50 protein-coding genes (1 of these 50 only partly in view) are annotated in these 57671 nt (G+C 58.8%); 18 read left to right on the forward strand and 32 right to left on the reverse strand.

Going from position 1 to position 57671, the window contains the following annotated elements; all coding sequences use genetic code 11:
* Positions 1-675, reverse strand: partial view of a bifunctional ADP-dependent NAD(P)H-hydrate dehydratase/NAD(P)H-hydrate epimerase gene (locus A6M21_RS00245; protein WP_066665952.1) — the 5' end (the start) only. Its footprint begins 930 nt before the window's first position; only the first 675 of its 1605 coding nucleotides appear in the window; the start codon lies at positions 673-675; its stop codon lies off the left edge, out of view.
* A 439-nt stretch (positions 676-1114) separates the two neighbouring features.
* Here A6M21_RS00245 and A6M21_RS00250 point away from each other — a divergent pair, with 439 nt between their 5' ends.
* Complete coding sequence (locus A6M21_RS00250; protein ID WP_066665958.1) at positions 1115-2878, forward strand: methyl-accepting chemotaxis protein; 1764 nt, start codon at positions 1115-1117, stop codon at positions 2876-2878.
* Between the two features lie 8 nt (positions 2879-2886).
* On the opposite strand, the gene A6M21_RS00255 is transcribed toward A6M21_RS00250, so the two are convergent.
* From A6M21_RS00255 to acs (A6M21_RS00270), 4 genes are all read right to left on the reverse strand, one after another.
* Positions 2887-3678: a LytR/AlgR family response regulator transcription factor gene (locus A6M21_RS00255; RefSeq protein WP_066665801.1), complete on the reverse strand. Its 792-nt coding sequence runs from the start codon at positions 3676-3678 to the stop codon at positions 2887-2889.
* Positions 3650-4981, reverse strand: a complete 1332-nt coding sequence (locus tag A6M21_RS00260) for a histidine kinase (protein ID WP_066665803.1) — start codon at positions 4979-4981, stop codon at positions 3650-3652. Before A6M21_RS00260 ends, A6M21_RS00255 begins: the two co-directional genes overlap by 29 nt.
* A 279-nt stretch (positions 4982-5260) precedes the next feature.
* On the reverse strand, positions 5261-7183 hold the full coding sequence (gene acs / locus A6M21_RS00265) for an acetate--CoA ligase (RefSeq protein WP_242868711.1): 1923 nt from the start codon (positions 7181-7183) through the stop codon (positions 5261-5263).
* Positions 7184-7530: 347 nt separating this feature from the next.
* A complete protein-coding gene (gene acs / locus A6M21_RS00270; RefSeq protein ID WP_066665804.1) occupies positions 7531-9579 on the reverse strand; it encodes an acetate--CoA ligase in 2049 nt (682 codons plus the stop codon).
* Positions 9580-10496: 917 nt separating this feature from the next.
* On the opposite strand from acs (A6M21_RS00270), the gene A6M21_RS00275 reads away from it, so the two are divergent.
* Together A6M21_RS00275 and A6M21_RS00280 are read left to right on the forward strand one after the other, a co-directional pair.
* Entirely contained in the window at positions 10497-12089 is a 1593-nt protein-coding gene (locus A6M21_RS00275) for an NAD(P)/FAD-dependent oxidoreductase (protein ID WP_066665962.1), read from the forward strand.
* 144 nt (positions 12090-12233) lie between these two features.
* Entirely contained in the window at positions 12234-13550 is a 1317-nt protein-coding gene (locus A6M21_RS00280; protein WP_078060265.1) for a BaiN/RdsA family NAD(P)/FAD-dependent oxidoreductase, read from the forward strand.
* A 135-nt stretch (positions 13551-13685) separates the two neighbouring features.
* Here the strand turns inward: A6M21_RS00280 and A6M21_RS00285 are convergent, their stop codons facing one another.
* From A6M21_RS00285 to A6M21_RS18200, 13 genes are all read right to left on the reverse strand, one after another.
* The gene (locus A6M21_RS00285; protein ID WP_066665806.1) at positions 13686-14597 is read right to left on the reverse strand and encodes a DMT family transporter; all 912 of its coding nucleotides are present in this window, start codon (positions 14595-14597) and stop codon (positions 13686-13688) included.
* 446 nt (positions 14598-15043) lie between these two features.
* A complete protein-coding gene (locus tag A6M21_RS00290) occupies positions 15044-15733 on the reverse strand; it encodes an SdpI family protein (protein ID WP_242868712.1) in 690 nt (229 codons plus the stop codon).
* A gap of 168 nt (positions 15734-15901) precedes the next feature.
* Positions 15902-16210 carry an autorepressor SdpR family transcription factor gene (locus A6M21_RS00295; RefSeq protein ID WP_066665808.1) on the reverse strand — a complete coding sequence of 103 codons (309 nt, stop codon included), beginning with the start codon at positions 16208-16210 and terminating at the stop codon, positions 15902-15904.
* A gap of 248 nt (positions 16211-16458) precedes the next feature.
* Positions 16459-18513 carry a thioredoxin domain-containing protein gene (locus A6M21_RS00300; protein ID WP_066665974.1) on the reverse strand — a complete coding sequence of 685 codons (2055 nt, stop codon included), beginning with the start codon at positions 18511-18513 and terminating at the stop codon, positions 16459-16461.
* A gap of 224 nt (positions 18514-18737) precedes the next feature.
* Entirely contained in the window at positions 18738-19592 is an 855-nt protein-coding gene (locus A6M21_RS00305) for a copper amine oxidase N-terminal domain-containing protein (protein WP_066665810.1), read from the reverse strand.
* A 266-nt stretch (positions 19593-19858) separates the two neighbouring features.
* Positions 19859-20755: a divergent polysaccharide deacetylase family protein gene (locus A6M21_RS00310; RefSeq protein WP_066665811.1), complete on the reverse strand. Its 897-nt coding sequence runs from the start codon at positions 20753-20755 to the stop codon at positions 19859-19861.
* 444 nt (positions 20756-21199) lie between these two features.
* On the reverse strand, positions 21200-21871 hold the full coding sequence (locus A6M21_RS00320) for a 2Fe-2S iron-sulfur cluster-binding protein (RefSeq protein WP_066665815.1): 672 nt from the start codon (positions 21869-21871) through the stop codon (positions 21200-21202).
* On the reverse strand, positions 21868-23784 hold the full coding sequence (locus A6M21_RS00325) for an NADH-quinone oxidoreductase subunit NuoF (RefSeq protein ID WP_078060266.1): 1917 nt from the start codon (positions 23782-23784) through the stop codon (positions 21868-21870). Before A6M21_RS00325 ends, A6M21_RS00320 begins: the two co-directional genes overlap by 4 nt.
* Positions 23781-24290, reverse strand: a complete 510-nt coding sequence (nuoE, locus tag A6M21_RS00330) for an NADH-quinone oxidoreductase subunit NuoE (protein ID WP_066665817.1) — start codon at positions 24288-24290, stop codon at positions 23781-23783. Before nuoE ends, A6M21_RS00325 begins: the two co-directional genes overlap by 4 nt.
* Positions 24291-24398: 108 nt before the next feature.
* The gene (locus tag A6M21_RS00335; protein WP_066665819.1) at positions 24399-25853 is read right to left on the reverse strand and encodes an amino acid permease; all 1455 of its coding nucleotides are present in this window, start codon (positions 25851-25853) and stop codon (positions 24399-24401) included.
* A 330-nt stretch (positions 25854-26183) separates the two neighbouring features.
* A complete protein-coding gene (locus A6M21_RS00340; RefSeq protein WP_066665821.1) occupies positions 26184-26621 on the reverse strand; it encodes an OsmC family protein in 438 nt (145 codons plus the stop codon).
* A gap of 149 nt (positions 26622-26770) precedes the next feature.
* On the reverse strand, positions 26771-27286 hold the full coding sequence (locus A6M21_RS00345; protein WP_242868713.1) for a YbaK/EbsC family protein: 516 nt from the start codon (positions 27284-27286) through the stop codon (positions 26771-26773).
* Positions 27287-27455: 169 nt separating this feature from the next.
* Positions 27456-27659, reverse strand: coding sequence for a hypothetical protein (locus A6M21_RS18200; protein ID WP_151191728.1), 204 nt, complete (start codon positions 27657-27659; stop codon positions 27456-27458).
* 429 nt (positions 27660-28088) lie between these two features.
* Between A6M21_RS18200 and A6M21_RS00355 the strand changes: the two genes are divergently transcribed.
* The 4 genes from A6M21_RS00355 to A6M21_RS00370 all read left to right on the forward strand — a co-directional run bounded on the left by A6M21_RS00355 (position 28089) and on the right by A6M21_RS00370 (position 32111).
* Positions 28089-29123 carry an HlyD family secretion protein gene (locus A6M21_RS00355; RefSeq protein ID WP_066665825.1) on the forward strand — a complete coding sequence of 345 codons (1035 nt, stop codon included), beginning with the start codon at positions 28089-28091 and terminating at the stop codon, positions 29121-29123.
* Between the two features lie 280 nt (positions 29124-29403).
* On the forward strand, positions 29404-30207 hold the full coding sequence (locus tag A6M21_RS00360; protein WP_078060268.1) for an ABC transporter ATP-binding protein: 804 nt from the start codon (positions 29404-29406) through the stop codon (positions 30205-30207).
* A 6-nt stretch (positions 30208-30213) separates the two neighbouring features.
* Positions 30214-31347 carry an ABC transporter permease gene (locus A6M21_RS00365; protein WP_066665826.1) on the forward strand — a complete coding sequence of 378 codons (1134 nt, stop codon included), beginning with the start codon at positions 30214-30216 and terminating at the stop codon, positions 31345-31347.
* 188 nt (positions 31348-31535) lie between these two features.
* On the forward strand, positions 31536-32111 hold the full coding sequence (locus tag A6M21_RS00370; protein WP_066665827.1) for a TetR/AcrR family transcriptional regulator: 576 nt from the start codon (positions 31536-31538) through the stop codon (positions 32109-32111).
* 10 nt (positions 32112-32121) lie between these two features.
* On the opposite strand, the gene hepT is transcribed toward A6M21_RS00370, so the two are convergent.
* The 6 genes from hepT to A6M21_RS00400 all read right to left on the reverse strand — a co-directional run bounded on the left by hepT (position 32122) and on the right by A6M21_RS00400 (position 39885).
* Positions 32122-33006, reverse strand: a complete 885-nt coding sequence (gene hepT, locus A6M21_RS00375; RefSeq protein WP_066665829.1) for a type VII toxin-antitoxin system HepT family RNase toxin — start codon at positions 33004-33006, stop codon at positions 32122-32124.
* Between the two features lie 130 nt (positions 33007-33136).
* Complete coding sequence (locus A6M21_RS00380) at positions 33137-34420, reverse strand: DUF445 domain-containing protein (RefSeq protein WP_066665831.1); 1284 nt, start codon at positions 34418-34420, stop codon at positions 33137-33139.
* A 207-nt stretch (positions 34421-34627) separates the two neighbouring features.
* Entirely contained in the window at positions 34628-35410 is a 783-nt protein-coding gene (locus A6M21_RS00385) for an acyl-CoA dehydratase activase (RefSeq protein ID WP_078060270.1), read from the reverse strand.
* Positions 35411-35652: 242 nt separating this feature from the next.
* A complete protein-coding gene (locus A6M21_RS00390) occupies positions 35653-36882 on the reverse strand; it encodes a 2-hydroxyacyl-CoA dehydratase subunit D (protein WP_242868714.1) in 1230 nt (409 codons plus the stop codon).
* A gap of 229 nt (positions 36883-37111) precedes the next feature.
* Positions 37112-38209 (reverse strand): 2-hydroxyacyl-CoA dehydratase subunit D, encoded by a 1098-nt coding sequence (locus tag A6M21_RS00395; RefSeq protein WP_066665836.1) that lies wholly within the window; start codon positions 38207-38209, stop codon positions 37112-37114.
* The gene (locus A6M21_RS00400) at positions 38206-39885 is read right to left on the reverse strand and encodes a long-chain-fatty-acid--CoA ligase (protein ID WP_066665838.1); all 1680 of its coding nucleotides are present in this window, start codon (positions 39883-39885) and stop codon (positions 38206-38208) included. The genes A6M21_RS00395 and A6M21_RS00400 overlap by 4 nt, the downstream gene beginning before the upstream one ends.
* A gap of 332 nt (positions 39886-40217) precedes the next feature.
* On the opposite strand from A6M21_RS00400, the gene A6M21_RS00405 reads away from it, so the two are divergent.
* Genes A6M21_RS00405 through A6M21_RS00420 form a run of 4 tightly spaced genes read left to right on the forward strand, consistent with a single transcriptional unit; the run spans position 40218 to position 43916 of the window.
* Positions 40218-40787, forward strand: a complete 570-nt coding sequence (locus tag A6M21_RS00405; RefSeq protein ID WP_066665840.1) for a TetR/AcrR family transcriptional regulator — start codon at positions 40218-40220, stop codon at positions 40785-40787.
* Positions 40788-40802: 15 nt separating this feature from the next.
* Positions 40803-41213 (forward strand): SCP2 sterol-binding domain-containing protein, encoded by a 411-nt coding sequence (locus A6M21_RS00410; protein WP_066665842.1) that lies wholly within the window; start codon positions 40803-40805, stop codon positions 41211-41213.
* A 24-nt stretch (positions 41214-41237) separates the two neighbouring features.
* The gene (locus A6M21_RS00415; RefSeq protein ID WP_066665844.1) at positions 41238-42722 is read left to right on the forward strand and encodes an aldehyde dehydrogenase family protein; all 1485 of its coding nucleotides are present in this window, start codon (positions 41238-41240) and stop codon (positions 42720-42722) included.
* 15 nt (positions 42723-42737) lie between these two features.
* Positions 42738-43916 (forward strand): iron-containing alcohol dehydrogenase, encoded by a 1179-nt coding sequence (locus tag A6M21_RS00420; RefSeq protein ID WP_078060271.1) that lies wholly within the window; start codon positions 42738-42740, stop codon positions 43914-43916.
* 229 nt (positions 43917-44145) lie between these two features.
* Here A6M21_RS00420 and A6M21_RS00425 read toward each other — a convergent pair whose 3' ends face one another.
* Positions 44146-45072, reverse strand: coding sequence for an AEC family transporter (locus tag A6M21_RS00425; RefSeq protein ID WP_066665845.1), 927 nt, complete (start codon positions 45070-45072; stop codon positions 44146-44148).
* Positions 45073-45081: 9 nt separating this feature from the next.
* Entirely contained in the window at positions 45082-45435 is a 354-nt protein-coding gene (locus A6M21_RS00430; RefSeq protein ID WP_066665846.1) for a hypothetical protein, read from the reverse strand.
* A 158-nt stretch (positions 45436-45593) separates the two neighbouring features.
* Between A6M21_RS00430 and A6M21_RS00435 the strand changes: the two genes are divergently transcribed.
* The 4 genes from A6M21_RS00435 to A6M21_RS00450 all read left to right on the forward strand — a co-directional run bounded on the left by A6M21_RS00435 (position 45594) and on the right by A6M21_RS00450 (position 50402).
* A complete protein-coding gene (locus tag A6M21_RS00435) occupies positions 45594-46088 on the forward strand; it encodes an Rrf2 family transcriptional regulator (protein WP_078060272.1) in 495 nt (164 codons plus the stop codon).
* Between the two features lie 301 nt (positions 46089-46389).
* Positions 46390-48255 carry an anaerobic carbon-monoxide dehydrogenase catalytic subunit gene (cooS, locus tag A6M21_RS00440; protein ID WP_066665850.1) on the forward strand — a complete coding sequence of 622 codons (1866 nt, stop codon included), beginning with the start codon at positions 46390-46392 and terminating at the stop codon, positions 48253-48255.
* Between the two features lie 290 nt (positions 48256-48545).
* On the forward strand, positions 48546-49019 hold the full coding sequence (locus tag A6M21_RS00445) for a 4Fe-4S dicluster domain-containing protein (RefSeq protein ID WP_066665852.1): 474 nt from the start codon (positions 48546-48548) through the stop codon (positions 49017-49019).
* 135 nt (positions 49020-49154) lie between these two features.
* Entirely contained in the window at positions 49155-50402 is a 1248-nt protein-coding gene (locus A6M21_RS00450) for an NAD(P)/FAD-dependent oxidoreductase (protein WP_066665855.1), read from the forward strand.
* Positions 50403-50527: 125 nt separating this feature from the next.
* On the opposite strand, the gene A6M21_RS00455 is transcribed toward A6M21_RS00450, so the two are convergent.
* Entirely contained in the window at positions 50528-50734 is a 207-nt protein-coding gene (locus A6M21_RS00455) for an enoyl-CoA hydratase-related protein (RefSeq protein WP_066665857.1), read from the reverse strand.
* Positions 50735-50951: 217 nt separating this feature from the next.
* Here A6M21_RS00455 and A6M21_RS17660 point away from each other — a divergent pair, with 217 nt between their 5' ends.
* The gene (locus A6M21_RS17660; protein ID WP_078060273.1) at positions 50952-51176 is read left to right on the forward strand and encodes a hypothetical protein; all 225 of its coding nucleotides are present in this window, start codon (positions 50952-50954) and stop codon (positions 51174-51176) included.
* Entirely contained in the window at positions 51169-51771 is a 603-nt protein-coding gene (locus A6M21_RS00460) for a UbiD family decarboxylase (protein ID WP_066665861.1), read from the forward strand. The genes A6M21_RS17660 and A6M21_RS00460 overlap by 8 nt, the downstream gene beginning before the upstream one ends.
* Before the next feature lie 130 nt (positions 51772-51901).
* Here the strand turns inward: A6M21_RS00460 and A6M21_RS00465 are convergent, their stop codons facing one another.
* Positions 51902-53386 (reverse strand): copper amine oxidase N-terminal domain-containing protein, encoded by a 1485-nt coding sequence (locus A6M21_RS00465; protein WP_066665862.1) that lies wholly within the window; start codon positions 53384-53386, stop codon positions 51902-51904.
* A 271-nt stretch (positions 53387-53657) separates the two neighbouring features.
* Positions 53658-54098: a type VII toxin-antitoxin system MntA family adenylyltransferase antitoxin gene (gene mntA / locus A6M21_RS00470; RefSeq protein ID WP_066665864.1), complete on the reverse strand. Its 441-nt coding sequence runs from the start codon at positions 54096-54098 to the stop codon at positions 53658-53660.
* Between the two features lie 225 nt (positions 54099-54323).
* On the opposite strand from mntA, the gene A6M21_RS00475 reads away from it, so the two are divergent.
* Complete coding sequence (locus tag A6M21_RS00475) at positions 54324-54944, forward strand: GerMN domain-containing protein (protein WP_066665865.1); 621 nt, start codon at positions 54324-54326, stop codon at positions 54942-54944.
* Positions 54945-54981: 37 nt separating this feature from the next.
* On the opposite strand, the gene A6M21_RS00480 is transcribed toward A6M21_RS00475, so the two are convergent.
* The 3 genes from A6M21_RS00480 to A6M21_RS00490 form a co-directional block, all read right to left on the reverse strand.
* Complete coding sequence (locus A6M21_RS00480) at positions 54982-55344, reverse strand: DUF488 domain-containing protein (protein ID WP_066665979.1); 363 nt, start codon at positions 55342-55344, stop codon at positions 54982-54984.
* 8 nt (positions 55345-55352) lie between these two features.
* Positions 55353-56639 carry a [Fe-Fe] hydrogenase large subunit C-terminal domain-containing protein gene (locus tag A6M21_RS00485; RefSeq protein ID WP_066665866.1) on the reverse strand — a complete coding sequence of 429 codons (1287 nt, stop codon included), beginning with the start codon at positions 56637-56639 and terminating at the stop codon, positions 55353-55355.
* An 86-nt stretch (positions 56640-56725) separates the two neighbouring features.
* The gene (locus tag A6M21_RS00490; protein WP_066665980.1) at positions 56726-57565 is read right to left on the reverse strand and encodes a DNA adenine methylase; all 840 of its coding nucleotides are present in this window, start codon (positions 57563-57565) and stop codon (positions 56726-56728) included.
* Between the last annotated feature and the right edge of the window lie 106 nt (positions 57566-57671).

Here is a 57671-nt window from a genome sequence, read left to right on the forward strand (position 1 = left end):
CGGCACACCTGTTTCCAATAAGAAAGAAGGAATGGAAATGTCCGCCACATGCAGCACGCCGGCGTGGCTGCGTCCGGGTTCCTGCACCAGGCCCAGTTTGGGCAGGGCGAAAGTGACCGTGTGGGCAGCACGCACGCACGGGCCGTGTACCTGGCCGGTATCGGCCTCCAGTCCGGACGGGATGTCCACCGCCACCACCGGACGGCCGCCGCCGTTGATTGTTTCGATCACCCCGGCCGCCGGTTCCCGTGCCGCGCCCCGGAAGCCGGTGCCGAAAATGGCGTCCACCACCGCGTCGGCGCCCACCAGAAACAGGCGTACGGCGTTCAAGTCCTCCCCGCTGCCCACTGTGTACACCGGCTGGTCCATTTTCTGCCAGATGGCCAGGTTCACCCCGGCATCACCGCTTATTTCCTCCGGCCGGGCCAGCAACAGCAATTTGACCTCCGCCCCGGCGTTGAACAGGTGCCTGGCCACCACCAGTCCGTCGCCGCCGTTGTTCCCCTTGCCGGCAAATACGGCCACACGCCGGTCGGCAAAACCCCCCAGCATTTCCCGGAGCACCCGCACCACTGCCAGGCCGGCGTTTTCCATCAGGACCAGTCCGGGCACGCCGTACTCATCCATGGCCGCCCGGTCCAGTTCACGCATCTGGACCGCTGTAACCACCCGCATAATTTTCCCTCCCCGCTGCCAATTCCACGCAAAAAATCCCATCCGGTTAGCATTCTTCATTACACCATAAAAAACCTGCCTGTGCGCCCCCGGACCCCCAAACCGTCCCGGCGGCGCTCCAACCGGACATCCGCCGTCCGCCCGCTTTGCCGCCATGCGTTTATTACTGGCCGGATCCGGAACGGCTCCGGCGTGCGCTTCACCCGCCGGGAAGGGAGGTATGTAAACACGGCCGGATATTTCAATCAATACCTGGCGCTCAACTGCAAACGCAGTTATTGCAAATGCCAGCATATCCCTTTTATAGTCTAAACCGGAATAGAAAAATATTATACCGCCGGCAGCTTTATCCCGGACGGTTAAGATTTCCTTAAAAATGCCGATTTAATGTTAAATGAGACAGAAAATTTTTTAAGTTCTTGAGCGGGGGTATGTGAACGTGAAGTCATCGAAGGAGAACTGCTGGTATAATCTGAAATGCCCGCCGGATAGAAAGGAATCATGCCCGGCCTATACGGAGGGACGGGGCCGGGAGTGCTGGCTGGTCACCGGTACCCGCTGCCGGGGAGAAAACCAGGGTTCATACACGGATAAAATCAACCACTGCCGCCAATGCCCGCATTATCAGAAGATTAATAAAACAGGCCTGAGCATCCGGACCAAAATGCTGGGCGGCTTCGGCCTGGTGCTGCTGTTGTTGACGGCCGTGGGGCTGCTCGCCCTGACCCAACTTTACGCCATCAACCGTTCTTACACCGGGCTGGTGCAACATAAAGCGGCCATGATCAGCGACACCAAAGGAGCCATGATCACCTGCTCGCGGGCGGCGCTGGACCTGCGCGGCTATGTGCTCACCGGCAACCAAACCTACCTGGACCGCTACCGGCAGGAAGAGTCCGGCACCCAAAAAGCCCTGGCGGATATCGGCCAGCATATCAACACTGATGCCGAACGCCAGCTGCTGACCCTCTGGCAGAATTCCTTCGGCAATTTTGAAACTTACGCCAAAAATGCGGTTTCTTTGAAGAATCATAATCAAACCGGGCTGCTCCTGCAATATATCAACGCCAGCCGGGGCACCGTTACCGATGTGCTGGTTAAAGGCCAGTCGCTGGTTGACTTCGAACAGGAACTGCTTAATGAAGGAATCGCGGAAAACAACCGGCAGGTGCAGACCGCCATTACCATTGTGCTCATTTTAATCGGCCTGGCACTGGTGGCCGGCATTGCCATTGCACTCTACGCCTCCCGTGTGATTGCCGGCCCGCTGGTCCGGCTCGAGCAGGCTGTTTCGCGCATTGCCGCCGGCGACCTGAGCGGACGGGAAATTGTCGTCCGCACCCGGGATGAAGTGGGCCGCCTGGCCATTTCATTCAACCAGATGACGGCCAGTCTGAAATACCTGGTCCGGGAACTGGCCGGGAAAGCGCAAACCGTCTCCTCGGCGTCTGAACAGCTCACCTCCACCGCCCAGGAAACGGCCGCCGGAGCCGGTGAAACAGCGGCCACGATGAGCCAGGTGGCCGCCTCGGTGGAACAGGTGACCGACAGCGTCAACCGGGTGGCCACCCTGGCGGAAACCGCCACCGGCCATGCGGACAAGGGGGCGGAAGCGGTGAACATGGTCAACGGACAGATGCAGCAGATTACCGCGGCAGCCCGGAACAGCGCCCGGATCATCGCCAGTCTGAACGCCAAATCGCAAGAAGTCACCCGCATGGTGGAGCTGATTACCGGCATCGCCGATCAGACCAACCTGCTGGCTTTGAACGCGGCTATTGAGGCCGCCCGGGCCGGGGAACACGGACGGGGCTTCGCCGTGGTGGCCGAGGAAGTACGCAATCTGGCCGAGCAATCGGCCCGGGCGGCACGGGAAATTCAAGGACTGCTGGGAAGCATGCAGCAGGAAACCGGCCAGGCCGTGGAAGCAATGGCCGCGGGCGACCGGGTGGTAGCCGAGGGCAACCGGGTGGTGCAGGAAGCGGGGCGTTCCTTTGAACAAATCATCGCCTTGATTCGCGATCTTGACCGGCAGATCCGGGAGGTGGCCACGGCGGCCGCGGAAATCACCACCGGGGTGGAAAATGTCAGCGCGGCGGCCGAAGAGCAGTCCGCCGCCATGGAAGAAGTATCGGCGGCCGCCGAATCATTGTCCGGAGTGGCCGCCGCTTTGAACACGCTGGCAGGCAAATTCAAACTGTAACTAGCCGGTCAGAATCCCAAAATCTTGCGCAGCTTTTTCGCCTGTGCCCGGCTGACGGGCACTTCGCTGTTTTCCTTGTCCTCCACCACCAGATTGTAAGTGCCGTTGAAAAAGGGCACGATTTCCCGCACCTTGTGCAGGTTGACCAGATAACAGCGGTGGGTGCGGAAAAAGACGGCCGGGTTGAGCCTGGCCTCCAGCTCTTTCAGTGTGAAACGGGTAAACAGCTTGTCGGCGAAGGTTTTCACATAAATATAATCCTGCTCCGTGAAAGCATAAATAATATCGGATTCGGCCACCAGTACGGTCTTGCCCTGCTTCTCGGCCGGAATGCGGTCGATTTTGATCTGCCCGGCCGGCTGCGCGCCCTGGGAGCCGTTGTGCGGCGCATCCGCCTCACCGGCGGCGGCGGCTTCCGACGCGGCCATTGATTCCTGGGTAATACGCACCACCTTGTCAATCGCTTTTTTTAAACGGGTATGCTCCACCGGCTTGAGCAGGTAGTCAACGGCATTTACTTCAAAAGCACGCACGGCGTATTCGTCGTAAGCGGTGACAAAAATCACCTGGGGCTGACGGGGCAGGTCCTGTATGGCCGCGCCCAACTCCAGACCGTTCATGCCCGGCATCGAGATATCCAAAAAAATCACCTGGTAATCCAGCGCCTTGATCAGAGCCAGCGCCTCCTGGGCGTTGGCCGCTTCACCGACAATCTCCACATTGTCAAACTCACTCAAAGCGTAACGCAGTTCCTGGCGCGCCGGATATTCGTCATCCACGATCAGTGCCTTCAGTTTCACCCGTTCTCCCCTCTCTTTCTGTCAACTTGCACATCAACGGCACGCGCACATAAATGGACGTCCCGGCATTGGGCGCACTGACGATGCGCAGTCCGTACTCCTCTCCAAACAAGCTTTTCAAACGTTCGTGCACATTGCTCATCCCGACACCGTTGCCGGAGCCGATGCCCGGCTTGAGCACTTCGGGCAGCCGTTCCGGGCTGATCCCCACCCCGTCGTCCCGGATTACAATCAACATGTCTTCCTCCAGCCGCTGAACGGTTATTTGCACCGTACCCGGCCCGGGCTTGGGCAAAATGCCGTGTTTGATGGCGTTTTCCACCAGCGGCTGAATGGTCAGCACCGGCACCTGATAGTCGAGCAGATGCTCGTCTATTTCACGCACAATGCGCAGCTTTTCGCGGAAGCGGGCTTTCTCCAAAATAAGGTAGGTATTCAGGTATTCAATCTCTTCCTTTAAAGTATTGAAATGACCGTGCCGCTTCAATGTCAGGCGGAAAAAACTGGCCAGACGGATTAACAACCGCCGCGCTGTTTCCGGATTGGTACGGCTGAACATGATAATCGTGTTCAGCGTATTAAACAAAAAGTGCGGGTTGATCTGGGCGTGCAGGGCGTCCAGTTCGGCCTTGGTCACCAACTGCGCCTGCCGGTCCAGTTCCGCCAGTTCCATCTGCATCCCCAGCAACTGGGCGACGCCCACCGCCAGCCTGACCACATCCGGCGGAATCTGGCCGGGCTCGACGCGGTACAGTTTGACCGTACCCACCACTTCGCCCTTGCAGCGCAAGGGGGCGATCACCGCCGATTCCAGCGGACAGCCGGGCACGGGGCAGTGCAGGTGGTAGCTGTTCTCCACAATATTCAACTTGCCGCTGCTGATTGCCTCCCGGGTTGCTTCCGTCATAATCGGCCGGCCCGGCAGGTGGTGGTCGGAACCGGCTCCGATGTAGGCCAGCACTTTTTCCCGGTCGGTGACAGCCACCGCCGCCACATCGGCCAGCCGCTGAATGATTTCAGCCGTTTTGGCCGCCGTCGTCTCATTCAAGCCCCGGCGCAGGTAAGGCAGTGTCTGACTGGCAATCTGCAGGGTGGAGTCCAGGGGATGTTTTTCTGTTTTTAAAAAAAACATTTTCTGCTTGTAAAGATAGTCGCTGACCAGGTAAGCGGCCACCGCATTGACGCCAAGCATGGCCACCGCGAGCATCCAGGCGGCCGGATCCCGCAACAGGACAAAGACGGCCGCCAGCAGGTTGATGGGCAGCCAGCGGGCGATTACGCCGGCAACAAGCTTTTTCCGCATTTGAACCACCCCCGGTACGGGCCTGAAAATTCTAAATTTTATTCCACATTCAATATAGCTATTCGACAAGCGGTCAGTTATTCCTTCACTGTCCAAAAAAAAGACACCACCAAAAGGTGGTGCCGTATAAAGACACAGGCATTGCCGCCTGTCATTCACCAGTGTACAGCGGCCAAGCGGCGGTAATTATGGCGCCGTCTTGCCGGCACACGGGACCGTCCGGACCCGCCGGAAGGCGGCACGGGAACGTGGGAAAAACGGCGGGCCGTTCCCGCTGCGCTAGATCCCGTGCCGGGCGGCCGCAACAGGGCCGTCCAGGTCCGCTTCCACCCGGCCTTCAGCCATTTCCCACAACAGGCGCCGCATGATTTTGCCGCTGCGTGTGCGGGGCATTTCCGGAGTGAAGAAAATATCCTCCGGCCGGGCCAGGGCGCCGATCTTCCTGGTCACATGGGTTTTCAGTTCAGCGGCCAGCTCGGGTGAACCTGTAAATCCTTCTTTCAAAGTGACGAACGCGCTGACCGCCTGCCCCTTCAGCTTGTGGGACTTGCCGATCACGGCGGCCTCGGCCACCGTCCGGTGTTCCGCCAGAGCGCTTTCAATTTCCACCGTGCTCAACCGGTGTCCGCCGACGTTGATGATGTCGTCCACCCGTCCCATCACCTGGAAGTATCCGTCTTCATCCCACCGGGCCCCGTCGCCGGTAAAGTAGGCATTTTCGAAGCGGCTCCAGTACTGGGCCACGTAGCGGTCCGGATCTCCGTAAATGGTGCTCAGCATGGCCGGCCAGGGTGTTTTTAACACCAGATAGCCGCCGCCGCACGGCGGAACGGGATTGCCGGCATTATCCACCACGGCCGCTTCCACGCCGGGAACGGGCACAGTGACGGACCCCGGTTTCAGGGGCGTGACGCCGGGCAGGGGAGCGATTAAAATCATACCGGTTTCCGTCTGCCACCAGGTATCCACCACCGGACAGCGACCCCCGCCCACATGTTGATGATACCAGAGCCAGGTTTCCGGGTTGATCGGCTCACCTACGCTGCCGAGCAGGCGCAGGGAGGACAGATCATAATTTTCCAGCCAGGCGGTTCCCCACTTCATAAATGAACGGATGGCCGTGGGAACGGTGTACAGTATATTCACACCGTATTTTTCAATCAGCGCCCAGAACCGGTCCGGCTGCGGCCAGTCGGGACCGCCTTCATAAAGCACACTGGTGCAGCCGTTGGCCAGCGGTCCGTAAACGGCATAGGAGTGTCCGGTGATCCAGCCGATATCCGCCGTGCACCAGAAAACATCATCGTCCCTTAAGTCAAAGACCATCCGGTGGGTGGCCGCGACCCCCGTCAGATAGCCGCCGGTGGAATGCACGATGCCTTTTGGCTTGCCGGCCGGCCCGCTGGTATAAAGGATGAACAAATCATCCCCCGCATCCATCTGCTCGCAGGGGCAAGCGGCGGGCGCCCCGTCCATCAAATCATGATACCAGTAATCCCGGCCGGCCGTAAAGTTGACCTCCTTCCCGGTGCGTCTGACCAGCAGCACCTTTTCCACCGAAGGACAGCCGGCCAGGGCTTCATCACAGTTGTCCTTCAGGGGAGTGATCCGGCCCCGCCGCCAGCCGCCGTCGGCGGTAACCACCAGTTTGGCCCGGCAATCATTGATCCGGTCGCACAGGGAACCGGGACCGAAACCGCTGAAAACCACACTGTGGGGGGCGCCGATCCGGGCGCAGGCCAGCATGACCACAGGCAACTCGGGAATCATGGGCAGATAGACGGCCACCCGGTCCCCCCGCCGCACACCCATGCTCTTCAATACATTGGCGCATTTGGTCACTTCCCGGTACAGCTCCTGGTAAGTGAGCACCCGCTGATCACCCGGCTCACCCTCAAAGATTAAAGCCGCTTTTGTTTTGCGCTCCGTTTTCAGATGGCGGTCGAGACAATTGTAGGCAGCATTCAACTTGCCGCCGGCGAACCAGCGGTAAAAGGGGGCGTTGCTTTCATCCAGCACCTGCTCCCACGGCTTGAACCAGTCCAGTTGTCCGGCCTGCCCGGCCCAAAAAGTTTCCCGGTCCGCCGCGGCTTCCCGGTAAATTGCTTTGTCATTCACCCCGGCGCCGGAGCAGGTTTCCGGTGACGGCTGAAATGTCTGTCTTTCGTTCAACGACTTTCCCTGAGCATGGTTTGTTTTCACCAAACAGAACCTCCCCGTCCCCGGTTCCCGGTCGGTAACGCAGCCGGAAAACCCGGTTTGCCCGCGTTTGATTCAAACATTCTTCTCACCGGCATTATACAACACCGCCCGGCGAAAGGTTAAGAATTTTCAGTCCAGCGGTTCCATAAACGCCTCAACTGTCTAAAGATTAAGGTGAATGGTTCCGGAACATAAAAGGGGCAGGCGTCGTCGCCTGCCCGCTGCATTATACAATTGATGGACCGGCCGGCCGGCGGGCGGAGGTAATGCCCGGAACTCCCATCTGGCCGGGACGTTCAAAGCGCTGGCATCACCGCCGGCCGGCCGGTCCAATGCTATACAGTCAGCTAGCCGCCCTGCACCTGCACACGAATTGATTCAACAATATCGGGATTGGCCAGGGTGGTTACATCGCCCACATCCCCCTTGTTGGAGATGGCAGACAGAATGCGGCGCATGATCTTCCCGGAACGGGTCTTGGGCATGTCGGGCACGATATGCACCCGCTTCGGCCGGGCGATCTTGCCCAGCACCGCCGAGACGGCCCCGGAAATTTTTTCCTCCAACTCCTTGCTGGCTTCAAAGCCCGGCTTGAGGGAGACGTACAGGTCGGGCACGGTGCCCTTCAATTCATCCTTGACCGGAATAACCGCTGCTTCAGCCACTGCATCAACGGTCAGGGCGGCGGACTCGATCTCCTTGGTGCCGAGACGGTGACCGGCCACATTAATCACGTCGTCCACCCGTCCCAGGATGCGCACATAGCCGTCCTTGGACATAACCGCCGCATCGCCGGCCATGTAGGGCCAGTCACGCCAGTCCTTGCTGTCCGGATTCTTGCAGTATTTTCCGAAGTAGGTGGAAACAAAGCGGTCACGATCCTTCCAGATCGTCTGCATCAGACCGGGCCACGGATTGCGGATGCAGATGTTGCCCGCCCTGCCTTCACCCGGCGGCACCTCGTTCCCCTCATCATCGAAGATCACCGGATGAATGCCCGGGACGCCCGGACCGGCGCTACCGGGCTTCATCGAACAGAGGGCCGGGACGGTGCTGCACAGGAAGCCGCCAGTTTCCGTCTGCCACCAGGTGTCCACGATGGCGGCCTGCCCGCGGCCGACCACATTGTAGTACCATCTCCACACCTCGGGCTCAATCGGTTCACCCACGGTGGTCATATGCTTGAACTTGTAGTTGTATTTCGCCGGTTCGTCCGGACCAGCCTTCCGCAGCATGCGGATGGTGGTGGGGGCGGTATGGAAAATGTTCACATCGAGTTCCTCGGCAATCCGCCAGGGACGCCCGGCGTCCGGATAAGTGGGCACCCCTTCGTAAATCACCGTGCTGGCGGCCAGGGCCAGGGGGCCGTACACGATAAACGAATGGCCGGTGATCCACCCGATGTCCGCCATGCACCAGTAGACATCCTCGGGATGAATATCCTGGATCCACTTGGACATGGCCGTCACATAAGCCAGATAGCCGCCGATGCTGTGCTGCGCGCCCTTGGGCTTGCCGGTGGAACCACTGGTATACATGAGGAAAAGAATGCCTTCCGCCGGCATGGACACGGGTTCCACGATTGCACCCTTATAATCCTTGAGCACCTCGTTCATGAAATAATCCCGGCCTTCGACCATGGGCGCTGCAGAGGCGTTTTGTCCGGGATGGCGCTGCCAGACGAGCACTTTGTCCACCGTCTGTCCCTGCGCTCCGGCCGTTTCCACGGCCACGTCGGCGTTGGCTTTGTGGTCCAGCAACTTGCCGCCGCGGTAGTAACCGTCAATGGTGATCAGCACCCGGCTTCCCGAATCCCAGATCCGGTCGCCGCAAGCCTGACCGCTGAACCCGGCGAACACCTGGGAGTGGATCACGCCCAGGCGGGCGCAGGCCAGCATGGTGATCGGCAGTTCCGGGGTCATGGGCAGGTGCAGGGTAACCCGGTCGCCGGCCTTCAACCCGCAGAAATCTCTTAATACAGCGGCCACTTCATTGACCCGCTTGTAAAGATCCTGGTAAGTGATGTGGACAATCGGATCTTCCTCAAGTTCCGGCACGAAGTGAATGGCTGTCTTGTTTTTATATTTGGCCAGATGTCTGTCCACGCAGTTATAGCTGGCATTCAGCTTGCCGCCGACAAACCATTTCCAGCAGGGGGCGTCGCTGGTGTCCAGGGTGGTGTGCCAGTACTGGTCCCAGTCCAGCATTTCGGCAAACTCCTTGAAACAATCGGGGAAGTTTTCCAGGCTGAACCGTCTGAAAACATCCGGATCAGTCATATTAGCCTGGCCAATGAATTCGGGCTTGGGATGAATATACTCCTCTTCCTGCCAGTGTGCGGCATACGCCGCCCCGGTACTCGCCTCGCTGACCTCGGTGAGTTCTTTTTCTTCCATCAGCCGATCTCCTTTCGTATTGTACTTTAAGCCCCAATACCCCGCCGTGGAAAATTAAAAATGAAAAGCAATCGAACCCTTCAGTTGGCGATTATAATATGGAAGAAACAAAAAAGGCCCGAAATTTTTCATACTAAAGCCCTATTTTTAGTTGAACACCCCCTCATCCGTCATTTTCAGACACATTGCGTTCCTCCGTTCGCCAGCGCTGTTTAAAGGCTATTTGGACGTTACCTCGAAAAGCATTGTACCGTATTGTTCGCAGAAAGTTAAGAATTTTCAGTCCAGAGGTTTAAATCACGGCCTCACTGTCCTTTTGGACAATCTGAACGGTTCCCTTGCAACCGGGCAATACCGCCCGGTTCAAAACGGCCGCTGTAAAAAAATTATACTGCAAAAATATGCGGTGGAACAGTCAATTTTGGCCGGTTAACGGAAGAATTTAAAAAACCTTTCCACACGGGCGTATTATTCAACCATTGAACACTCATTCATCATTTAAAACCAGCTTACCGGTCAAAGAGCGGGTCAAACAGCGATCCGTGGACAATAGGTCTTTGGGCTCTTCGATGCCCGGCAAAAATCCCATCCGCGGACAACCGGCCGCCGCCAATGGCCGGCTGTAGAGAATTGCTCCATTCACCGTGCCGTGGCGGCGACAGGCGGCTCCGCACAAACAGGCCGCCGGTTATAAAGGCCATAACAAGCGGCCGTCCCGCGGAAACCGGAGTGACGGCCACCGGAAGGGAATCGGCAACCGCTGCCTGTCAAGCGGGCATACTTAGTCGAAACCGCCCGGTTTGCTTACATTTTTACCGGACACGTGTTATATTAATAGACAGCCATGCCGTGGCACCGGCAGGGAATGAAAACCGCCCGGTTGATTTCGAGAGGCGCAAAGGGGAGAGTCCCGGTTGATGCTCAGAGTACAGGGAATCAAGCTGCCTATTGACCATGATCAAGCCCAACTGAAAAAAGCGCTGCTGATAAAGCTCGGTCTGAAGGAAAAGGATTTGCTCGGTTATGCCGTTCACCGCCGCTCCATTGACGCCCGCGACAAGGAAAGGATTTTTTTCGTCTATACCGTGGACGCCGAGGTAAAAAACGAGGATAAAGCAACCGGCCGTCACAACCGGGACGTTTCCCCCGCCGTTTCGCCGGTGTACCATTACGTGCCGGCCGGCAACCGGCGGATGTCCCACCGCCCCCTGATCGCCGGCACCGGACCGGCCGGCCTGTTTGCCGGGCTGCTGCTCGCCCGGATGGGCTACCGCCCCGTCCTGCTGGAAAGGGGGGCGGACGTGGACACACGCACCGGTCTGGTCAAGGAGTTCTGGGCCACGGGCAACCTGAACCCGGAATGCAACGTACAGTTCGGGGAAGGCGGGGCGGGCACCTTTTCCGACGGCAAGCTGACCACCCTGATCAAAGACAAAAGGTGCCGCAAGGTGCTGGAGGAGCTGGTTTGCGCCGGGGCGCCGGAGGAAATCCTCTACGTGCACAAACCCCACGTGGGCACGGACATATTAAAGGAAGTGATCAAAAACCTCCGCCGCAGCATTATTGCCGCCGGCGGCGAGGTGCGCTTCAACAGCAAACTGACCGATATCGTGACGGAAGGAAACAGCCTGTCCGGCGTAGTAATCAACGGCACGGCGCAGCTGCCCGCCGAAATCCTGGTGCTGGCCACCGGACACAGCGCCCGGGACACCTTTGCCATGCTCCACGCCCGGGGGCTGGCCATCGTACCCAAGGCCTTCTCCATCGGCCTGCGCGTCGAGCACCCGCAAAGTTTAATCGACGCGGCCCAGTACGGCAAATTCGCCGGCCATCCCGCGCTCGGGCCGGCCGAATACAAGCTGGTGCACCACGCCTCCACCGGCCGGCCGGCCTACACCTTCTGTATGTGCCCGGGCGGTACGGTCATCGCCGCCGCCTCGGAGCCGGGCGGCGTGGTCACCAACGGCATGAGCGAACACGCCCGTAACGCTCCCAATGCCAACAGCGCCCTTTTGGTGGGCGTGACCCCGGATGATTTCGGCAGCGGCCACCCTCTGGCCGGGGTGGAATTCCAACGGCTGTGGGAGCAAAAGGCTTTTGTCCTGGGCGGGGGGGAATTCCGCGCCCCAGCGCAGCTGGTGGGCGACTTCCTGGCGGACAGGCCCTCCACCGGCTTCGGGAGCGTTATACCTTCCTATCCGCGCCTGGTGACACCGGCCGATTTAAAGGGATGCCTGCCGCCCTATGTCATTGCCACCCTGCGGGAAGCCATCCCGGCCTTTGATCGCAAACTGCACGGTTTTGCCCGCTCCGATGCGGTGCTCACCGGGGTGGAGACCAGAAGCTCCTCCCCCATCCGCATGCTCCGGGATGAAAACTGCGGGGCCGGGATCAAAGGCGTTTACCCGGCCGGGGAAGGGGCTGGCTATGCCGGCGGGATTGTCTCGGCCGCAGTGGACGGGATCCGGGTGGCGGAGGCCATCGCCGCCAGGTACAAACCGTGGGAATGACCGGCGCGGGCGAACCCGCACCGCTATCTTCCTCCGGCACACGGGGATGGTTACACCGCCTTGCCGCCGGTTCTTTACCGCCTGCAAGGGTTTTTGAGCCGCCGGCACGGCTCCGCAAACACTTGACTGGAGAGTGAACGGGGTATGGCAACAAAATCAAGCCGGGTTGAAAACCAGCGGCCGGAACGGACCGTCAGCGGCAACTCCCGCCTGGGAAAGCACACCGGCCGGCGGATTATTGTGGTGGGCGGCGGCGCCGCCGGCATGATGGCCGCCCTGGCGGCGCGGGAACAGGGGGCTGCCGTGACCATCCTGGAAAAAAACCAGCGGGTGGGCAAAAAACTGCTGGTCACCGGCAACGGCCGCTGCAACCTGACCAATATGGACCTGGATATCGCCCACTACCACGGCCGGGAGCCGCGCTTCGCCCGCGGCGCATTAAGCCGCTTTGACAACCGGCGGACGATCGCCTACTTCGCGGAACTGGGCATCGTCCACAAGGTGGAAGACGGCGGCAAGGTTTTCCCCGTTTCCAACCAGGCTTCCAGTGTGCTGGACGTGCTGCGCTACGAACTGGAGCGGACCGGCGTGGAAGTGATTTGCGAAGCGGAAGTGAAGGATATCAAAAGAACCGGGGACGGGTTCACTGTTTATCCGGCCGGCGGCGGGATGTTCGGTGCCGGCCGGGTGATCATCGCCGCCGGCGGCCGGGCGGCCCCCCAGTTGGGCGCCGGCGACGGCGGCCATGTTCTGGCCCGGAAGCTGGGACACACCATTGTGGAACCGTTTCCGGCACTGGTACAGCTGAAACTGGCGGCCGGCTTCCTGCCCCGGCTGAAAGGGATTAAATTCGACGGTGACGTGGAAATCATCCTGCACGGGCAGTCACTGCGCCGGGCCACCGGGGAAATTCTGTTCACCGAATACGGTATTTCCGGCCCGCCCGTTTTCGATCTCAGCCGGCTGGCGGGCGAACTGTTAAAACAAAATGAAAGACCGTTGTTGAAAATTGTTCTGATCAACAACCTCAGCCGGCCGGAACTGGATCAATTGCTGGCCGGCCGTTTTCAGTCCCGGCCGCAAAAGCCCCTGGACTTCAGTTTCGTGGGTTTTTTGAATAAAAGACTGGCCCCGGTGCTCCTTACGGCTGCCGGCGTCGGCGGCAACAAGCCGGCCGGCCTGGCGACGGCCGCCGAGCGCAAAAAAATAGCCGCCATCTTGCAGGACTGGCGGTTTGAGATCAGCGGCACGCGGGGATGGCAATCAGCACAGGTCACCGCCGGAGGCGTGGACGTGGCGGAAGTCGACCCCCGCACCATGGAGTCCAAAATCGTGCCCGGCCTGTATTTCGCCGGCGAGGTGCTGGACATCGACGGCGACTGCGGCGGTTACAACCTGCAGTGGGCCTGGTCCTCCGGCCGGGTGGCCGGGGAAAACGCGGCCGGGCAGAGTTCACCGTGAAAACCCGCCGGGTGCATGTCTTGCTTGCAGGAACGTTGCCGGCGTCCTCAAGGAATAATGGCAGGCAGTGCCGGACATGTCCTGCTTACAATAGACAATGGAACCCGGTCCATCTCAATAGGACCCGCCGGGCATTTAACGGTGTCCGGGCACGGCATCGCTTTGCGCTTCAACGGCAGGACGGCGGTAGCGTTGCGGATGGTTGACAATCCACAGACCCAGCATGATTACGACCAGACCAACGCCGTACTGCCAGAGCACGCGCTCATGTGCCCACCAGGCGCCCAGGATGGTGGCGATGACCGGTGTAATCAGGGAGTAAAGCGAGAGCCGGGAAACTTCCATGCGTTCCAGCAACCAGAAATATAGCAAAAAAGCGGCCACCGAACCAACCAGTGTCAGGTAAAGAAAGGCCAGCACACCGTCCATGGTAAAGTGCAAGGCATGCCTCCATTCCAGTAGCACCGCCGGCAGGGCAATCACCAGCGTGGTGATCCCCATCTGCACTGTCACCCCTTCCAGCAACCCCAGACCGTTCCCGTAACGCTTGGCCAGAACGGCGCCGAAGGCGTAGGCCGCCGCCGCCAGCAAAATGGCCACCTGGCCGGCCAGATTGCCCCGGCCCAGATGGAGCACATCGCCGCTGAACACCAGCAGCAGGCCGCAAAAACCGGTGATCAGGCCGAAGCTTTTGGCCGCGGTCAATTTCTCACCGGCCAGAAAACAGGCAAAGATCAGGCTGAAAAAAGGCAGGGCGGCATTGATGATGGCCGTGAGCCCGGAAGAGATAAATTGTTCACCAAAGAACACCAGGGCATAGGAAATGCCATTAAAGACGCCGAACCAGAAAGTTCCCTTCAAATCGCTCCAGCGGCGGCTGATGGTCAGATGCTTCCACCGGACCAGGCCGTACACCACCAGCGTGGCCAGGGCAAACCGTACGGCGGCAAAGGTGAAGGGGGGAAAATCGTCCAGGCCGATTTTTATGGCCAGCCAGGTGGAACCCCAGATCAGGCAGAGCAGGGCGAAATTTATCTTTTTGATCATGCTGGTGTCGTCTCCTGAAAGCAAATTGACGGGCCAAAAGCCGTTCTTATATTCCGATTACCGCCGGCCGGAACGGGGTCTTCCCGGCGAAGCATGTAAAACCCCGCGCTTACGCTCAAACGCCGCTGAAAATAGATTCCGGAAAAAACAACACCGCGGCCGGTAAAGAGTTAATTCTGTGAACAGTCCCGTTTTTGTTCCTCTGTTGGTGCCGCCGCAGGCGGCGCGGGGGTCTGCCTTGAAACACATTTTGCATATAATAAAAGATATGCCCGGCCACCCGGTGCATTTCAATAAAACCGCAACCGGAAGTAAAAAAGACCCGTCCTTCCGGACAGGTCCTGCGGACCTTTAAATAAGGTTTTCTGCATATTTTCCGTTTTTCCTTCTTATCCCGAAATGTTTATACACATAAAAAACAGCGTGCGGGGTCACGGCCCCGGCCGTCAATCCGTCCGGCTTTGTTTAAAGACGACCAGTGAATAAATAAAGAGCAGCACCACCACTGCAATAATCGCCGTGAAAAGGATGAGCGCCGCAATCTTCCCACCCCAGAAGACGGAAACCACGGTCAAAAGACCGGCAATCACGAACAGCGGCCCGCCCAGCCGGTGGGTTTTACGCCACACCTCTTCGCTGGCCAGCGTCCAGGGGGTGCGGATGCCGACGAAATAATTATGCCGCACCCGGGGCAGGTAGTTGCCGATGATGATAAACAGCAGGCCCACCAGGACGGGCATTGCCCGGTCCACCCGCACCGGGAAGCCCATGGCGCTGCCCAGGGTAATCATGTAGATGGCGGCGAAAAAAAGCACCAGGCCCAGGCGGAAGATCCGGTAGACGCCCAGGAACTTGACGTAGTTCTCCCGCCGCGGATCAATCATGGGCAGTAACAGCATCAGGATATAGACGCCGGTGGCGATCAGGGGAGGCATGAAAGCGCCGGAGGCGCGCGAGGAATATCCGTTCACCTGCCCGGCGATGTTCCAGTGCGTGGGCACTTGCGGGGGCAGGTGCGGGTAAAGCAACACCCCGGCGGCGAACATGGCCAGCAGGACCAGAATGGCCGGCCAGTCATGTACCAAAAGCTCCTTTTTCAAACGGTAATCATCCATCACAATCCCCTCCACAAGCATTTATAGATCCCGCCCCATTGCGTGACGGGCTGAACGGGGCATCGCCCGCAGGCGGTAAATACTGCGCCATAAGCACCGTTGCTCCGTGATGCAATAATGAGATGCCGCTCTTCTTTGCCCATTCACTTAATTTCAACTGCTTGAGACCCCATCAATACTTTGATAAGCTTATTGGCCGCCCGGCTCATTTTTCCGCGCCCGGCCGGAGCCCGGTCCGGAACAGGTCAACTCCAGCAGCCAGCCCGCCAGATCCTGAAATACAGTGGTGTTCAGAGAATAGACGACATACTGCGCCCGGCGTTCGTCCTGCACCAGTCCGGCCTGCTTGAGTACCGCCAGGTGGTGGGAAATGGTCGGTTTGGTCAGGTTGAAGCGGTCCGCGATCTCACCGGCCGTCAGATCCCCCCGGGTCAGCAGGCGTAATATTTCCCGCCGGGTTTCATCCCCCAGCGCTCTAAACAGATCGCTCAACCCCATGCACTCACCCCCATAATTAGACCACCATCTAATTAGACAACATTCTAAGCCAGTCGCTCCGCTTTGTCAAGATGATACAGGCGGGAAATCTTTTCTGTCAATCATTGCCTGCCTTTTCTTCGCCGGGGAAGTTTTTCCCGCTTCTTTTTTCAACCCGTCTACTGGTTCAACGGCCTTTCGGACATACAGGGCGTCCCGGCGGCCGTACCCCGGCCGGGAGAAAAACGCTCTACCGCCCGGAGTACCAGTCAATTTTTCAACGTCTTCAACCGGGCGGCCAGTTCCCCGGAATCGGTCACCGGCGCCTGGCAGGCAAAGTTCCGGCACAGGTAGGCGGCCGCTTTGCCGTCCACCGGGGCATGGCCGGCAACATGAGGGATCAGTTCCACCACCCGCTCTCCTTCTTCCCCGGCCGGGCGCAGCGCCAGCACGGCCTCCGGCAGGTAGGCGGACCGCAGCACCTGCAGCAGCGCCTGTGTGTCCGCCGCCCCCCGCTCCCCGGCCAGCACGATCTCCGTGGCCGGCCCCAGAGCGAAGTCCAGAGCGCACAGGAAGAAGGTATGGCCGGCCGGATAGCCGGCCACCGCGCCGGCAAAGGCGCGCATTTGTTCCGTGGCCGCCTCCTCCAGCCCGGCGTCCCCGGTGAGGCGGGCCAGGCGCAACAGGTTCAGCGCGGCCACCGAGTTCCCCGAGGGAGTGGCCCCGTCATAGATTTCTTTTGGCCGGGCGGGCAGTTCCTCCGCGTCGCGGCCGGTGAAGAAAAAGCCGCCCTTTTCGTCCCGGAACAGTTCCTGCATTTGCCGGGTCAGCTCCAGTGCCTGTTTCAGATAATCCGGCTCAAAAGTAGCCTGGTAGAGCTCTATCAACCCCCAGGTGTAAAAAGCGTAGTCGTCCAGATAGGCCGGGAAGGCCGCCTGCCCGTCCCGGTAGCGGGCCAGCAACCGCCCCCCGGCATCGCGCAACCGCTCCCGGATGAAGGCGGCCGCCCGGCCGGCCGCCGCGGCGTAGTCCGGCTCACCCAACACGCGTGCGCCCACGGCCAGTGCGGCGATGCAAAGTCCGTTCCAGGCGGTGAGAATCTTGTCGTCCCGGTGCGGGTGCACCCGTTTCTCCCGGGCGGCATACAGCTTTTCACGGGCACTTTCCAGCCGGCCGGCCGTTTCCGGATCCAGCATGCCGGCGAAAACCTCCCCCTCCCGGCCGGTGCGGTTGGGAATACTGCCGCCATCAAAATTACCGGCCGCGGTAATGTCGAAATGGCGGCAAAAAAGCTCCCCTTCCGACTCCCCGAGCACCGCTTTCACCTCTCCGGGCGTCCAGAGGTAGAACTTACCCTCCACCCCTTCCGAGTCGGCGTCCCGGGCCGAGTAAAAGCCGCCTTCCGGAGCGGTCATCTCCCGCCACACATAGGTGAAAATCTCCCGGGCCACGCGCCCGTAGGCGCCGTTGCCGGTGGCCTGCCGGGCCTCCAGAAAGGCCAGGGCCAAAAGGGCGTTGTCATAAAGCATCTTTTCAAAATGCGGCACCAGCCAGCGGCGGTCCGTTGAATACCGGGCGAAGCCGAACCCGGTATGGTCGTAAATGCCGCCGCAATACATGGCCTGCAGGGTCTTCTCCACCATCTCCAGCGCCGCCGGCTCGCCGCGCCGCTTCCAGTAGCGCAGCAGGAACAAGAGCTGGTGCGGAGAAGGAAATTTGGGGGCTTCGCCGAAGCCGCCGTAAACCGGATCGTAGCGGGATTTGAGCTGGTCGAAACCACGCTCCAGGATCCGCGCTTCCGGTTCCCCCGTCTGATCGACGGCAACTTCGGAGGCGATGGCCTTCAATATCTCCGCACCCGACCGCTCCAATTCCGGCCGGCCGGCAGGCCACTTTTCCCGGATCAGTTTCAATACCTGCATCAAGCCGGGACGGCCGTAGCGCCCGTGTTTGGGGAAATAGGTGCCGGCAAAAAAGGGCTTTTTGTCCGGGGTCAGAAAGACGGTCAGCGGCCAGCCCCCCTGGCCGGTCAACGCCTGACAGACGGCCATGTAGACGTGGTCGATGTCCGGCCGTTCCTCCCGGTCCACCTTGACGGCCACAAAGCCTTCATTGAGCAGCGCCGCCACCTCCGCATCCTCAAAGGACTCCCGCTCCATGACATGGCACCAGTGACAGGTGGAGTAGCCGATGGAAAGAAACACCGGCTTGTTTTCCTCTTTCGCCCGGTTAAAAGCTTCCTCCCCCCAGGGATACCAGTCGACGGGGTTTTGGGCATGCTGCAGCAGGTAGGGGCTTTTTTCACTGGCCAGCCGGTTGGACATTTTGCGCCACTCCTTTTGGAAAAAGATATTAAGGTAATAATAATTATACTTGTTGTGAATAAATGTGTAAATCGTGTTCAATGCAACAACCTGCGCTTATTTTGTTCAAACGGCACAAATCCAACCGGCGCCTTGATCATTTTTCGGGCAGTCAGACCGGCAAACCGAAATAAATAAGGAAGCCCGGACTGCTCCGGGCTTCCTTAATATCATCACTGCTCTGACTAATCCCCCACCGTGGCCATCTGCCCCTCCGGGTACCAGTTGACTGGTTTTCCGAATGCCTGACTGATGAACCGCAAAGGCACCATCACCCGGTTGTTGTACATTTGCGCCGGCACATCGATATTCTGCGCCCGGCCGTTGACTGTCACCGTCGGGCTGTTTACCGGCAGGTTGATGATTGTATTGTGGTTGTTTATAGTTACCGTATTATTGTGCTGATTCCATGAAATTGCGCTGTTGCCAACTCCAATGGCATTGGCCACCGCCCGCAGGGGAATCAGTGTACGGCCGTTTCTGACTACCGGATTGACGTCCGACTGCACTTCCTGGCCGTTGGCAAAAATACGCGGCCGGTTATCCTGATTCAATTTATGGTAAAGCATGCCCAGGTACCGGTAGGCCCAGGCGGGATGCTCGATGCGCAGAATCTGCTTGATTACAGCCAGCGCCGCACCATATTTGCCGTTTTGCACATCGTTGATCAACGCCTGCTTCAAACTGTCGAGCCGGGAGTCGTAGCTGCCCCGTCTTTTCAACTGCTGCAGCTTTTGCAAAATCTGGGCCGCTTTAAGCATTTGGTTGTTGTTCACCGCGTTGGCGAATTCCTGTTGCAACTGGGCGATCTGCGCCTGAACGTCCGGCGGTTGACCGTAAGTGTCTTCCGTTACGCTCTGATCAGCGGAGGATTGTCCATAAACATCTCCGGTAATCCCCTGATCGGCCGGCACCGGCGGCAGGGGATTGATCTGTGCGGCACCGCCGTCCGGCGTCCCCCCGCTGTCATCAGCGTATGCCGCCAGAGGCAAAACCAGCAGCGACAGAGCCAGCAGCAGGACAAACATCTTCCTGGCCATAAGCCTCCCTTCCGCCCACCCGGAATTTATATTGCGCCCCGGTGAAAATGGCGGGCGGCGCTTTTGGGGCCTTCCCGCTGTTCATTACACAGTGGACCGGCCTTTTCTATAGGTTTTATATCATTTTTTTGTAGAAAATCTGTGAAGTTTTCATGGTAATAGAATGGAAATTACCATCAAAGGCGGGTTGCAGGCGGTGCCGGGGAAAAAATTAAAACGTGCCCGATCATTCGCGCACGTTTGATGATCACCACAGAAATAACCCTTTAACGGCGCGGCGGTGTCAAAACCGCCGGTGTTTTCACAGCACCGGGAAACCGCCCGTAAACCAGTTCCGACAGATAAACCAGCTCTATACCCCGGGCTTCCAGTTCCGGGATCATTTCCGCGATCGCCCGCGCGGTGGCCTGGTGACCCACGTGCCCGATGCCGACGGCGCCACCCTGTTTTTGCGCTATGGCCGCCAGCAGGTTGAGCTGTTTTTTGATGTAAGGCACCGTCCTGATGTCATCCAGAAAAACGTCCCTTTGTATGCAGGGTACACCCATTTTTCCCGCCAGCGGGTACAGGCGCGATTCTTCCGTGGTGCGGCTGTCGAGGATGAAAAAACCCCTGGCTGCGGCCTCCTCGATCACCGGACGGAGCAATTCCTCCCGGGAGGTAATCAGGGAACCCATATGGTTGTTAAAACCCACCGCGTAAGGAATATCGTCCAGGTCGGCCGCCGCCACGGCCTTGATTTCCCGCGCCGGCATGGCGGCCATGATCGCCCCCGGCCCCAGCCAGCTTTTTTTGCCCTGGAAGGGCTGCATGGGCAGGTGCACGATCACCTGATAGCCGGCCGCCGCCGCCCGGCGCGCCAGTTGCCGGGAAGCGGGCTGGCGGGGCATGACGGCGAAAGTGAGCGGCCGTTTGATGCTGAACATCTCTTCCACCCCGGGCCGGCCGTTGATGCCAAAATCGTCGATGACCAGGGCGATGCGCGGCTTGGCAACAACGCCGGCGCATGCCCCGCCGCCCCCGGCGGCGGCCGCAGGCGGCAACTGCCGGCAGCCGGTTGCGGTCAACACCGCCCCGCCGGCTGCATGGCTCAAAAAGGAAGCTTCGATAAACACGGCCGCCAGTAAAAAGAGCACCGGCCAAACAACAGCTTTTAGTTTCATCACCCCAACCCCCGCAGCTAATGTGAAAGCAGCCGGATCGTGCGCAATATGCGGCGCCGCCTGGTTCGCCCCGAAGCCGGATGACGGCGTTGGTTATAACAAGAATAATCCAAAGTTGTTCACACCCCGCTTCTGACAGCAGCCCGGTTCCGGGAAAAAACTTTATTCGCCGGAACACAGCATAAGAGCAGCGAAGAGCGGCCGCCGCTTTCATTAATCATGGCCGTTAAGGTGATCTTATTATTTACCGGAAAAAGGACCGGCTCACCTGGTAAAGTTTACTCATACCCGCTTTACGGGCCGGCCGGGCGCTACGGCAATAATGCGGGGCGGACCGGCGGCAACCGGTTCCGGCCGCCACCGGGCAACAAAAATCCCGGGTCCCAAGGGTGGCCCGGGGTTTGCTTGAGTTGGCCGGACTGAATCCGGATGGGAAGTTCAACTTCACCTTTTCGCTCCGGCGTTTGGCAGCCGGACATTTTTCGCCGTCAGCGCACCCACCGGGCAGGCCGCGGCACAGGCGCCGCAGCCGCTGCACCCGGCTGCGGCCAGGGACGCCCCGCCGAAAGTGGTCACCCGGCGCTCAAAGCCCCGCCCGGCGAAACCGAGCACGCCGCCGCCCTGCCGCCGGCAGGCCCGCACGCAATGGCCGCACAACACACACTTGTTAGGGTCGTAGGTCACCACCGGACTGCTGTCGTCCACCGGCAGGTTCCTGTCCAAAGTGCGCAGGCGGGTCACTTTTAGTTTGAATTTTCGCTCGCGGGCGATTTTCTGCAGCGCGCAGGAGCGGTTGGCGGCGCATTTGCCACAATCAAGCCGGTGGCTGGACAACAGCAGCTCAAAAGCCGTGCCCGCCAACCGGTCAACCCGCTCACTGCGGGTGTTTACGACCATACCGGCAGCCACCGGCTCGCTGCATGCCGTAACCGGCTGAGGACGCCCTTCTATTTCCACAAAACAAAGGCGGCAGGCGGCGTCCGGCTTCTCCTCCTTCCTGTCCGCACACAGGTGCGGAATATAGATGCCGTTGTCCAGCGCCGCCCAGAGCAGCTTTTCCCCTTCCCGGACGGTGATCTCACGGCCGTCAATGGTCAAAGTTACTTCCCCGCTCATTTATTCTCCTTCTCCCTTTCGGCCACCAGTTCCGGCGGCGACAGCTTGATCACCGCCCGGTACTGGGGCGGGCAGGCGTCCACGCAGCTGTTGCATTTAACGCATTTTTGCTGGTCGATGACCTTGATGCGATCCGCATTGTTATAGATGGCTTCCACCGGACAGCTGCCCACGCAGGCGTCGCAGGAGCGCTCGCACTTCTCCGGCAAAATGTAAAAAGCAATCAGTTCCTGGCACATCAGGGACGGACAGCGCTTTTCATTGATGTGCGCCTCGTATTCATCCCGGAAATAGCGGATCGTGCTGAGCACCGGGTTGGGCGCAGTCTTGCCCAGGCCGCACAAAGAACCCGCCTTGATGTCTTCGGCCAGTGACAGGAGCAGGTCGATGTCTTCCGGGCGGCCGCGCCCCCTGGTGATGTCCTCCAGGATGTCCAGCATCTGTCGGGTGCCCAGGCGGCACATGGTGCACTTGCCGCAGGATTCCTTCTGCGTGAAATCCAGGAAAAAGCGGGCGATTTCCACCATACAGTCGTCCTCGTCCAGGACGACCATCCCCCCGGAACCCATCATCGCCCCGGCTCCGCTCAAAGAATCGAAGTCGATCGGCATGTCCAGGGCGGATTCAGGCAGGCAGCCGCCCGAAGGGCCGCCGATCTGCACCGCTTTGAATTTCTTGCCTTTCGGAATGCCGCTGCCGACATCGTAAACCACCTGGTTGAGTGTGGTGCCCATGGGCACCTCCGTCAGGCCGGTGTTCACCAGCTTGCCGGCCAGGGCAAACACCGCCGTGCCCGGGCTGCCGGGCGTTCCCGTGCTTTTGAACCAGTCCGCGCCGCGGTTGATGATCGAAGGAATAAAAGACAGTGTCTTTACGTTATCAATCACCGTTGGCCGGCCGTACAGGCCGGCCGCGGCCGGGAAGGGCGGCCGGTGGCGGGGTATGCCCGGCTCGCCTTCAATTGATGCGATCAGGGCGGTCTCCTCGCCGCAGACGAAGGCGCCGGAGCCCTGGAACACTTCCACCTCGAAGCCGAAACCGCCGCCCAGGATGTTTTCGCCCAGCAGGCCGCATTGCCGGGCCTGTTCGACGGCCAGGGCGAGGCGTTTCACCGCCAGGGGATATTCAGCCCGCACATAAACGTATCCGCGGTCCGCCCCCACGGCGCGGGCGGCAATGATCAACCCCTCCAGCACCAGGTGGGGGTTGGATTCCATGATCGTGCGGTCCATAAAGGCCCCCGGGTCACCCTCGTCGGCATTGCAGATCACATATTTTTCATCCGCCGGCGTGCCCAGACAGGTCTCCCACTTGCGCCCGGTGGGAAAACCGGCGCCGCCCCGTCCGCGCAGGCCGGAGGCTTTAATTTCCGCCACCACCGCCGCCGGCTCCAGCTGCAGCGCTCTGGCCAGGCCGGCGTAACCGTCATGGGCGATATAGTCCATAATATTTTCCGGATCGATCAGGCCGCAGTTTTCCAGGATGATCTTTTGTTCCACCCCAAAACGGGGAAAGTCGGACAGGGCCGGTAAAAATTCGTTTTCCTCCAGCGCGCCGAGAGCAAACTCCAGACAGGGATCGTCCCCGGCCAGAAAATCAATCACCAGCCGGCTGGCAATGCCCTCCGTGACATAGCCGTACAAAATGGGCGGGAAACCGGGCTTGTACACAATCACCAGCGGCTCGGCGTAACAGTGGCCCATGCAGCCCGCTTCCAGCACCGTGGCCTCCACCTTTTGCCGCGCCAGTTCTTCCTTGATCGTCTTGAGCACAGCCGCCGCCCCGGCCGCCAGGCCGCAGGTGGCCGTCCCCACCAGGAGCAGCGGCTTTTCATGCCGGGACTGCCGGACAAGCGCGGCTTTTTGTTGCAGACCGGCGTAGGCCGCGGACACGGCCTGATTTTCCTTGCTCAATGCTTCCCGCCTTCTTTCTCTATTTTCATGCCGAAGGAAAAGAGCAGGCCGTCCACCCGGGTGGGCGTGACCTTGGGATGCACCTCCCCGTCAATCACGGTCACCGGGGCCATGGTGCAGCAGCCCACACAGGCCACCCTTTCCAGGCTGAATTCCCGGTCCGGGGTGACCTGGCCGACATCAATCTTCAGCCGCCGCTTCCAGCTGTCCAGAATGATATTGCCGCCCCGCATGTGGCAGGCCGTACCCATGCACACATTGATCTGCCGCTTGCCGGGCGGGCTCAGGCGGAACTGGTTGTAAAAAGTGACCACGCTGTAAACGTCCATGGGTGTGATGCCCAGATAAGCGGCCACTTCCTCCATAGCCGGCGCTGGTACGTAGCCCAGCTTTTCCTGCACTTTTTGCAGGATGGGAATCAGGTCGCCGCGCCGGCCGGGGTACTGCGGCAAGATCTTTTTTGTTTCTTCCCGGGACGTTGTTATCTCCTGGTCGGTTAGTTCCATCGATCCACCTCTCCCGAATAAAAATTATATATATTTAAATAATAATAACCTGTTAGCCGATTAACGGTCAAGCAATGGAAAAATGTTCAAAACACCGGCGGGAAGGGCTCAATCCCGCCGGCGCACGGCATGAGGATCGTTTAGGGGGGAAAAATGACGCAGCAGGTAAAACGCGGCCACGTAAAGAACCAGCAGCACCAGGCCGCTGATCAACCCGGCCAGTTGCCCGCGGCTCAGGGCCGCCGTGCCCAGCACCACCAGCAGCAGCACGATGGCCGTCCAGGTGGTGTAGGGAAAACCGGCGTACCTCAGTCTTCTGGCATCTTTTTGCCGTTGCGGGTGGCTGCGGAAACGCAGGTGGGTGAAACCGGTGATCACCCAGTTGAAAAGGGACGTCACCCCGCCGGCGCTGGCCACATAGACAAAGATTTGTTCCGGCAGCAGGTAGGCCAGCCCGGCGATGAGCAGCAAGAACACCGCCGAAACCAGCACGGCATAAACCGGCACCCCGCGCCGGTCCGGCCGGCCGAGGAAGGCCGGCGCGTCGCGGCGTTGGGACAGGGAGTTGAGCATGCGCGGCACACCGTACATATTGGAATTCATGGCTGAAATGACCGCGCTCAGGATCACCGCATTGATCAAACCGGCCGCACCGGGAATACCCAGGCTTTGAATCACCGGTATAAAGGGGATGCCGTCGGTTTTGACGGCTGACCAGTCCGTCAGGCCGGTCAGCACGAGCATGGCGCCCACGTACAGCACCGGCAGCACGGTATTGATCACCGGAATCGAGCGGGGCACGGTCTGCTCCGGGTTGTTCGTATCCGCCATAGCCAGGCCGATCACCTGCACACCGGCATAGGCGAACATGACCAGCAGCAGGGAGGCCAGCGGGCCGTGCGGACCGGTGGGAAAGAAACCGCCGTGGCCAAAGTAATTGGACAATCCGGGGGAAGGATGGCCCGGCCAGAAGCCCAGCAAAACAGCCGCCCCGGCGATAATAAACAGGGCCAGCATACCGGCCTTGACAAAGGCCAGCCATTCCTCCACCCGGCTCAAAGAGCGCACATCCAGCAGGTTCAGCCCGGTGACCAGGGTGGCAAAAATCAGGCTGAACAGCCATACGGGCCAGTGCGGCAGCCAGAACCGGGCCAGCAGGGCGGCGGCCACCATTTCGGTGGCCATGGTCAATATACCCGACGTCCAGTACATCCAGCCGGAAACAAAACCCGCCGGCCGGCCCAGGTATTTGTCCGCATAGGCGCTGAAGGAGCCCCGTTCCGGATCGGCCACTCCCATCTCGGCCAGCATCATGGTCACCAGGGCGGTAATCAGTCCGCCGGCCAGGAAAACCAGCGCCACTCCCGGCCCGGCCAGATGGATCGGTATGCCGCTGGCCACAAAAATGCCCGAGCCGATCGCGCCGCCCAGGCCCATCATGATCAATTCCAGCAGCCCGAGCTGTTTTTTCCCGTCCCGCCGGCCGTGCAGCGTCTTGCGGCCGGTCATGGCCTGCCAGGACGGCGTTTTCATCTTTTGCCCGCCGGCTTTTAATTCAGCCATCGGTTCACCCCATAACGCAAAAATGTTTATTTATTATATGCACTGCCACATCTATTAACCGCCAACGCCGCACGGACACGCTCCGGCAGGCCCGCCGCCGCCCCCCGGCGCGGGGAAGCGGCAAAGCCACGCCCCGGGCGCGGAATTTAACGTCAGGCGGCTATTTTCTTGACATGGAGGCGGTTACTTATCCGGCCGTTGGACCGGGAAGGCGGACTGGAAAAAGGATTGCGGACAGGTGACGGAAACCGGCTCCGCCGGGGCGGACGGGGCACAAATTCATAAAGGGCGCGATCGCCGACCGCACCCTTCTTCAAGCACCGGCAACGCTCAGATGAGCATTGTTTCACCGGCCGTTCCGTTAATCTCATACCGGTAGCTGATTGGGAAGGACTTTTTCAAGGTATTGATGGCGCTGCAATATTTCTCGTGCGAAAGCTTTATCGCCCGGCTTATTTTTTCCGGTTCCGGGTTATCCAGACTGAAACGGTAAATCAGTGTGGCCGCTGTAAAAACTTGCGGGTATTCTTCCGCCCGGACGGCATCCACGGATATTTCAAAAGTATTCAGTTTTATACGCATCTTCTTTAAAATCGAAATTACGTCCAAACCGGTGCAACCGGCCATGCCCATCAGCAGCAACTCCATTGGACGGACCCCTTCGTCTTTTCCGCCGTGCTCGAAAGAAGTATCCATCACCACCGCGTGTTGCGAATCTCCCCGGGCGACGAATTTCATACCGTTTTCCCATTTCAAGTTTACTTTCATGTTTGAACACCTTTCCTTTCTTTTAAAGCGTTGATTCGACGGACGGACCCATTTTCGTTCCCCCGGTGGCGCCCGCGCAGGAAGCGGCTGCGTAATGATGCGCCGGCCTTCTTTCCGGCACTGGTTTTATGCCATCCGGTCCCGCTACATCAACACAGATCGCACAGCTCGCCCCCGGTAATCTCCAGCAACTGCTCCACCGTCACCGGCGCCGCCGAATGAGGGCTGCCGGCGGCGATATAAACCACCGGAAAGCGTTTCATGCTCACGTCAATCAATATGGGCACGGGATGCTCCAGGGCAAAGGGGCAGACCCCGCCGGGCGGGAAACCGGTCAACTCCCTGGTGGTTTGTGCATCGGGCAGCTTCACTTTGCCCGCCACCCCCAGGTGCTTTTTCAGTTTGCTTTGACTCACCTTGACATCGCCGCTGGTGACCACCATCACCGTCAGATCGTTAATGGTAAACAAAATTGACTTGGCGATCTGGCCCACCGCCACCCCCACCGCCCGGGCGGCCAACTCGGCCGTATGAGTGCTGGCGTCGAACTCGAAAACTTCCACCGGGTAGGGGAACCGGGCCAGATATGTACGCACGCGTTCAACCGGATTGATCATCTCACGCCTGGTTTGAAAGCCGCCCGCCCCCGTGACCAGGCTGTCCACTCCTTTTGATTTATTTGTCCGCTCCTGAAAGCAGACATGCCATTAGGGGGCGCGACCCTTGAAATGCCGCCGGCCGGCGAAACCACAATGAGCCGGATTCCCCGCGAATCAAGGGATTTACAAGGCTCCAATCACACATGTATGATTACGCGTTTACAGTGAAAAAAGGTTATCCGGCCGCCTGTACCGCTCCCAGCGGGCAGGTGAATGTACACCGGGCGCAACCCAGGCAGCGTTTCAGATCCACCGCCGGCGGGACGTAAGGCTTTTCCTGCTCCAGTACTTTCCAGGTGCAGGAATACGTAGCCACACAAATACCGTTTTCACAATGTTCCGGCCGGCATTTAGATTTATCGATCGCCATAACCTGCATTACAAAAACATTCCTTTCCAGCTTGAAAGTTAAACAAACTATCCTTCTGATGGTGCCGCTTGTGTCATACGAGACTGCCATGAAAATACATTTTCGTTCCTCACCGGGTTTCCCCGTTCCCGCCGGCGGAATCCCTGCCAAGCCTTGCTTATTATAACTACTGCATAACCGCCGGGCAATGAAGTCCACCGGCTGCCTGGCGCCCCGTACCCTTATTATAGCCACTATATAACCGCCGGGCACAACCGTCAAGATTACAGCGGCCACCCGGCAAAAATCAACAGGCCGGGCACAGCCGCTCCTTCCGCCACCTTTACGTTGCTGAATGGTGTCCGGTTTGGAAAAAATTATTGCCTCATTACAGGCGCCGTGCTACAATGTTACCAGGTAAACTATTTCAGTGTATCCAGTTTACCAGGAGGGATGCAAATGCAAAAACGCCGCTGCTTTATTTTTCCCGTCCTGCTCACGGCTGTTGCGCTGCTGCTGGCCGGCTGCCAGTCCCGCGGGCAGGCCGGGCCATTGACGGCCAACGGCACCATTGAAGCCACCGAGGTCAATGTGACCGCCCGGGTCGGCGGTACGCTGCAAAAACTGGGCGTCCGGGAGGGGGACCGGGTCAAAGCCGGCCAGTCAATCGGTCAGCTTGATACCGGAAGCTACCGTATTCAGGAGAATCAGGCGCAGGCCGGCGTGGCGGCGGCGCAAGCGGGCCTGGACGAGGCCGAATCCGGCGCGCGCAGCCAGGAAATCGAGGCCGCCCGGCAGGATGTGGATGCCCTGGCGGCCCAGGTGGCGGCGGCACAGGATCAACTCACCCTGCAAGAAGATAACCTCAAGCGGGCACAGTCACTCTTTCAGGCCGGGGCGATCCCGGAGCAGGCACTGCAGGAACAGCAAACCGCCTGTGACACCGCCCGGCACAAGCTGGCGGGGATCCAAGCCCAACAGGAGGCCGCCCGGGCCAAACTGGAGCTTTTACAGGCCGGCAGCACGCCGCAGGCACTGGACCGGCTGTCCGCCGGGGTCACACAAAGCGAGGACAGTCTGAAACTGGCCCGGCTGAATCTGGACTGGACCAGGCTGGTGGCGCCGATCAGCGGCACGGTGATCAGCCGCAATTTTGAACCAGGTGAATTGATCCACCCCGGCGCGCAGGTGGTCACCCTGCTGGACGACCGCGACCTGTGGCTGAATGTGTACGTGCCGGAAAACCAGCTGAATCAGGTTAATGTGGGGCAACCGGTGCAGATCCGGGTGGATGCCTACCCGGGCAAAGCCTTCCCCGGCCGGGTGGAGTACATTTCCCCGCAGGCCGAATTCACCCCCCGCAACGTACAGACCAAACAGGACCGGGTGAACCTGGTTTTCCGGGTGAAGGTACGGGTCACCGGCGGGTGGGAGCAGCTCAAACCGGGCCTGCCGGCCGATGTTACCTTCACCCCGCCGGAAACCGCAAAATAATAACCGGGACTTTTAGCTTAAAAGTTAAACACCAGGCTAATTTCAACAAAAATCGCGCGCAATATGGAAGCGCTACCCGGTACACGCCAGAGCCGGATGGCAGCGGCACTGGTTATCATGGAATCATTCAAAGTTATGAACCTGCCGCTGCGGGCGGAACCTTAGTTTTAGGAGAAAGCTTTCTTTCGCCGGACCGGAGCATTGGAACGACGAGGTGCGACTATCCCTTTTTCATTTGTGGGTTGTGTTCAACAAATCATGGCTGTCAGGGGGAAAAAGGATGCCCGAACCGGTAAACCCGGGTGATCACATTGCTACCGCACCGGATACGGAAACGGTATACACCATCGCAGTGCACAATCTGGCCAAAAATTTCGGCTCCCTGCAGGCGGTGCGGGGAATCAGCTTCCAGGTGCCGGCAGGCAGCATCTTCGGCCTTTTGGGTCCCAACGGCAGCGGCAAAAGCACCACCATCCGCATGCTCTGCGGGCTGATGCGGCCCAGCGCCGGCGGCGGGCAGGTACTCGGCCTGGACATCCTCACCCGGGCCGAGGAGATCAAAAACAACATCGGCTACATGTCCCAGAAATTCAGCCTGTACGAGGACCTGACCATTGCTGAAAACCTGCATTTTTTCGGCAATATTTACGGCCTGACCGGACACCAGGTAACCGCCCGGTGCGCGGAACTCTACACCAGAATGAAAATTACGGGACGGGAGAACCAGCTGGTGGGCACCCTGTCCGGAGGGTGGAAACAACGGACGGCGCTGGCCTGCGCCTTCATCCACCAACCCCGCCTGCTGGTGCTGGACGAACCCACCGCCGGCGTGGACCCGGTGTCCCGCCGGCTGTTCTGGGAACTGCTGGACGGCCTGGCCGCGGACGGCATCACCATCCTGGTGACCACCCACTACATGGACGAGGCGGAGCGCTGCCACCTGGTGGCCCTGATGGAGGACGGCAACCTGCACGCCTTCGGTACGCCGCGCCAGTTGATGGCGGAAGCCGGCATGGACAGCCTGGAGGATGTGTTCATCGACATGGCCACCGGCGGGGATGTGTACCGTCAAGAAAGCAGGTGAAAACAGATGCGCGGCATCAGAATGCTGGCCATTATCCGCAAGGAGTTCATCCAGATCCGCCGGGACCCGCCCAGCCTGGTAATCTCACTGGCCATGCCGGTGATCATGCTGCTATTGTTCGGCTACGCCGTGACCACCGATGTCAACCACATTCCCATGGCCGTGCTGGACCAGGACCACAGCCAGCAGAGTGAGATGCTGGCCGAAAACCTGGCCGGCACCGGCTATTTGGACCTGGTTTACCGGGTGCAAAGCACACACGAAATCAGGGCATTGCTGGACGGCGGCCAGGTCCGGGCGGCGCTGATCATCCCGCCCGGTTACGCCCGCAGACTGCACCGGGGCGAGACAGCCAGTGTGCAGTTCCTGGTGGACGGTTCCGACCCGTTGTTCGCCCGCACCGCCATCTCCACGGCTGAAATGGTGGCCCGGGTCAAGTCCCAGCAACTGAGCCTGGAAGCGATGACCGCACAGGGACAGACCCCGCCGGCCGGTCCGGGCATCGACCTGCGCACCCGGGCCTGGTACAACCCCGGTCTGGAGAGCCTGAAATTCAATATACCGGGCCTGATCGGCCTGGTCATGCAAAACGTGACCATCATGCTCACCGCCTTCGCCCTGGTGCGGGAAAGGGAGCGGGGCACACTGGAGCAGTTGATGGTCACCCCGGTGCGGGGGGCGGAGCTGATGACCGGCAAGCTGATCCCTTATATCCTGATCTCCTTTGTGGACGTGGCCCTGGCCCTGGGCATCGGCACATTGTGGTTTAAAGTGCCGGTGGCGGGAAGCGTCCCGCTGCTGCTCGGCCTGACCCTGCTTTTCCTGGTCTTCGCCCTCGGGCTGGGCATGTTTTTCTCCACCATCGCCCGCACCCAGCTGCAGGCCATGCAGATGACCATGCTCTTCATCCTGCCCAGCGTGCTGTTAAGCGGCTTTGTTTTCCCCCGGGCTTCCATGCCCCTGCCCATCCAGTACCTGGGTGATATGATCCCGCTCACCTACTTTTTAGAAATCTTGCGGGGCATCATGTTGAAAGGCGTGGGGATCAACTACCTGTGGGGCGACGTCTGGCCGCTGGCCGGATTCGGCGCGGGCATCATCGCCCTGGCCGCCTGGCGTTTCAAAAAACGGGTGGAGTAAAGAGCGGGTTGCCTGTACTCCTGACACCAAGCCTTTAACCTTGATATGTGTTCCGGCCGCAATTTATAGAATTTCCATTCCGGGGAATGTCTCATCAATTTGGGAAGAATACAATCACTTGAACATCGACGGAGTAAGTCTGTCTGCATACCGGTCTCCAACCTTTCAAACGGGGAAGATGAACAAACATGGACTTAAAAGAAAAAATCCTTTCCACCATGAAAGACCTGGCCCGGCAAAAAGGCTTTCACGCCGTGACCACCGACGAACTGGCCGCGGCCTGCGGGATCAGCAAGCGCACCCTCTACCGTTATTTCACCGGCAAGGATGAAATCGTGGCCCGGGTGCTGGATGAGATGATGAACCGTGTGGATCAACGGGTTCAGGAAATCATGGCCGGACCGGCCGCCCCGCCGGAAAAACTGCGCGCCCTCGTCCAGGCCGTCCTGGAAAATATACGTTTTCTGGACCCCAATATTTTAAGCGATCTGCAGCGCCATTACCCGCACCGGTGGGAACAGATCGAGCAATTCCGCACCGGCCGCATTGAACGGTTGGGAGAAATCTTCAGCGAGGGCGCCCGGCGGGGGTTCTTCCGGGAAATCAACCCGGATGTGCTGATGGCGGCCTTGACGGCCTCCATCCGGGCGGTGATCAACCCGGAGTTCATCCTTGCCCGGGCCATCTCACTGCCCCAGGCTTTCGACACCTTGATGGAAATATTTCTTTATGGCATCAGCCGTGTCGAAGGGCGGGACAAGTGATCCGGATTTTTCATTTCTTTGCTTCTTGCTTCTTTTCCTCATGCACAAGGTATGCCGTCACCTGGCGGGCGAATTCTGCAAAATCTGGAAGATCGTTGGCGACGGCACGGTGGATTGCTGCGTAATCCAGGCGCCAGTATACATGAACGATGGCATTGCGCATTCCGGCCATGCCCTTGATCCGGTGCGCGAAATGACGGTCCAGAAGGCCCTTCTCCCCGGCCAGTTCAATTAGAGCAGTGGTGTCAAATTCATTCAGCGCCACCCCTTTCACAGCCAGAAAATGGCGGCATATGTCCAGCACACTTTCCAGGGCGATGCGCAGGTGATGTACGCACAGTTCCCGCGTATCCAGGTCAAGGGTGAATTCTTCAAAGGATGAAAACCGCTTCGACAGATCTTTTAAGCGCTGAACCGCCTGGTCCAGTTGGGACAAACAGGTTTCCACCCGCTCCCGGTGAAGTTGCCTTGTAGCCACCAGCAAACCCTCCCGTGTCCGTTTCCGCCATCGAATTTGATATTCCCGTTTGAAATAAAGGTACTCCTCATAATCGAAAAAAGTATCGACAGCAAAACGGGCAAAGGTTTCATCATCTTTGCTGTAGTGCAAAAACCCCCCGGTCAGAACGTCCATTTTCAGTGCCGGGCTGCAAAGGTTCAGGACAACCAGATCCAAATCCCGGCGATTTAATTGCCGGCCAAGATCTTCACCGGCCTGCAGATAGCTTTGAAAATCATATTGGGAAAACAGCACGGCTACATCAAGATCCGCCGGCGGCAATGCAGATTTTTCAATTGTGGAGCCGAAAATAAACGACAGGACAATCCCGTAATGATGATAATAATTGGTAGGTATTTGTAACTTTTGCAAAAGCCTTTTGGTAACGGTTTGCATAATCTGCTCACCTGCCCTGACTAAAACCAGGCGGTTCAGTGGAATCTGTAAGATTAATGCAGCACCTGTGCCTTAACCACTTATTGGTAACACTATTTTACCATCATACCGGCCCGGCGGCAAGGAATTCTTAAAGCCAGAACCGTTCGACAAGCAGCTTGCACAGGTAGAGCAACACCCCCACCGACCCGCCCACCAGGGCGCCGTTGATGCGGATGTATTGCAGGTCCTTGCCCACCCTTCTTTCCACCATCCGGATCACCGTCCTGTTGTCCAGCCGGTTCAGGTTTTCTTTGACCAGCGTACCCAGGCGCGGATGCACTTCCTCGTCCACCACCCGGAGCAGGTGTGATTTAATCCAGCCTTCCACCTGCTCCTTTTTCCCGTCATTCTTTTCCAGCAGGGCCACCTGTTCGTCCAGGAAGCCGGCGGTCAATTTGATGGCCACGGAAGTACCGCTGTGCTTTGTGGAGCCGAATTTTTTCTTGAAATTGCAAAGCAGGCTGTATACCGTCTTTTCCACGGGCAGCCGGTTGATCACATCGGCCTTCCATGTTTCCAGTGATTCCTGCAGGCTACCGTTGTTTTCCAGATTGGCCTTCAAAGCGTCAAACAACGCTGCTTTTACTTTCAGCCTGTAACCGTGCTCCCGGTCGGCACGAATTTCCCGCAAAAAGTCAAGCGCCCTGGTCTGGACATTTGACACGGCCTCCCCGTAATTCAAGATGTCCAGCTTCAGGGAGAGATCAATGCCCAGCTTGCGCCACGGACCGCCCCCCTGCTTGTAATTCTCCACCGCCTTGACCAGGATCGTTTCCATCCACTGCCTGGCCTGCTCGCTTTTCATGACCGCGATCAGCTCATCCAGCAAATAGTCCATTATTTCATCGTCATACTTGTTTTCCTGCAGCCAGTCCAGGAAAACCAGCAGGAGATGATTGACGTCCACCCGCTTCAAATACCGTCTGATGCGCCTGGCCGCCAGCCCGGAGATGTTCTCCATATCCAGGGAGTTTATAATATCGTCCAGGGCGTTGACCAGCAGTTTCCGGATATATTCCCGGGCGGCCGGAGTGTGATAATAGAGGAGCAGTTTTTCCGTCACATTGAAGTTGTTCACCTGTTCGTGAATAACGTCCAGGGTGAGCCACTCGTTCTGCACCACGTCGGCAATATTATTGATCAGTGTATCCCGGTTTTTTTCAATGATCGCCGTGTGCGGTATCTTCAAACCCAGGGGATGCCTGAACAGGGCGGTGACGGCGAACCAGTCCGCCATGCCGCCCACCAGCGCAGCCTCACAGGCGGCCTGGATCAGCCCGCCGGCAATAGTATGCCGGAATGGATAGGAGGCCACCGTGCCGGTAAAGGCCAGGGCCAGGGAGATGTTGGCCAGCCGGTATACGCTGTTCAAACGAAAACCTCCAGCTAGAAACGATTTTTCGTGAGAAATTTCGCCTCCAAGCTGATCATTTCCTGCTTGACGGGATGTTAAAACGGCATTCCGGCAAGTAACTTTCACCATCACGTCATCGTGTATACCGCTGTAGACGTAAAAACGGGAGTGGGAATGATCATGAGTCACTTCCGGATTAGCTGCAACCGCCGGCACTGTTCCACCCTAACTTCCCCCCGTCAGCGAACGGGCTACCAGCGCCGCTCCCAGGGCCGCCGTCACTTCCGGGTCGGCGGGTACCAGCAGCGGGCGGCCCAACTCCGTTTCCAGGGCATGAACCACGCCCCGGTTGCGGGCCACCCCGCCGGTAAAGGCTACCTCGGGTTCCGGTCCGACCCGTCCCGCCAGGGAAGTCACCCGGGAGGCCACGGCGGCGCATACCCCGGCCACAATGTCCTCCCTGGGGGTATCTTGCGCCAGATGGGAGATTACTTCCGATTCAGCGAAAACAGTGCAGACCGAAGAAATGGGGCAGCGTCCTTTCGCCCCGGCCGCCAGCGCGCCCAGTTCAGCCACTGTCACTTCCAGCGCCTGAGCCATCACTTCCAAAAAGCGCCCCGTGCCGGCGGCGCACTTGTCATTCATGGCAAAGTCGGCCACCCGGCCGCCGGGCAACACCCGGATGGCCTTGCTGTCCTGTCCGCCGATGTCAATCACCGTTCGTGCGCCGGGAAAAAGATGGACCATGCCCCGGGCCTGGCAGGATATTTCCGACACTTCCCGGTCGGCCGGAAAAGTCACGCGGCCGTAGCCGGTGGCCACAGTACCGGCGATTTGACCGGCCATTAATCCTTTTTCCCGTAACAGCTCATCCACCAGTTGCAGCGCCGTCTCCCGGCCATGGTAACCGGAGCGGCGCACGGCCCGGGCCAGCAGCATACCTCCCTGATCGATCAGCGCCACCTTCGTGGTCAGCGAACCGATGTCCACGCCCAGGTAATAAGCCAATAAAAATCCCTCCACACATCAATTCCACCCGCCGCAGTACCGGCGCATGAACTGTAGACATGGTACTACATAAGAAGTTGCGGAGATGTCGCTGGTAATTTCTTACTTAGCCGCCGGCAAACTGCATGGATACGGGGAATACTGCCATCATCCGGCCCGGTCCAAATCATGCGTTCAACCGTTTAAAAGGCCGGAAACAGCCGGCTTGAAATTCCTGCCCGGCCTGTGCCGTACCGCCGGAGTCAAACCGTCATCTCCAGCGTCTCCAGAAACGCCTGCACCCGGTTCCGGACCGGTTCTTCGGCGTAAACACGGGCATCAGTCATATCCGCCTCCACCAGCAGACCGGGAACGCCGGTTTCATTCATCACCCGGCGGCGGATTTCCTCCTGCACCAGGGAGTAGGGCTTGCAGGAGCGGTTGGAGTGCATGACGAAGCCATCCACTTCATAATCGCGGATCAGGTCCACCATTTGCCGCACCCGGAAATCCACCGACCGGTTGAGAAAAATGGCCGTATAGGTGCGGGCCAGGCTTTCCAGGGGATCTCCCGGAGCCAGTCCGGCCGCCCATCCCCCGGTATAGGTGTCGGTGACAAAACAGGCCCCGCGTTCTGAAAAGAGGTGATAAAAGCGGAACAGTTGATACCAGATGGCGATATTATCCCATAGCAGCCGGTACCTCTCCCCGGCCACCGCCGCCTGCCCGGCACGCACCCGTTCTTTGACCTCATCGTACAGCCGGCGGTAATAGGCCACCGCGCCGGCCGTACCGCGCAGAACCACGATTGGCGCCATGTGTACAAACAGGTCGGGGGTATTTAAGGGCGAGGGGCGGTGGCGGCATAAATTTCTGATTTCCCCCCATAACCTCACCGCTTCGTTGCTGAGGGAGATGCACTTTTGCAGGTCCGCCGGTTTGAGACGGCGGCCGGTGAGCCGTTCCAGCCCGCCAACCAAACCGCGCAATTGTTCCAGTACATAGTCGACGGTATGTTGCTTCAGTTCCCCGGTTACAAAAGGCGTATCAAGAATAAACAGCGGCACATTGAACCGGCGCGCCAGCGCCTCGTACCATTTGAGCACCGTGCCGCAGATATTGTTGCACGTGACGAGCAAATCCGGCCGGGGCAGCCCGCCCATGGGGGCCAGGTCCGGACGTAAAATGGCGCCGATGCCGGCCCGGGCGTAAGAACACAGATCCGGGGAGTAACCCGCCGCCTCGGCCGCCCGGCACAGTTCCGGAGCCACCCGCCGGGCGCCGCAAATGGCGCCGTAATTTTCCGGGTAAACGGGATCGATGCGCAGTGCGCGCAGGATCTCCACCGGGGCGCCGCTGGTCACCCAGGCCAGCGGCCGTTTCAGGGGACGGCCCCACAGGCGCTGATAACGGGTGAGCAGATAGTACCTTTGCATGGTCCGCCCCAGGTAACGGGTACTGCGCAGGGGAAGATAACGGCGCTCCTTCGCCAATGTGACCAGGACCTCCTTAAAATTATAGACACCTTTGTAAAATCCAAGAGCCGGATGGGTTAAACAACTGCTATTCCATTATGAATTCAAGTAAGCCAGTTATCAATAAAACAGAGGTATACCAGCTTGCTCAGATAGACGGCGCAGCCGGCTGGAGCAAATAAAGCCCGGTTGACACCCGACCCGGGGCAAAAGTGCATGACAACATCCCGGTTGTTTTAAGGCAATTCTAAAGACACTCCAGAAACGCCTGCAGTCTGGTGCGCTCCTGCCCGCCGGGCGTGGACGTTTCCATTTCCAGCACCAGCACCGGAACACCCGCTTCGCGCAGCCTGTCACCGGCCGCCGCGGCATCCCAGGCATGGGGGTCGCAGTACTTGCGCACCACCAGCACCACCCCTTCCGCACTACGGCGGCGGGCCAGGGCCAACAGGTAGTCCAGCCTTGCTTCCAGGTACTGGTGCCGGCAGGGGCAGGGCGGACGTGCGGCGTAGCGGGCGGCTATCCCGGCCAGGGGCTCCGCCCGTTCATTCACCAGGCCGGCGAAATGCCGGTAGCCAGTGCAGGTGTCGTCGGCCACCACCCGGGCGCCCAGTTCTTCCAGCATGACATACAGGCCGTCGTTCTCCAGGATGGAACCGCTGATCAACAACCGGCGCCGCTCCCCCACCCCGTCCGCCTTTACAGCCAGTGCCGGCAGGGCCGCTTCCAGCGACGCGGCATAGGCCGCCCGGGGCATCAACTGTCCGGCACGCATCAGTGCCGCAACCAGCGGCGAAGGCAACTGCGGCCGCAATTCATCCAGTTGGCCGGCCAGGGACCGGATGCGGTTCATCAAAACAACGGCCCGCTGCAACTGATGCGCATCCGATTGCACGCCGGCCGTTTCCGCCAGGCGGCGCCAGAGCCGCTCCAGTTCGGCTTTAAAATAGGTCCCTGCCTCCGGCGAATCCATGGTGACGGGCGGAACGAACATGAACGTATGCCGGTGGGGCCAGATGCCGGCCAGGCATTGGATGGTATCGCAGGTATGGGCAAATCCGGCTCCGGCCAGGAAATCATACTCTTTCGCTTCCCCGGCGGCCAGACAAGCCCGGGCCGGCAAACAGCAGTAGGCGGGCAAACGGGCGGGGACGCCGGCCGCAGCCGGCGGCAGTAAACGCAAGGGCTCCCGGCCCAGGCTGAGAATTAATTCTTCCGGCCAGTAACTGCAAAAATAACCGAAGGGACGGCTGCCGGGATAAAGCTGCGGCCACCCGGCGCCACCGGAAGCGGCGGCCTCAAGTAAAATCATTACCGGATCCCTGTCTGCAGAAGCCGTCGTCATTTGTAATCACCCGCCTTTTCTCTCAAAACCCGCCGCAGCACCTTGCCGATGGCGCTTTTGGGCAGCTCCGGGCAAAATTCCACCCGGCGGGGCACTTTATAGGGGAGCAGGTTCTGCCGGCAAAAGGCGATCAGTTCATCGGCACCGGCAGCCGCATTTTCCCGCAACACTATAAACGCTACGACCGTTTCCCCCCGGTAACCGTCCGGCACACCGATTACACAGGCCTCTTTTACTGCCGGGTGCATGTATAAAACATCCTCCACTTCCCGCGGGTAGACGTTGAAACCGCCGGTGATAATCAAATCCTTCTTACGTTCCACCAGGTAAAAGTAGCCGTCCGCATCCATGTAGCCAAGATCGCCGGTGTAAAGCCAGCCGTCGCGGACGACCGCCGCCGTTTCCTCCGGACGGCCGTAATAGCCGAGCATTATGTCCGGGCTTTTTAATACTATTTCCCCCACCTCCCCCGGCGGCAGTTCCCTGGCACCCGTTTCCGCATCGACAATGCGCATTACCGTATCGGGAAAGGGAACGCCGATGCTGCCCGTTTTATTCACCCCACGGTAAGGGTTGGCGCATTTGGCCGTTACCGCTTCCGTCAACCCGTAACCTTCCATCAAACGGCCGCCCGTCAGCTCCTCGAACCGGCGCTTGATTTCCGGCGGCAGGGACGCCGCACCGGAAAAACAACCCCTCAACGAAGACAAATCATAGCGGCTTAAATCCGGCTGATTAATCAGTCCGGTGAACATGGTGGGCACCCCGGCAAAAAGGGTCGGGCGGTGGCGGTGAACGGCCTTCAAAATCTCCCCGGGCTGATAGCGCGGCAGCAGGATGGCGGCACCGCCGGACAGCAGGATGGAATTCATACAGACACTCATCCCGAAGCCGTGAAAAATGGGCAAAACGGCCAGCAACCGGTCTGCCGGCGCGGTATTCACCCAGGCCCGGCACTGCCAGGCGTTGACCACCAGGGCGTAGTGGGAAAGCATGACCCCTTTCGGTTTGCCCGTGGTACCGCCGGTGTAAATAAGCACCGCCGGCGCACGGCGCACATCCGCTGAGGCGGCGCAGGCAAGCGCCGGTGACCCGTTTAGAAGCGGCCGGAAGCGCAGGCCGTGGCGGCAGGCCGGCGGAGATTTTTGTTTCAGAAGATAAAGTAAATTCAGCGGAAACGGGAGAAACTCCGGCATTGATGCATAGATAACTTGCTCCAGCAAAGGTGATCCGGCGTCCCGCAAAGCAGTCCGCACATTTTCCATCCGGCCGGCCAGTAAATTCAGTGCTATTGCCAGGCGCACACCGGCGTCCCGCACAATATGCGTCAACTCCCGCTCCGTGCTCAGGGGGTTGACCGGCACCACGACGGCGCCCAGCTGCAAAACGGCATAGTAGGCAATCACATACTGCGGGCAGTTGGGCAGAATCAGCGCCACCCGGTCCCCCGGCCCGGTCCCCAGTTGCTTTAATGCGCCGGCCAGGCGATCGACATAGCCGCCCAGTTGCCCGTAGGAAATTTTTTTGCCGTAAAAGATCAGCGCCGTGCGTTCCGCGTGCCGGCGTACATTTTCCTTGAGCAGGGCGAAAACGGGCTTGTCCGGATAGTCGAGGCGGGCGGGTACATCCGGGTCGTAAGCTGAAAGCCAGGGCAGGGCGCCGGGCGGGGAATCCATTTCTTTTTCTCACCTGCCTGCTAAAGCTATCGGGAAAATTTAAAATATTCGGACGGTTAAAGCCGGACCGGTGCGCCGCGAAAAAGGTAAGCCGGTATTTAACAGTTAAAAACAACTAAAACAAATTTCCAGTTAAAAGTCAATACTCAAATTGCGTCATTATAGTCTGAATATTTCTTATTGACTAAATTATCTTGCCGATCTAAAATAAACCTAACATATTCGGACGGACGTCCGACCGACGGATCGGACAATGACACAAAACCCCCACCAAAAACCAGTACGCGTCCGCCACAAGATGAGAAATATACCAATATTTATGAGGAGCTTAAATGTCCAAAGAGCAAAGCAACAAAGACAAAATCCTTGCCGCCGCCGGCGACCTCTTCTCCCAAAAGGGGATCAACAATACCAGCATCGGCGACCTTGCAGAGGCTCTCGGCATCAGCAAGGGCACCATTTATTATTACTACAAAAGCAAAGATGACATCATCTATGACATTGTGGACCGGAATTTCCAGCAACTCACCGGTGCCCTGATCGAACGTTTGCACCAACTCGACCGGGGCATTCCGCCCGCGGAAGTAGTCAGGTTGACGCTGGAAGCCGTGGTATCCGCGGAGGAACTGGGACGGCTCACCTTCCACCTGATTCAGGAGGCCATCACGGGTAACGGGGAGATCCGGCGCAAGATTGCCGCCAAATACCGCGAGTGGCGCCGCTTGATCGCCGATCAGTTGATCGATCTCCTGAAGTTTCAGACCGGTCCGGAAGAGTTGGACGCCGCCGCGGCGGTGGTGCTGGCTTTTATCGAAGGCATAACGCTGCAGTGTCTGATCGCGCCGGAAGACATTCAAACGGCACTGGTGGCGGAAATATTCAGCAAAGTATTATTAAAATAATGGGGGGCTGCAAACATGACTTTTTTCGTCAATTCCGAAGAGCTGTACAGGGTATTGGGAACATTTTTCCGTGCGCAAACCGGCTCGGATATAGCGCAGCAAATCGGTAAAACCGGAATCACGGTACAGTTCAAGTACTTGAACCCGGACGCACTGATCACGCTGGTATCCACCGGGAACGATATAGAGGTTCAGGAAGGAGAGACCGCGCACAAGGCCGACGTGGTATTTGAAATGAAGGCCGATACGGCGCACCGCTTCTGGCTGGGAAAAGTCAACCTGCCCCAGGCGCTCGCCCGCCAGCAGATTATCGCCCGGGGACCGGTGCAAAAAGCGCTGAAACTGCTGCCCATTATCCAACCCCTGTACGCCCGCTACCAGGCCTACCTGCAAGAAGCGGGGCGGGAAGATTTATTGACCGTTTAACCGGTTAAAGAGGGGGAATCGAGCATGGATTATGGTTTCATCATTGGCGGGGAAAAGCTTTTCAGTGCGGCCGGGGAGTTTTTCCCGGTCGTCGACCCGGCCACCGGCGAACCGTTCGCCCGGGTGGCCAAAGCAGGGCCGGCGGACGTAGACCGGGCCGTAAAGACGGCCCGGGAGGCGCTGGAGGACCGGCGCTGGTCAATCATTTCCCCGCTGGAAAGGGGACGCATTTTAAACCGCACCGGCGAGCTGATCCGGAACAACGCGGATGAACTGGCCGGCTTGATGAGCAAGGAAAACGGCATGACCCTGAACACGGCCCTTTATGTAGAAATCCCCCTGGCGGTGGATACTTTCAGCTATTACAGCGGACTGGCCGCCCGGACCGGTGGCGAAACCGTGCCTTTCGCGGTGGACGGCGCCCCGCCCGACTATCTGGCCCTGACCATCAAGGAGCCGGTGGGCGTGGCGGCACAGATTACCCCCTGGAACTTTCCTCTTTTAATGCCGGCCTGGAAAATAGCGCCGGCCCTGGCCGCCGGCTGCCCGGTGGTGCTCAAACCGTCGTCGGAAACACCTTTAACCGCCCTGCGCCTGGCGGAAATCTGTCTGGAAGCGGGCGTACCGGAGGGAATGGTCAACGTGCTCACCGGACCCGGCGGCACCGTGGGACGCGCCCTGGTTACCCATCCCGGCGTAAGCAAAATCACCTTTACCGGGGAAACCGAAACCGGGCGCTCCATCTTGAGAGACGCCGCCGGTGACATCAAGCGGGTCACCCTGGAACTGGGCGGCAAATCACCAAACATTATCTTTGAGGACGCCGATCTGGAAGCCGCCGTATCCGGGGCGCTGTTCGGCATTTTTTTGAACCAGGGACAGGTCTGCCAGGCCGGCAGCCGGATTTTCGTGCAGGAATCCATCTACGATGCTTTTATCGAGGCTTTTATCGCCCGCGCCGGCGCCCTGACGGTGGGTCCGGGCAGCGACATGATGTCCGACCTGGGGCCGCTGATCAACCAGTCCCAGCTAACCAAAGTGCAAAATTACATTGCCGCCGGCAAAACCCAGGGCGCCAGATTGCTCACCGGGGGCGGCCGGCCGGCACTGACGGCACCGTATGAAAAAGGCTTTTTTATCGAACCAACCGTTTTCGGCGCGGTCGACCCGGAAATGAGCATCGCCCGGGAGGAGATATTCGGACCGGTGGCGGCCGTCCTGCCCTTCAGCAGCGAGGAAGAACTGATCCGCATGGCCAACGGCACCATTTACGGCCTGGCCGGGGCCGTCTGGACACGGGACATCAAGCGGGCCTTCCGGGTGGCCCGGGCCGTCCGGTCCGGCACCATCTGGATCAACACCTACCAGTTGCTTTCCCCCACGGCGCCCTTCGGCGGCTATAAACAAAGCGGCCTCGGCCGGGAACTGGGGAGCCAGGGACTGGAGGCCTACCTGGAAACGAAAACGGTGATCGTTGATTTAAATGAGTCGCCCGTATCCTATTTCTAAAAAGGGGGTGAAAGCATGTTTCCGTTTCCGAATTTTTTGGAATTCAACCTTTTTACCCGCATCATCGGCGGCAATGACGTGCTGGAAAGCCTGGGGGACGAACTGACGGCCCTGGGCATAACCCGGCTGTTCGTGGTTACCGACACCCGCTTAAAGGAAGCGGGCATTGTGGAAGGCGTGCTGCGGCACCTGGAAGGGAAAAACATACAGGTGGCGGAAATCTTTGATCGCTGCCGCCCCAACTCGGACATCGCCCTGGTGGAAGAAGGCGCCCGGCGGATCGCCGCCTGCGGCGCCGACGGCCTGCTGGCCATCGGCGGCGGCAGCAACATTGATACCGCCAAGGGCATGAACCTGGTCTATACCCTGGGCGGTCAACTGCTGGACCACCAGGGAGCTTTCAACATTTCCCGGCCGATGAAGCTGCCGCTGGCGGCCATTCCCACCACCGCCGGAACGGGCAGCGAGGTTTCCCTGGGTGCGGTGATCCGGGACAGCGGCCAGCAGGCCAAAATCACCTTTGCCAGCCCCCATCTGGCCCCCCGCCTGGCCCTTCTCGTCCCTTCCCTGACGGCAGGCATGCCGCCGGCACTTACCGCCGCCACCGGTTTCGACGTACTTTCCCACGCCGTGGAGGCTTATGTCTCAGTCAACCACAACCCCTTTACCGACGCTCTGGCCCTGGAGTCGATACGCTACGTCAAACGCTACCTGGTGCGGGCCGTCGCCAACGGCGGGAAGGACCCGGAAGCCCGCTACGGCATGCAGGTGGCGGCCACCATGGCGGCCATGTCTTTCAACGTGGCCCTGCTGGGCGCCGCCCACGCCGTCGCCCACGCCACCGGCGGCCTGTACGGGGTCCCGCACGGGGCGGCCAACGCCCTGGTCCTGCCGGCCGTATGCGCCTACAACCTGGACGCCTGTCCGGAAAGGTACCGGACCATAGCGGAATGCCTGGGCGTAAACACCTGCGGGTTGGACTCAAAGACGGCCGGAGAAGCGGGAATCGCGGAAATGCGGGCCATGCGCGAATTGTGCGGACTACCCGCCACCCTGTCCGCGGTAAACATCCCGGCCTCCGCAATCCCCGCGCTGGCTGAACTGGCCGAAGGGGACGCCACCATCGTCACCAACCCCAAACCGATCGGCCGCGCGGAAATCGAGGCCATGCTGAAAACCATTGCCGGAGATTAAGGGAAAGCCGGCCTCCCGGGGAGCGTAAGCTGCTTTTGTTAAGAAACATACGACAGGCAAAATCACCCCGGTGAGGGGAAGAGGCAATCATTTGCCGGGTAACCGGACCGGGACGCCGCCTCGCGCTGTTGTCCGGAGGAGATATTGTCCCCGGCACCGCCGTGCCGCCCGGCGCCCCACCGCCGCCCCTTGCCAGGCGTGAAGCAATACAACCAGCTCTGTTCGCCGCCTAATACCGCGCCAACCAGGCAAACACCGGCAGGGTGAACAGGCTGAGCAGGGTGGTGAACACCACCACCCGGGACAGAAAACCATAGCCGGCGTTGTATTTACGCGCCACGGTGGGCGCCAGGGCGGCCGCCGGCATGGCCATTTCCAGCAACAACACCGTTTTCCCGGTGGGGGAAAAGAATGGTGCCAAGTGCAGCAGGGCCAGGGTCAGGGCGGGCAGCATCAGCAGTTTGATCACAGTGGACTGGTAAACCAGTTTACTGGTCAGCAGCGATTTAAAGTCTTTTTCGGCCAGCATGGAACCAATTAAGAGCAGGGCCAGGGGAATGGTGGCCTCACCCAGTCCGTTGAGCGGCTCGAAGAGCAGCCGCGGCAGCTGCACGTGCCCCAGGGCCAGCAAAAAACCGGTCACAATGGAGATCACATTGATATTCAGCGCTTCCCGCCACCTGAACCCGCCGCCCTGCCGCCGGCAGATCATCCATACTCCCAGCGTCCAGAACAGCAGGTTGTGTCCCAGGGAGTAAAGGGCGGCGTAAAATATGCCGATTTTGCCGAACAGGATGTAACAGACCGGAAACCCGACATAAGTGACATTGCCAAAGATGGTGCCGAACCGGAAGGAGTCCTCCGCCGGGCCGTCCACGCGCAACAGGCGGGAAACAGGAAGAATGAACAGGTAGGAAAGGGTGACCAGCACCAGCGAACCGGCCAGGATGAGCAGTCCTTCATACAACTGGCCGGTGGATATTTTCAGGCTCATGGAAGTGACGGTAAGGGCGGGCATGGTGAAGTAAAAGACCAGGCTGGAAACGGCCCTGTCCGTTCCGGCGTCCAGAATCCCCGCCCGCCGCCCCAGCCAGCCGAAAAAAACATAAATAAAAAGAACGCCGATTTCCCGGCCCAGGGATAACAGTTCGATCATCGCTCGCGTTTAATCCTCTACTTCCACCGCACAGGGCAGATTGACATTTATGGAAACCACCGCGTCCCGTTCGGACTTGTTCTCCAGGCGCAGGCGGAATTGGGCGTTTTTCAAGGTGTGGTGCCACACCGTATCCCCTTCCAGCACTTCCATCGAATCCGCCACCTGCCACTGTTCCCCGTCGAACTCCTCAATGGCCGCATCAACCGTTCCCGTAGAACGGATGCTGAACGCGGTATCCATAATATCGGCCTCCAATGGATCTGACGTGGCGATTGCCCCGGCAGCCAGAGTCATCCTCTCGATCAGGGCAAACACCTGCGGACGGAAACATTCCACTTTTTTCTTCACATACTCATCCATTATTTTCACCTTCCCGGTTAATTGTACATTTATTGCTTCGTCAAATATAAGCCTGTTCCTGCAATAAAATTTTTATCCCTTGACAGCCGGGGAAAAGTGTTATATGATACCAGAGAAAGTTCACCCAAGCAGTATACTTTAGGAATGAGGAGAACTGGATGAGGCTTAATCAGGCCACGGACTACGCTTTCCGGGCGGTGCTCCATCTGGCCCAGTTGCCGCCGGGGGAGGTGGTGGAAGCCCAGGTTATTGCCGGGCGGGAATGCATTCCGATCCGGTTTTTATTGAAAATCTTACGGCTGCTGACCAAAGCCGGTATTGTCAATTCGCACCGCGGCGTGGGCGGCGGATACGCCCTGGCCCGCTCCCCGGAAAAAATCACCTTGCTGGACGTGCTGACGGCCGTGGAAGGACCGGTACGCATCAACCGCTGCCTGGTGGATCCGGAATTTTGCAGCCGGCAGGGTCCGCCCCATTGTGCCGTGCACAATGCGCTGAGAGCAATCCAAACCACGTTGATCCAACAATTTCAGTCATACAATTTCGCCCAACTGGCCGGCAGGACTTCGTCCCGGCCGGCCGGGGAAAAACTTAAGTCCGGGGAACCGGCGACCGGTAGCGCTATTACCGGACCGGAACCGGTCAACGCATGAATGACTGCCGTCAAAGTTGAAGCCACCGGACCGGACCCGGACATCCCGCCGGAACCGGCAAACGGCACGAAACAGAAGTGTTACGCCATATCTGCCACCTGCCTCCGGCCGCTTCAACCGGTTGATCATCGGTGCTAAAGCGCCGCTATCACGGCCGGCCGCTTCGAACATTGAAACCGCTGGTACGTGATTGCCTTTTGCTTTTCCCCGGTGACCGGCATCTGCCAAAAAGTCCGCCTTCGGGCGGGCTTATCAAAGCCTTAATAGTGTACTAAATTAGTATTCAATTGGAGGTGCCCTGATGAAAAAAGTCTGTCCTTCCGCCGATGAGATCCTGTCCCGTTTTATTGTCTCCAAAGATGACGTGGAAACAGCCTTTCACCGTCTGTCCACCCAGCAGCCCAAGTGCGGCTTCGGCCTGCAGGGGGTTTGCTGTCGCCTGTGCTCCAACGGCCCCTGCCGGGTTACCCCCAAATCACCCCGCGGGGTATGCGGCGCAGACGCCGACACCATGGTGGCGCGCAATTTCCTGCGTGCGGTGGCCGCCGGTGCGGCCTGCTACCTGCATGTGGTGGAAAACGCGGCCGGCAGCCTGCAGGCGGCGGCTGCATCCGGAAAAGAGATCCAGGGGGCGGCAGTGCTGGCCGAACTGGCCGGCGCGCTGGACCTGCCCGGAAGCGACGCGCGTGAGCGGGCCGGCCACCTGGCCGGGCAGGTTATGGATGACCTGTACCGGCCGCGGCAAAAGCAAATGGCTCTGACGGAAAAGCTGGCCTACGCCCCCCGTCTGGCCCGCTGGCGGGAACTGGGCATCATACCGGGCGGCGCCAAGTCCGAAGTCTTCGACGCCCTGGTCAAAACCAGCACCAACCAGTCCAGCGATCCGGTGGATATGATGTTACACGCCCTGCGCCTGGGCATCGCCACCGGCATTTACGGTCTCGAACTGACCAATTTGTTAAATGACGTTTTGCTCGGCGAACCAAAAATTGCCGCCGGCCCGGTGGGTTTCAGCGTGGTTGACCCGGACTACATCAACATTATGGTCACCGGCCACCAGCATGCCTTAATCGGTCCGGTGCAGGAAGGGCTGGCCGCCCCCCGGGCTATTGATCTGGCCCGGCAGGCGGGCGCCAGGGGCTTTAAAATCATCGGCTGCACCTGCGTCGGCCAGGATCTGCAGTCCCGCGGCGACCAAAACGGTGTTTTTGCCGGTCATGCCGGGAACAACTTCACCAGTGAGGCGCTTCTGGCCACCGGCGGCGTCGACCTGGTGTTGAGCGAGTTCAACTGCACCCTGCCGGGCATTGAGGAAGTCTGCCGCCAATACATGGTGGCCCAGATCTGTCTGGACGACGTGGCCAAAAAACAAAACGCGGGTTACCTGCCCTTCGATCCGGGCGCCGGCGAAGAAACCGCCCGCCGGGTGGTTGAAGCGGCTGTGGAAAGCTACCGGCAGCGCCGCGGCCGGATCGGCATAAACGTACCGGAACACGGATATGAGAACTCCCTGGCCGGTTTAAGTGAAAGAAACCTGCGTGCCTTTTTGGGCGGCAACTATAAACCGCTGATCGAACTGATCGCTTCCGGCCGGGTAAAAGGCCTGGCTGCCATTGTGGGCTGCTCCAACCTGACGGCCGGCGGCCACGACGTTTTCACCGCCGGACTGACCCGGGAACTGATTGCCCGGGACATCCTGGTGCTCTCCGCCGGCTGCACCAGCGGCGGCCTGGAAAACCTGGGCTTCATGTCCCCGGAAGCAGCCGGCTGGGCCGGGGAAAAGCTGCGCCAGGTATGCCGGGAACTGAACATCCCGCCGGTGCTCAACTTCGGCCCCTGCCTGGGCATCGGCCGGCTGGAAATGGTGGCCGCCGGCATCGCGGCGGCGCTGCAGGTGGATCTGCCCCAACTGCCCCTGGTGCTGTCGGCGCCCCAATGGCTGGAGGAACAGGCGCTGGCCGACGGCGCTTTCGGCCTGGCCCTGGGACTGCCCCTGCACCTGGCCCTGCCTCCCTTCATCACTGGCAGCAAGCTGGTCACCCGGGTGCTCACGGAGGACATGGAGAAGCTCACCGGCGGCCGGGTGATTGTGGAGGGAGAGATCGTACCGGCGGCGGAGCAACTGGAAGCGGTGATCATGCAGAGAAGGGCGGCGCTGGGGATTTAACCCGGACCGAACGACCGGGAAGGGCATGCTTTTCAGCCGTTCCTGCCCCACTCTTCCGGTAATTTTACCCGGTGTCCCCACCAGCGGCTTCTTTACGGTGCACAATTTTCCTGCGGGGAGTACCGGGCCCTGCCGCTGATGGCTCCGGGGAGCTTATCCAGACCGGTTTTCAGTTGCTTGCAACAAAATCAAAACCGTATACATCATACCTGCTCTTAACCAAATGAGGCCTAAAAGGACACCGGATACCGGTCACCATTTCATAACTGCCAAAGAGGTGACTATCAACCATGAAAAGGATTTTCATCCGCCCCGAATTATGTGCCGGGTGCAAAACCTGCGAACTCTCCTGCCTGGTGGAACATTGCGCGGGAAGTTCCCTTTGGACCATAGACCTGGGCGATGCAGGAAACCAGCCGCGAAACACGGTATTGGCCGGGCCAAAGGGGGTCCCCCTGCCCCTGACCTGCCGGCATTGCCCGGAACCGGCCTGCGTGGACGCCTGCCCGGCCGGGGCGATGGTACGCAACGAAGCCACCGGCCTGGTCGAACACCGGAATGAGCGCTGCGTGGGGTGCTGGATGTGCGTAATGGCCTGCCCCTTCGGTCTGGTCTGGCCATCCGCCCGGGAACAAAAATCAATTAAATGCGACTTCTGCGGGGAAAGGGACAATCCTGCCTGCGTAGAGTCCTGCCCCACCGGCGCCCTTTCCCTGGTGGAAACAGACCCGGCGGGAGGGGTCAAGGAAATAACGATTGATTAGCTCCCGGCCGGCATATACGGACTTCCGGCATAAAACCCGGATTGCCGGCGGAATTGGAGCGCGAGCCCCGGCCCGGAGCCGGGCAAACTGCCAAGGTACGGAACATGATATGAATGAACTGGAAGGAGTGAAACGATGCGTTACGTCATACTGGGCGCCAGCGCCGCCGCCGTGAGCGCCGCCCGGGCCATCCGGCGCCGCGATCCCGGCGGGGAAATCACTATGGCGGCCGCCGACCGGCAGATTTACTCCCGCTGCCTCTTGCCGCGGTTGATCTGCGGGGAAAAGACGCCGGAACAGATCAATTTTATTGATGACGATTTTTTCGAACGCTTGCAGATCAACTTCCTGCCCGGCCGGACGGCCGTGAAAGTAGACCCGGCAGAAAAGAAAGTGCACCTGCAGGACGGCCGGGCTTTAACATACGACCGGCTGCTGGTGGCCACCGGGGCCTCGCCCGCCCTGCCGCCGGTGGAAAACCTGGCGGCGGGAAAACCGGTCTTCACCTTACGCCACCTGGAAGACGCCCTGGCCATCCGGGAGGCGGCCGGTCCGGGCACCCGGGTGGCCGTACTGGGCGGCGGTCTGGTGGGCCTGGAAGCCGCTGAGGCGCTGCTCGCCCGGGGAGCGCAGGTGACAGTGGTTGAACTGGCCCCGCGGCTTCTGCCCCTGCAGCTGGATGAAACCGCCGCCGCGCTTTATGCAAAGCTGTTCCGGGAACGCGGTGTGCAAGTGATCACCGGCCGGGCCGCGGCGCGGGTCGAACTGGCGGACGGACGGGTGCGGACACTGGTGCTCAATGACGGTAGCACCGTGCCCTGCGATGTGATCCTGGTGGCCGCCGGAGTGCGCCCGAACATTGATTTCCTGGAAGATACCGGAATAGAAACAAACCGGGGTATTGTGGTAGACCGGCACATGCGCACATCATTGCCGGACATCTACGCCGCCGGGGACGTCTGCGTCTCCCGGGAAACCTTCACCGGGGAAATCTCCCCCACCCCGATCTGGCCGGCGGCGGTGGCCCAGGGCCGGGTGGCCGGCATGAACATGGCCGGTATGGAGGCGAAACTGCCGGGCACCTTCGCCTACCAAAACGCGCTCACTCTTTTCCACCTGCCTGCGATCACCTACGGCCGGCCGGAAGCGCCGGCTGCGGACTGCCGGGTGGATGCGGTCCAATGGCCCGGCGGCTACCGTAAGGTAATCCGCCGGGGCAGCCGCCTCTACGGAGCCATCTTGCTGGGCGACATCGCCGGGGCCGGGGTGTTCGGCGCCCTGACCGGCCGGCAGGTGGACGTCTCCCGCCTTCCGGAAGACTCCCTGGACATCAATTACGCCCCCTTTTTCCGGGAGGAAGCGAACGGCAATTTCTCATATTGACCGCTCAGACAGCGGACGAAACCAATATATTGTAACCCTGCCCCTTCCTATATCCCCGCTCTTGACTGGAGCGGTCTTTTTTTGACGCAAAACAAGCGCCGGCTGATCCGGCAAAACATCCCGCATCATCTTGAGCTCACCGCCGGAACAGAAGGCCCGTCCCGCGCGGTGATGATCACTACCTTTGTGTCAAGATCCCCGCCGCAATACTCCAGGGTGTCCACCAGTTCGCGGTCCATGGCATCATCCAGGGCGTTGAAAGCCTCCGGACTGCTCAGAGTCGGGACGGTAACACCTTCCCCCGTCACCTTGAGCACGTTCCGTGCGTTCAATTAAGAGGAACAACTGGCAATCCCGGGCTTGAGGCAATGATGTATGTACCAGTACAGGTTACGAATTTCCAACTTACCGATATTCTTCTTGATTCTTTTTTCTAAAAGATCTATAATACCCCTGATAATTTATATTCGAAGTTAAAATCTTTTATCGATACACTGTGCTTATCGATATATCCGGGATTATAAATACGTTTCCAGAGGATGAGAGTAGATGCGTATTATAAATTACGATAACTACATCGAGCATTTGCGAAAAAAGTCATTGCATGTTTATACTCGTTGGGCGGCGCAAACAAAGGCCGTGCGATCCCGTAAACCACGCGATCCTGAAGAAGACATAGCTTTGTTTTTACTGGACCGGAAGCGCTGGCAACAGGCATTGGCCAGCGGCCGCCTGGAAAAGGTAGGCCCCCGGAGGTATCGCTGGTATGAATGAGAAATTTAAAAATATAATTCTTACTTTAATACAGGAAAAAGACTCTCTAAAAAAATCCCTGGGAGTACTGGCCGTTCTAACCGAAGCCCTAAAGCCCGTGGGCGTCAAGCCTATCTTGGTGGGTGGCCGGGCTCTGGAATTTTATACTTTGGGCGGATACGCAACAAAAGATATGGACCTTGTTATCAATGGAAGAGAGCAGGCTAAAACTGTTCTTGCCACAATGGGTTTTTTACGTCGCCCCGGCGAACGGCACTGGTATCATGAAGAACTTGATCTGGCCCTGGAAATACCTGACGGGACTTTAGCCGGATCGCCGGACAAACTTTCTATTGTAGAAATTAACGGCATGGAGGCTTTCATAATCGGTATCGAGGATCTGATCATTGACCGTCTGGCAGCAGCTAAATTTTGGAACAGTCCGGCTGATGCTCAGTGGGCGGCAAAGTTACTCGCCCTTCATGCCCGGGAAATTGACATGAACTACCTTCAAAATGCCGCTTATAAAGAACAGGTTGAAGATATTTTAAAAAAAGTTATTAAACACAGCAAAATATATCTTGACGTTGACCGCTTCAACCCGGGCGAAAGCTGATCGAATCATCGTCCTGCCGGATTCCACGATGCGCTGCACAGTGCTGCTACCGTTTCAGGGGAACGGCCTTTATAAGGCCGTTCCCCTGAAGTTCGCGCTCAACTGGAAGGAACGGCCTGGTTCCCGCTTTCTAATGCCAACTGCCACACCCGTATTCCGGCAATATGGGATAGGCAAAAACAGATGCGGGTAATGTTTGTTGATCTGTTAATTTCCCTTCATGGTAAACCATCAACCGGTGGCTTTTCTGATCAAAATACAGCTCACCCACACATTGATCCCCCTGCACCGCCCAGACCCACATTTCATCCGCGCCGGTGGCCGAGACCAGCAGTACATCGCGGTAATCATGCAGTACCGGTCTCAATGGTTGCGGAAGATAGGTAAACTTATCCTTTACGGTGTTCATCAGGCTGTCTATGGGCTGGTATTTTTCCAATTTTAAGGGATCCCTGGTCAAATCGAGCACCCGATCATCAATGAATATACGCTCCCCGCATTTGACCACTGTGGCCCCGGCGCCGGCAATAAAGCTGCCATGTTCGCCCGCCACTGTTTTCCAGCGCACATCGTCCCCTTTTACCTCGACCAAAAGTAAGCTGCCTTTGTCCTCTGCGCCGGAAAAACTTTCACAATCCGCCAGGACGCTGAAATCATCCGGACTGCCGTAGACGAACACGGGATAAGGCCCGGAGGCGTTGCCGGGCAGCGGCGGGGTCAATACCTTTTCCGTCACCTGAGCGCCCCGGTGTATTTCCACCACAATTTTACCGGTTTCGCGTCCTGCTCCCTGTCCGGCTTCATCCCGTTCAAACCGGACGGTCATGGCCGTTTGACTGCCGGAAGGACAATAAACGATTGGCATGGTATATCCCGTCCAACTAAATGTACTTACCTTGTATCCCGGGTGTACGCCGGTAACGGTCAAGTTTTCCTTTGGTTCATGGCTGAAACAAATCCTTTCGCCACCGTCCCAAATTGTACGGTAAAGGGCGCTGTAGTCCGTTTGCAGGTTGAACAAGGGAGTGCTGTCAAGGGTGACTTTTCCGGCGTTCAAGTCCCAGTAGCCGGCAGTAGCCGTAACTTTATCTATTTTGTCTTGAAAGTCATGTTCAACTGCGGCCGGGAGTATCAGCGGCACCTGCACCCGGCCGTAAACCTTGCCCGTTACGGTTTCTCCGGTTGGCACAGTAAAAATGTGCACAGTCTGCGTTTGCCCGTCCCAGACCACTTTGGCGCCGAAAGTCCGGGCGATGAACCCCAGCGGTACCATGACCCGGTTTTGCACCATCATGGCCGGCACGTCCAGTTTGACCGGCAAACCGTTTACACCGGCATTCCGGTCGCCCAATTTTAGTGTAATCACAGCGCCACGGCCGGCCACTTCAACCGTTTGGGCGGCGTTGTCCCAGTCAACCCGGGCTTGCAGCGCCTCACCGGTATCCCGGACGGGCACCAGCACTCGATCGTCATGCATGACCGGCGGCACGGCAAGCTTCAGCGCCTGTCCGTCAACATTAACGGAGGTTCCTGCAGGTAAGGCGAAGGCCGGCACTGAAAAAACGCCGAGCAAAACAATCAAACACATCAGCAAGGAAAAGCGCCCCGTTTTCAAATAACTTTACCTCCTCGGTTTTTCATCCCGGCAAGTTAATCTGCCCGTGCGCAAAGTTTCATTTCAGACACACCACCCCCTTTGTTAAATTAGACGATTGGAAATACCGTTTGGTTCCCGGCAACAAAAAAAACCGGCGGATTTGATCAATTCCGCCGCCAAATCATCATGACAGGCACTTTTTGCCGGTTTCTAAAAATTTCGTCATACCCGGATGCGCGCAACCGGAACCCCTTGCCCTATTTGCAGCTTACGCTCAACCACAAAGGGATCAACCACCAGGCTCCCTTCTTTCGATTATTTTTTTTAGGTATTCTTCAGTCGCCCGGTAAAAAACCCGGGCGTCATTATGCTCGCGTAAAGCACGGGAACAAAAAGCGGCAAAGAGGCCGGGGGTTTTTTGATAAACCGGCCTGCCGTTTCTGGCCACCTGAAATTTGAGCAATGAGAAAGCACGGTTGAGAATAACCAAATCGACCTTTCCGGTTTCCAGGTGATTGATTAAATCCCGCAGCAACCGCCTTCTGGCGCGTGCGGTTGCCGGTGCATCCGGCGGCAAATCCGCCTGCTCAAGCCAGAAAGCCAGATCGATATCGCTTCCCTTGGTCGCCCGGCCGGTGGCCTGGGAGCCAAAAAGAACGGCCAGGGAAATACCATGCCTGTTGCAGAATTTATGAAACTCCGGTCTATAAAGTGCGGATACCCCCGCCATAACAACATCACCCGCCGTTCCAAGCGGTCTATATATCATTCCGTACATTGGATTGTTACTAAATAATATAACGAATAGCGAACCATGTTGCAAGAAGCGGTTTGCATTTTATTCCAGCAGAGCAAGTGGATCCCGCGGAAAAAAACTCTTGCGCGCCACTGGCCGAAGGTGGGAATAAAAACAAAACAGGTGGTACATAATGGTAACATGAAAGGGTGTGATACTATGCCTGCCGGCAAAATGCGGCAGTTATCGCGCTACCTGGTGATACCGGTCCTGGGTTTGTTTTTATCCGGATGCCTGTCCCCGGTCCGGGAAGGAAACCCCCTGCCCGGCCTGGGAATAGCCGCAGCACAGCAAACGACTGCCGGAATCAAGGTCGACAGCGGCTCCGTCCCGGGAAAAGAAACCGGGATTCACCGGAAAACCGTTCCGGTAACCCTTTATTTCGGCGAAGATCAGGGCTACCTGGTGCCGGTGAAGAAGGAAACAACCGGCGCACCGGCCGTCGCCCGGGCCGCCATGCAGGAACTCTGCCGGGGTCCGGCTCCCGGGAGCGGACTTAATCCCACCATCCCGCCGGGCACAACTCTCAGGAACATCAATATAAAAGACGGCCTGGCCACGGTTGATTTCAGCCGGGAGTTGAAAACCAGACACGGGGGTGGTTCGACGGAAGAGTTGCTTACCGTCTATTCCATCGTGGACACCTTGACCCGGTTCCCCAGCGTACGGCGGGTACAAATCCTGGTGGATGGAAAACGGCTGGAAACGCTGACCGGACACATGGACATCAGTATGCCCCTGGAGCGGGACAACTGCATGATCCGGGAAAGCGGGCATTAATCCCCGCCCGGTCTTATCCAGCCGGGGCCGCGGGTAATCACCGGCCTCCGGCGGCAAGGCGTTCTTCGATGTATTCCTTCAAGACCACCGCGCTGTTGCGCTTCTCATCCCGGGCGGCAAAAAGGAAGGTGACGGTGCCCTCCCCGGCCAGCTGCGCCAATTCCGCCACCAACTCCTCCTTTGCCGCCAGTTCCGCCCGGTAGCGCGCTTTGAATTCCGGCCAGCGGTCCGGCTCGTGGCCGAACCAGCGGCGCAATCCGGGACTGGGGGCCACGTCTTTCAGCCACAGGCCGACGGCCGCCCTTTCCTTGCTCAACCCCCGGGGCCAGAGCCGCTCCACCAGAATCCGGCGCCCGTCCGCTTCCCCGGGAGGCTCGTAAATGCGCTTTAATTTGATCATCTGACAAATCACCTGCCGGTTGGGAAATTCCTGATCCACATGGCCGCCTTTTCGCCGTCCAAAAATTCCTCCACCGCATCAATGCCCAGTTGTTTCAACAGTTCCATAACATACCGGTTGTCCACCGGGGTCGGGGAAGCGGCCTGTTCCCCGTACCTTTCCACAAACTCCCGGCCGGCCGCCGGATCGATGAGCACTTTCGGGCCGCCCACACAGCCTCCGTTACAGCCCATGCCTTCCAGGAAATTTCCCTTTAACCGGCCCGCCAGCACGTCTTCCAGCATCTTTTTACAATTTTGCACTCCGTCGGCCTGGATGGCCCGGATTTTTATTTTCCGGTCCGGCCGCAGCCTGTCCAGCGTTTCGGAGATCGCCCGGCTCACTCCTCCGGTGCGGGCATAGATCCGGCCGGCGGTGGAGGAGTGCTCGCTTTCATCTTCCTCCATTTTGGCCGGATCAACGCCCACGGCCTCAAATATTTGCTGCAGCTCCCGGAAAGTAAGCACGGCGTCCACGGCGTCCTTGATGTCGGGTTCTTTAGCTTCCGCTTTTTTGGCGATACAAGGCCCGATAAAAACCACTTTGGAACCGGGATGCAGATGTTTGATGCCCCTGCCGCAGGCCACCATGGGAGATACGGAGGGTGATATATGGGGCGCCAGGTCACGGTAAACGCGCTTGACCATGGAAACCCAGACCGGACAGCACATGCTGGTCAGCATAAAGTCGTCTTCTTTGGTCACCTGCCGTTCAAATTCCAGCGCCTCTTTCAATGTCAGGATATCGGCAAAGAGCGCCACTTCCACCATGCCGTAGAAACCAAGCCGCTTCAACGCCGCCCGCATTTTACCGGGGGTGACACCGGGTCCGAACTGACCGGCAAAAGCAGGGGCGACTGCGGCAAAAACCGGCACGCGGCGATCCCGCAACAGTTCAATCAAAGGCACGAACTCTTTTTTATCCACCAGGGAATAATGACGGCAAACCTCCACGCATTTGCCGCAGCCGGTGCAATCATTCCGTTTGATCACCACATTGCCCTGCCTATCGCGGACTATAGCGCCAAAAAGGCACGATGCCCGGCAGTGCTCATCCCCGGCACAGCACTGACCGCCGCACTCCCTGACCTTAAAGACCACCGTGTCCGGGTCGCCGCCGCCCGCAGCGTAAAGTATGTACTGATCTGTAAGTTCATCACCGGTACGGCGGATTTGCTCTTTTTCCGCCGCCAAATCACCGTGGTAGGCGCTTTTGACCAGCCTTTTAAAAATTTCATCATATCTGGATGCACTCAAAACCGCATCATCCTTGCTGAATATCGCTCTGTCTACTATTTACCGTTTATTGGCGGTTTATGAGTCACGGTATTTCCGTTCCAGGTTCATCTGACGTAATTTCTCACCACCAGTTCCGTGATCAAGCCCCGTCCGTCCGCCCGGCAGTTTATGGCCCGCCTGGCCATAACTGTTGTTATATTGTATGCCGGGTAAAGCTCCCGGACAAACTCCGTATCCGAATTGCTGAGCATAACCCGGCAACCGCGGCGGTCCAGTTCCCGGAATACCTCCGCCAGCCGGCGCTGGTCCTTTTCACCAAAGCAGTCCGCCGTATAGCTGGTAAATCTCGCCGTTCCGGACAGCGGATGATAAGGCGGATCCAGATAGACGAACGCTTCCGGTCCGGCCACCTCCAGCACCCGGGAAAAGTCGCCGTGTTTGATCTCGGCTCTTTTCAAGGCGGCGCTAACTGTCCGGAGGTTTTCCTCATCTACGATTTTAGGGTTCTTGTAACGGCCGAACGGCACGTTGTGCCGCCCCTCGCGGTTTACCCGCCACAAACCGTTATAACCGGTTTTATTCAGGTACAGGAAACGGGACGCCCGCTGCACATCAGTAAGAGCGGCCGGCTCCTGAGCCCGCACCTGGTAATAGTATTCCGCCGTGTTTTTATGGCGGCGCAGGTCGGCCAGCAAAAAGTCAAGCTTATCCCGCACCACTTGATAAAAATTGATCAGTTCCTCATTGCAATCAAGAAGGATCGCCTGCGCCGGCCGGAGGTAAAAAAATACGGCCCCGCCGCCGACAAAAGGCTCGATCAGGCATTTGAACTGATCCGGGAAGAGCGGTATGAATTGCCATATGAGTTGTCCTTTGCCGCCGGCCCACTTGACAGGCGGACGAACAGGGTATAGCAGTGGATTATTGCAGACAGTTTGAGACATGCACATCACCAAATGACATATTCGACAGCGGTAAAAGTTTCCCCTGCCGGACAAGTCAGCAACCCGGAATGAAAACCGGCAAAGTCCGGTTCGGCATGACTCATGA

Source organism: Desulfotomaculum copahuensis (assembly GCF_001655685.1).
Taxonomy (GTDB): domain Bacteria; phylum Bacillota; class Desulfotomaculia; order Desulfotomaculales; family Desulfovirgulaceae; genus Desulfotomaculum_G; species Desulfotomaculum_G copahuensis.

What these genes read in the sequence shown, in the direction of transcription:
- A6M21_RS00260 (WP_066665803.1), bottom strand. Translation starts at nt 4,981, where the DNA reads ATGCGGAAAAAGCTTGTTGCCGGCGTAATCGCCCGCTGGCTGCCCATC.
- acs (WP_066665804.1), bottom strand. Translation starts at nt 9,579, where the DNA reads ATGGAAGAAAAAGAACTCACCGAGGTCAGCGAGGCGAGTACCGGGGCG.
- A6M21_RS00275 (WP_066665962.1), top strand. Translation starts at nt 10,497, where the DNA reads ATGCTCAGAGTACAGGGAATCAAGCTGCCTATTGACCATGATCAAGCC.
- A6M21_RS00280 (WP_078060265.1), top strand. Translation starts at nt 12,234, where the DNA reads ATGGCAACAAAATCAAGCCGGGTTGAAAACCAGCGGCCGGAACGGACC.
- A6M21_RS00285 (WP_066665806.1), bottom strand. Translation starts at nt 14,597, where the DNA reads ATGATCAAAAAGATAAATTTCGCCCTGCTCTGCCTGATCTGGGGTTCC.
- A6M21_RS00290 (WP_242868712.1), bottom strand. Translation starts at nt 15,733, where the DNA reads ATGCTTGTGGAGGGGATTGTGATGGATGATTACCGTTTGAAAAAGGAG.
- A6M21_RS00295 (WP_066665808.1), bottom strand. Translation starts at nt 16,210, where the DNA reads ATGGGGTTGAGCGATCTGTTTAGAGCGCTGGGGGATGAAACCCGGCGG.
- A6M21_RS00300 (WP_066665974.1), bottom strand. Translation starts at nt 18,513, where the DNA reads ATGTCCAACCGGCTGGCCAGTGAAAAAAGCCCCTACCTGCTGCAGCAT.
- A6M21_RS00305 (WP_066665810.1), bottom strand. Translation starts at nt 19,592, where the DNA reads ATGGCCAGGAAGATGTTTGTCCTGCTGCTGGCTCTGTCGCTGCTGGTT.
- A6M21_RS00310 (WP_066665811.1), bottom strand. Translation starts at nt 20,755, where the DNA reads ATGAAACTAAAAGCTGTTGTTTGGCCGGTGCTCTTTTTACTGGCGGCC.
- A6M21_RS00320 (WP_066665815.1), bottom strand. Translation starts at nt 21,871, where the DNA reads ATGAGCGGGGAAGTAACTTTGACCATTGACGGCCGTGAGATCACCGTC.
- nuoE (WP_066665817.1), bottom strand. Translation starts at nt 24,290, where the DNA reads ATGGAACTAACCGACCAGGAGATAACAACGTCCCGGGAAGAAACAAAA.
- A6M21_RS00335 (WP_066665819.1), bottom strand. Translation starts at nt 25,853, where the DNA reads ATGGCTGAATTAAAAGCCGGCGGGCAAAAGATGAAAACGCCGTCCTGG.
- A6M21_RS00340 (WP_066665821.1), bottom strand. Translation starts at nt 26,621, where the DNA reads ATGAAAGTAAACTTGAAATGGGAAAACGGTATGAAATTCGTCGCCCGG.
- A6M21_RS18200 (WP_151191728.1), bottom strand. Translation starts at nt 27,659, where the DNA reads ATGCAGGTTATGGCGATCGATAAATCTAAATGCCGGCCGGAACATTGT.
- A6M21_RS00355 (WP_066665825.1), top strand. Translation starts at nt 28,089, where the DNA reads ATGCAAAAACGCCGCTGCTTTATTTTTCCCGTCCTGCTCACGGCTGTT.
- A6M21_RS00360 (WP_078060268.1), top strand. Translation starts at nt 29,404, where the DNA reads ATGCCCGAACCGGTAAACCCGGGTGATCACATTGCTACCGCACCGGAT.
- A6M21_RS00365 (WP_066665826.1), top strand. Translation starts at nt 30,214, where the DNA reads ATGCGCGGCATCAGAATGCTGGCCATTATCCGCAAGGAGTTCATCCAG.
- A6M21_RS00370 (WP_066665827.1), top strand. Translation starts at nt 31,536, where the DNA reads ATGGACTTAAAAGAAAAAATCCTTTCCACCATGAAAGACCTGGCCCGG.
- hepT (WP_066665829.1), bottom strand. Translation starts at nt 33,006, where the DNA reads ATGCAAACCGTTACCAAAAGGCTTTTGCAAAAGTTACAAATACCTACC.
- A6M21_RS00395 (WP_066665836.1), bottom strand. Translation starts at nt 38,209, where the DNA reads ATGACGACGGCTTCTGCAGACAGGGATCCGGTAATGATTTTACTTGAG.
- A6M21_RS00400 (WP_066665838.1), bottom strand. Translation starts at nt 39,885, where the DNA reads ATGGATTCCCCGCCCGGCGCCCTGCCCTGGCTTTCAGCTTACGACCCG.
- A6M21_RS00405 (WP_066665840.1), top strand. Translation starts at nt 40,218, where the DNA reads ATGTCCAAAGAGCAAAGCAACAAAGACAAAATCCTTGCCGCCGCCGGC.
- A6M21_RS00410 (WP_066665842.1), top strand. Translation starts at nt 40,803, where the DNA reads ATGACTTTTTTCGTCAATTCCGAAGAGCTGTACAGGGTATTGGGAACA.
- A6M21_RS00415 (WP_066665844.1), top strand. Translation starts at nt 41,238, where the DNA reads ATGGATTATGGTTTCATCATTGGCGGGGAAAAGCTTTTCAGTGCGGCC.
- A6M21_RS00420 (WP_078060271.1), top strand. Translation starts at nt 42,738, where the DNA reads ATGTTTCCGTTTCCGAATTTTTTGGAATTCAACCTTTTTACCCGCATC.
- A6M21_RS00425 (WP_066665845.1), bottom strand. Translation starts at nt 45,072, where the DNA reads ATGATCGAACTGTTATCCCTGGGCCGGGAAATCGGCGTTCTTTTTATT.
- A6M21_RS00430 (WP_066665846.1), bottom strand. Translation starts at nt 45,435, where the DNA reads ATGGATGAGTATGTGAAGAAAAAAGTGGAATGTTTCCGTCCGCAGGTG.
- A6M21_RS00435 (WP_078060272.1), top strand. Translation starts at nt 45,594, where the DNA reads ATGAGGCTTAATCAGGCCACGGACTACGCTTTCCGGGCGGTGCTCCAT.
- cooS (WP_066665850.1), top strand. Translation starts at nt 46,390, where the DNA reads ATGAAAAAAGTCTGTCCTTCCGCCGATGAGATCCTGTCCCGTTTTATT.
- A6M21_RS00445 (WP_066665852.1), top strand. Translation starts at nt 48,546, where the DNA reads ATGAAAAGGATTTTCATCCGCCCCGAATTATGTGCCGGGTGCAAAACC.
- A6M21_RS00450 (WP_066665855.1), top strand. Translation starts at nt 49,155, where the DNA reads ATGCGTTACGTCATACTGGGCGCCAGCGCCGCCGCCGTGAGCGCCGCC.
- A6M21_RS17660 (WP_078060273.1), top strand. Translation starts at nt 50,952, where the DNA reads ATGCGTATTATAAATTACGATAACTACATCGAGCATTTGCGAAAAAAG.
- A6M21_RS00460 (WP_066665861.1), top strand. Translation starts at nt 51,169, where the DNA reads ATGAATGAGAAATTTAAAAATATAATTCTTACTTTAATACAGGAAAAA.
- mntA (WP_066665864.1), bottom strand. Translation starts at nt 54,098, where the DNA reads ATGGCGGGGGTATCCGCACTTTATAGACCGGAGTTTCATAAATTCTGC.
- A6M21_RS00475 (WP_066665865.1), top strand. Translation starts at nt 54,324, where the DNA reads ATGCCTGCCGGCAAAATGCGGCAGTTATCGCGCTACCTGGTGATACCG.
- A6M21_RS00480 (WP_066665979.1), bottom strand. Translation starts at nt 55,344, where the DNA reads ATGATCAAATTAAAGCGCATTTACGAGCCTCCCGGGGAAGCGGACGGG.
- A6M21_RS00490 (WP_066665980.1), bottom strand. Translation starts at nt 57,565, where the DNA reads ATGTCTCAAACTGTCTGCAATAATCCACTGCTATACCCTGTTCGTCCG.